Raw genomic sequence first — 57671 nt, 5'->3', positions numbered from 1 at the left:
AACCCGGCTCATCGGCTGAAGGGAAACGGCGCGGTCGGCGCGACGATCGCGCGCGGCGAGGCCCGCGCGGAGGTGCACGTCGCCTCCGGGGACGCGCTCGATGTGCGTCGGTTCACGGCCTCGGACCGCATGTCGGCGCTCTTCGAGGTGCGCATCGTCGCCGTCTCGGACAACCCGGACATCGATTTCGAGGCCGTCATCGGTCGGCCGATGAGCTTCGCCGCGCACCTGGAACAGGTCCGCGCGTGGTCGGGCATCTGCAGCCAGCTCCGGCAGATCGCGGTCGAGGAGCGCCACCTCTCCACCTACGAGCTCACGCTCGTGCCCGCGCTGTGGCTCGCCACGCAGCGGCGCAACCACCGCGTCTTCCAGCACCTGTCGGACGTCGACATCGCGCTGAAGATCCTGGAGGAGTGGGGGATCTCCCCGGCGCTGCGCCTCGCGGGGAGCTACAGGAAGCGCAAGTACCGCGTGCAGTACGGAGAGAGCGACTACACGTTCCTCTGCCGCATGCTCGAGGACGCGGGGGTGAGCTTCTATTTCGAGAGCGGCGGCGAGAGCCGGCTCGTCCTCGACGACGGGCCTCACGGCAACCCCCGTCGTCGCCCGATCGCGTTCCGCGACCACCCGACCGACGCCGACCTGGAGCACGTCACCGAGGTCCGCGTCGGCCGCCGGCTGCGCCCGGGGAAGTACACGGTCCGCGACCACGACACCCGGAGGCCTGCGTCGTACGAGCTCATGGCGAGCGCCTCCGGCCCGGGCGGCGTCGAGGAGCGGCTCGAGCGCTTCCACTACGTGCCCGGGGCGTTCCTGTACGAGAGCGACAAGGGCGAGAGCACGCCGGTCGCCGACGACAAGGGCAAGTACCGCGCGGACGAGTCCGAGGGGGCGGCGCTCGCGCAGCGGCGGCTCGACGCGAAGCGCGCGTCGGCCCGCGAGGTCACGTTCGAGAGCAACACGATCGATCTCGCGCCGGGCACCGTCCTCTCGTTCCTCGACCACCCGAAGGCGGAGCTCGGCCCGGACAGGGCGCTGCTCGTCCTCGAGTCGACGCTCACGGGCGAGGTGCCGGGCGGCTTCCGGCACGCGTGCAGGGGCGTGACTGCCGACGTCCCGTACCGGCCGCCGCTCCGCACGCCCAGGCCGCGCGTCCAGGGGGTCGAGTGCGCCACCGTGGTCGGCGCGCCCGGCGAGGAGATCCACGTCGACGAGTTCGGCCGCGTGCGCGTCCAGTTCCACTGGGATCGCCAGGGCCGCATGAACGACGGGTCGTCGTGCTGGATCCACGTGAGCCAGCCCTGGGGCGGCGCCGGCTTCGGCGGCACCAACCTGCCGCGCGTCGGGCAGGAGGTGATCGTCGACTTCCTCGGCGCCGATCCCGACCGCCCGATCATCACGGGCCGGGTGTACACGAACCTCCAGAAGACGCCGTACAAGCTCCCCGAGAACAAGACGCAGAGCGGCTGGAAGAGCAGCTCGTCGCCCGAGACAGGCGGCTACAACGAGCTCATGTTCGAGGACGCGGCGGGCAAGGAGCTCGTCCGGGTGCAGGCCGAGCGCGACCTGAACAAGACCGTCAAGCACGACGAGGCAGTGACCGTCGGCAACGATCGCGTGAGCGCGATCGGAAACAACGAGGATCAGACCGTCGGCAACGACTTCACGAAGCTGGTGATGAACAACGCGCGCGAGGTGGTCGGGATGAACCGATCGCGCGCGGTGGGCAACAACGAGACGGTGGAGATCGGCAGCGTGCAGGCGACCCGGGTCGGGGACAGGGTCGAGATCGTCTGCGGCAAGTCGAGCATCGTGCTCGAGAAGTCGGGCAAGATCGTGATCTCGGGGACCGACATCACGATCCACTCGAGCGGCCACACGCAGGTGTACGGCGACCCGATCGACCTCAACTAGCCTTCACGAGGTCACGAGGCCTCCGCCGCCTTGCGCATCGCCGCGCGCACCTCCTGGGCCGCCGCGGGATCCTTCACGCTCCTCTCCAGCCACACGCGCCGGAGCCGGAGCAGCGCGCCGTCCGGCAGGCCGAGCTCCGCGAGCGCCTGCGCGTCGTTCCCGCGCTCGGCCGCGATCACGAGCCGCGCGTACTCGCGCGCCGTGATCGTGCCTCGCTCGGCCTCCAGCGCCGCGATGTACGCGGCGTCGTACGACGAGAGCAGCCGCCGCTTGCCGCGCCCGACGTCGGCGCGGATCGCGTCGAGCCAGTGCGCGTGCAGCGCCTCCCACGCCTCCGGCGAGAGCGCCTCCGCCGCGAGGATCTCGTCCAGCGCCAAAGGGCGCCTCGCGAGCCGCGCCGCGATCGCCGCGCAGCGCTCGAGGGGGTACGCACCGACGGGCAGGAGCGGCTCGGACGGCTCCTCGACCGGACGCGGCTCGGGGACAGCCGCGGGATGGGGGTCGCGGGCAGCGGCGTCGGGCGCGAGCGCCGCCGGTCGGACGAGCTCCACGACGCCCATCGGCGCGAGCGGCGCTGGCTGCGCTGGCTGCGCTGGCAGCGCTAGCAGCGCTAGCAGCGCTGGCGGCGCCGCCAGGGCCTGCGGCGCCGGCGGTGTGGGCGGCTCCTCCTCTTCCGGCTCGTGCTCGTGCGGCGCGAGCGATCGAGCGTGCGCGTGTTCCGGCGGGAGCGCGTGAAACGGGAGCGCGGGCCCCGGGAGCACCACCGCGGGCACGAGGGTCTGCGAGGCGTCCTCCTCGACCGGGGACGCCGGCGGGAAGCGCGGGTCGACCGCGTCCGGCGTCGCCGCCGTGGGAGGCTCCGGGGCGAGCTGCGCGGCGGCCTGCAGGAACGGGAGCACCGCGGAAGGCCTCGACGAGAGAGGGGCCATCACCGTGCCCGTGAGGCTCGGCGCGAGCTCCCCCTCGGTGACGAGCACGACGCCGTCGCGCGGCGGGCGATCGAGCATGAGCTGCCCGCGCCAGACGAGCGCCGCGACGCCGTGATCGGCGTCGATGACGAGCGTGTCGCACCGGAGGAGCACGCGCTGCTCGACGCCGTCCGTCATCGCGATCGCGTGCGGCGCCGGCGCGCGCAGGGACGTCGTGAGCCGCGGGAAGCGCGGGTGCAGGTGCTCGAGCACGAGCGGCTCCGTGCCCGTGAGGTCGTTCGTCACCTGATCGAGCGGCGCGACGTTGAAGTACCCGGTGTCGATGCCCTCGGGCAGCGGCTGCTCGGTCCAGCGCGCGTGATCCCAGGCCGCCGCGTGCCGGCGCAGGCGCTGCGCGCGGTCCGGCCACTCCGGCCGGAGCGGGCCGAAGCCGGCGGGCCAGAGGTGGCCGTGCCTCATCGCGGTCGACGAGGCCACCGGCAAGAGGTTCGGCGCGCGCGCTCGCCCCCATCGATCGGGGAGCGCGCCGTTGCCGGTCGGCACGCCGATCGGGTTCGACGTGTGGAGGCCTCCGGCGGCGCGCTCCCAGCGGAGCGGCATGCGCGCGAAGGGCGCGGGCTCGCCGAGCGATCCATCCCGCTCGAAGAACGAGTCGCCGCGGACCAGGACCGCCTTGTCGATGTCGCCCACGGCGAGCCGCGCGATGAGCGATCGGACCGGGATGCCGTCGGGCGCGTGCGCGTGGCCGACGACGATCACCTCACCCCACCGCTTGAACGGCGCGACAGGGCCCCACGGCTCGACGAGCCGCCGCTCGTCCCCCTCGTCCTCCAGCGCCGCCACGGGGACGCTCGTCACCGGCGACTCGAACGGCGCGAGCTCGAACAGCGCGTGGCACGCGATGGTGAGCACCCACGCGTCGGGGGTGGGCCGCCATTCCAGCGAGCTGGCGCGTATCTGGCCTTGGCAGACGACGTGCATTGCCGTGACGGACGTGACCGAGCTGCTCGACGCGGCGCAGACGTGCGCCCGGTCGACGTGCATCTCGGCGACGCGACTCAGGATATCCGAGCCGGGAGGGCCGCGTCCGGGTGAACCTACGCCGTCACGCCGCGGCCACGCGCGGGATGCTCCTCCGCCGCGCTGCATCGCGCGGCGCGGCGCGCGGCGCGCGGGGCCGTCGAGGCGCGTCGCCGTTGAAGGCAGTTGCGCGCTCCGATAGCGTCGTGGTGCGACGATGGAGTGCCAGAACCTCACCCCATTCGACGCCCTGGCCTACAGCGCCCTCGATGCGCACGACGAGGAGCACCATGTCGTCGCGCTGAAGGCGGCTTACCGTCTCGTCCCCGGAGGGGGCGGGGAGGTGACCCACCGCTGCGAGCTCGCCCCGGACGACAGCGCGGGGAGGCTGCTCCTGCGCGACGCGTTCGAGGGGGAGGTGAACGCGTCGAGCGTCCGCGCCGAGAGCGACCTCTCGCCGTTCAAGCCGCGCTGCGACGTGCTCGTGCGCGCGACCGCGTGGGCACCCGGGGAGAAGCCCGCGGAGCGCTGGACGGCCCGGCTGCGCGTGACGGCGCCCGGCGCCGCGCACGCCGGTGGCGGCGCCGGCGCGCGCGACCTGCCGGGGCGCGCGCTCATCGACAAGACCCTCGAGGTGTGCGGGCCGCGGTGGTTCGAGCGCGTGGCGGACGGGTGGCAGCTCACCCGGCCCGAGCCGGCGGCGAGCGTGCCGGTGCGCTGGGAGCACGCCTTCGGCGGACGCAGCCTGGTGAGCGTCGAGCCCGGAACGGCGCCCCACCTCGACGAGGTGTGCTTCACGAACCCGGTCGGCCGCGGGTGGATGGAGGCGCGCTACCTCGACGCGCTGCGCGACGCCGGCGCGCCGGTGCCCGACCGCGTCGCGGCGCCGCAGATCGAGCGACCCGACAGCCGGGTGACACACCTCGCCGTTGCGTCGCACCCGCCCCACGCCGTCGAGGCCCCGCGGATGGCGGAGATCGCCGCGGACTACCCGTTCGCGCCCGCGGGCCTCGGGTGCGTGGGGCGCGCGTGGACGCCGCGGCTCCAGCGCGCGGGCACCTACGACGACGCGTGGGTGGCCGGCCGGCACCCCTTCCTCCCCGACGACTTCTCCTTCGCGTACTGGAACGCGGCGCCCGACGATCAGCAGATCCCGCACCCCGACCTCGGCCTGCGCGTCGAGCTCTGGAACCTCGCGCGCCCCGACGTCGCGCGCGACGGGCGCGTCGCGTTCGAGCTGCCGCCGCACCGGGCGTTCGTGATGGCCTGGATCGCGGGGCTGCCGGTGCCGGTGCCCGCGGCGCTCGACACGCTCTCGGTGGACGCCGAGTCCATGGTCGTGACGTGCGTGTGGCGGGCGCTCGTGGCGCGCGCGTTCGGGGTGCAGCGCATGGAAGCGCGCTTCGAGGTCGACCCGCGCGCTCCGCTCCTGAAGATGGAGGTCGGGCGTGGCTGAGAACGTCCTCTCGCGCAAGCAGGAGCCCTGGATGGCGGTGTCGTGCGCGCCCGACGTGTGCAAGACGCCGATGGGCTCGAGCACGCCGCCCGTGCCGTACAACGTGGTCTCCAGGCTCGCGCCCGCGCTCGACGCGAGCGAGGACGTGCACGCGAACGACGGGCGCGTGCAGAAGCACGCCATGACCGTGATGCCCACGACCGAGGGCGACGAGCCGGGCAGCGCCACGGGGGTCGTCAGCGGCACCGTGGGCCAGCAGAGCTGGTCGCAGACGCACAGCCCGAGCGTCCTGGTCAACTCGCACCCGGTCGTGCGCCACGACGACCTGGCGCAGATGAACGGCGACAAGGCGGCGCAGGACAAGGCGGACAAGCGGGCCCGCTACCTGTGCCGCAAGGAGCAGATCGAGGCGGGCAAGAACAGCGACGACCCGGCGACGCGCGAGGCCGCCGCGCGCTTCGAGCGCAACACCGTGGCCGCGGAGAAGGCCGCGCTCTCGGGCCACGCCTACGACCCCTCGAAGCCGGCGCCGACGGGCTGGCGCGACATCAGCGACGACCCCGAGGCGCTCGCGCGCTACGGGCTCACGCCCGGCGATCTGGACGGGAGCCGCCCCGACGCGACGCGGCTCTACGAGCCCGACCCCGACGTCTTCGGCGGCGATCAGCGGCCCACGGTGGCGTTCCGGGGGACGGAGGGCGGCGCGGACTGGAAGAACAACCTCGCGCAGGGGCTCAACATGGACTCGCCGTACTACCGCGACGCGGTGCGCGTGGGGAACACGCTCGGGAGCAGCGTGGACTACACGGGCCACTCGCTCGGCGGGGGCCTCGCGTCGGCCGCGGCGACGGCGGGCGGATCGCGGGGCTGGACGTTCAACGCGGCGGGCCTCAACCCGGGCACGGTGACGGGCTACGGCGGTACGGAGCGCCCGGCCGACATCGCCGCGTACCGCGTCCAGGACGAGGTGCTCACGGGCTTCCAGGAGCAGGGGTGGAAGGGCACCCTGGCCGCGTGGGCCGCCGGTGGCCTGTGGGGCGCCCTGGCCAAGGTGGGCCTGAGCGCCGTCATGCCGGACGCCGTCGGCACGAAGTACGAGCTGCCGGCGTCGAGCCTCGACCCCTACAACCGACACCTCATGCCCGACGTCATCAACGGCATCGAGAAGCAGAAGCAGGAAGACCAGCGGAAGATCGCCGAGAAGACCGGCAAGAGATGCTGAGCGGAGCCACCATGCGCGCGCCCGACCCCGACCGCTTCTTCCTCGGCCCGCAGCGCGAGCTCGCGCGGGCCATCGCGGCCGCCGACCTCGCGGCCGTCCGCGCGCTCGCGCCGGCGACGGACCTGAACACCCCCGGCGCCGAGGACATGACCCTGCTCGTGTTCGCGATGCACCGGGCGTCGGGGCAAGAGCCTGCGCGCTTGCAGATCGTGACCGAGCTCGTGCGCGCGGGCGCCGACGTGCACCACGTGGTGCCGCTCCTCTCGAGCGCCCTCGATCTGGCGATCCTCTCGAAGAGCCCGGCGTTCCTGCGGGCGATGCTGGACGGCGGCGTGTCGCCCGACGCGCGGGTCGGCCGCGGCCACACGCCGGCGCTCTTCCACGCGGCCGCTGAGGCCACGGTCGAGAACATGCGCCTCCTCCTCGACCGCGGCGCGGACGTGAACGCCCGCGACTCCCTCGGGACGCCCGCGATCACCTACGCGCTGCGCGCGCTGCAGCTCGATCAGGTGGAGGAGCTCCTCGACCGCGGCGCCGATCCCCGCGCCGTCAACCGCCTGGGACAGTCGTTCGCGCGCGTGCTGGAGGAGCTCATGGCGCGGCAGCTCCCGGGCTCGGCCGCGCTCCGGAGGATGGCGGCGATCCGCGACCGGATCGTGCGGGCGGGCCTGCGGTGGCCGCCCGACCCCCCCGAGGTGGAGCGCGAGCGCATGCGGCAGCGCGGCGAGGAGCCGATCGTCCCCGCCGGGCAGGCGCGGTGAGGTGACACCATGGCAGCCGGCAACACCATCGGGCGCATCGTCGGTCGGTCCCCTGCGCGCGCGGTGCCCGCGGAGCAGGCCAACCCCGCCGTGCAGCTCTTCCAGGGCGTCGCGCGGCTCGTGCCGATGTTGCCGCAGCTCGAGGGGCTCGTGCAGCAGCTCGCGGGCGGGGGGCGCGGCGGCGCGGCGGCGGGCGGCGGAGCGCGCGGGGTCGGGGCGGGCGCGCCGGTGCCCGGGGGCGTCGCGTCGGCCGAGGAGCTCGGCGCGCGCCTGACCGAGCTGGGCCGCCTGGTGCGGACGCCGCCCGAGGCGATGGACGGGCCCGCGCGGCCCGATCAGAGCCGGACGCGCCAGATCACCGAGGAGATATTGCGGCAGGCGATGGACGTGTCGGGGCCCCGCGGCCAGGCCGTCCACGCGCTCTCGCTCGGCGCGGCGCGGGAGCGGATCGAGGCGCTCGCGGCGACGGCCCCGTCACCGGCGCAGGCGGCGCAGGCCGTGGGCAACGCGCTGACGATGGCGCAGATGCGCGGCGCCAACGCGCCGGTGCTCGAGATGCTCCGGTCGGTGCTCGCGGGGCTCCAGCAGGCGTTGCGCCTGATCCAGGGCATCACGGGCAGGACGGACGGCGCGCAGATCCGGAAATAGGGTGTCCAGATGAGCGGCCGGGTGTCCAGATGAGCGGCCGGGTGTCCAGATGAGCGGCCGGGTGTCCAGATGAGCGGCCCGGGTGTCCAGATGAGCGGCCCGGGTGTCCAGAGGAGCGGCCCGGGTGTCCAGAGGAGCGGCCCGGGTGTCCAGAGGAGCGGCCCGGGCGCCCGATGAGTCAGATGAAGACGACGGGCTGCTCCCAGATCGCGAGGACGATGCAGCCCTCGGCGCTCGAGACGCTGTGTCGGGTGCCCGGCGTGTTCACCACGAGCGTTCCGGCGCGGTGGTGCCCGCGTTCGTCCGATTGCGAGCCCGCGAGCACGAGGATGTGCTCATGCCCGCGATGGACATGCTGCGGCACGGACGCGCCCGGCGCATAGCGCAGGAGCGCCGCCGAGGAGCCCGCGTCGCCGCTGCCGTAAAGACGGTGGATCTCGACGCCCTCCCGGAAGCGCCGCCACGGGACCGACTCCGGACGAGCGGCGAGCGCCGTCACATTCGCAATGATGAACGGCAACTGCACAGGTATCGAATCCCGCGTCGCTGCTGGATTTGAGGTTGTCATCGCCAACTCCAGTGTTGATCGAACATGCCACGACGTCGGCAGCGGGCTCAATGATTATTCAACGACGCGCGAACAATTCATGGACGGGAAAAGTTCCAGAAATGAAGAGGCGCGTACAGATCCAGGGTGTGAAGAGCACCCTGCGAACTCCTCTGCTCCCCTGGGCCGGCGCGCCGCGCGGAGCGCGCTTGCTCGCCCTCCTCCGTCCGCTGCTCCTCGCGCTCTCGCTGCTGCCGGCCGCCGCCTGCAGCAAGGAGGAGTCCAGCGAACAGCCGCTCACGGTGGGCTTCATCTACGTCGGCGCCCGGGATGACTACGGCTACAACCAGGCGCACGCGGAGGGCGCCGCCGCGGTCGCCAGGCTGGCCGGCGCGAAGACCCGCGAGGAGGAGAACGTCCCCGAGACCGTCGCCGTCCAGAAGACGATCGAGAGCATGATCAACCTCGACGGGGCGTCGGTGATCTTCCCGACGTCATTCGGTTACTTCGATCCGCACATCCTGAAGGTGGCAGAGAAGTTCCCGGACAGGACGTTCCTGCACTGCGGCGGTCTTTACGACGGGTCGAAGCACCCGAGCAACGTCGGCAGCTACTTCGGCTATATCGATGAGGCGGAGTACGTGTCCGGCATCGTCGCCGGGATGACGACGAAGAGCGGCAAGCTCGGGTTCATCGCGGCCAAGCCGATCCCGCAGGTGCTGCGCAACATCAACGCGTTCACGCTGGGGGTCCGGAGCGTGAACCCGGGCGCGACGACCGCCGTGATCTTCACCGGCGACTGGTCGATGCCCGTCAAGGAGGCAGAGGCGGCGAACAGCCTCATCGATCAGGGCGTCGACGTGCTGACGGCCCACGTCGACTCGCCCAGGGTGATCATCGAGCTGGCGGAGCGCCGCGGCGCCTTCAGCACCGGGTACCACACGAACCAGGCGACGCTCGCGCCCAGGGGGTACCTGACCGGGGCCGAGTGGAACTGGTCCAGGGTCTATACGGACTACATCGCGTCGATCCGCGAGGGGAAGCCGTATCCGCACCTCCTGCGCGGCGGCTTCAAGGAGGGGTTCGTCAAGCTCTCGCCGTACGGGCCCGCCGTCTCCGAGGAGGCGAAGAAGAAGGCCGAGGAGGCGAAGGCGAGGCTCACGGAGGGCACGCTCACCATCTTCAAGGGGCCAATCAAGGACAACGAGGGCAAGGTGGTCGTCGCCGAGACCGTCGAGCAGCAGCAGACCGACATCGTGCTCGAGAGCATGAATTATCTCGTGGACGGCGTCGTCGGATCCCTCCAGAAGTAGCGCCGCGCGCAAACGAGCGAGCGTCGAGCCGCCAGGACGCCAGGGACATCAAGAAGACGCGGAGAACCTCTCTTGGCGTCCCTGGCGTCCTGGCGGTTTTCTTCTTCTGTTCTCCCTCTCCGCCGATCAGAGCGCCGCAAGGACGGTGGTGGCCGGCGCGGTCCAGCCGACGATCGCCCCCTGGGCGCGGATCATCTCGAGGGTCGCCGCCTTGAACTCCGGGAAATAGCTCTCGGTGGCGTCCTCGATCAGCAGGCACTCGTAACCGCGGTCGTTCGCCTCGCGCATCGTGGTCTGGACGCAGACCTCGGTGGTCACGCCCGCGATGAGGAGCTGCGAGATGCCGAGCGACGCGAGCCTGGCGTCGAGCCCCGTCCGGTAGAAGGCGCCTTTCCCCGGCTTCGGCACGACGATCTCCCCGGGCGCGGGCGCGAGCTCGGGCACGAAGTCGTTGCCCGGCTCGCCCAGGACGAGGATGCGCCCCATCGGGCCGGCGTCGCCGATGCGCATGCCCGGAGCGCCCCGGTAGCGCTTCGCGGGCGGGCAGTCGGAGAGATCCGGCCGGTGGCCCTCCTTGGTGTGGAGGACCGGCAGGCCGCGCTCGCGGAACGCGTCGAGGAGGCGGCGGACCGTCGGCACGATGCGCTGGAGCCGGCGGACGTCGTTGCCGAGCGCCGCGCCGAAGCCGCCCGGCTCCAGGAAGTCGCGCTGCATGTCGATGACGAGCAGCGCCACCGACTCCGGCCCGGCGAGGCGGAACGGGTACGGCCTCGCCGCGATCTCGGGGGCCCGCGGCGTCACGCGTGCCCCGCCATCGCGCGGCCGATCTCGGCGACGTCGGCCGAGGCGATCGGCGACTCGTGGACGACGCGGCCCTCGCTCATCACGAGGACGCGATCGGCCATGGCGAAGATCTCGTCGAGGTCCGCGCTCACGAGGAGGACGGCCGTCCCGCGGTTGCGCGCCTCCAGGATGCGGGCGCGGATCTCGGCCACGGCCGCGAAATCGAGCCCGAAGCACGGGTTCGCGGCGATGAGGAGCTCGATGCGCTCGTCGCCGCCGGCCCCGAGCTCGCGCGCGAGGACCGCGCGCTGCACGTTCCCGCCGGAGAGCTCGCCGATCTTCGCGTCGACCGAGGGTGTCTTGACGGCGTACTCGGAGACGAGGCGCTCGGCCGACCGCCGCAGCGCAGCGCGGCTCACGCCCCAGCGGAGCCGGGTGAACGGGGGCGCGTCGAAGACGCGGAAGCCGATGTTCTCCGCGACGGTCATCGCCGGTACGCAGGCGTTGCGCAGCGGCTCCTCGGGCAGGCACCGCACGCGGTGCTCGCGGGTCTGCTCGCGGCCGGCGGCGTACGGCGCGTCGTGGACGAGCACCCTGCCGGACCGCGCGGCCCGCTGGCCCGCGAGCACCTCGACGAGCTCCTCCTGCCCGTTGCCCGAGACGCCGGCGATCCCGACGATCTCGCCGCGATGGACCGTGAGCGTCACGCCGTCGAGCGCCGGCCGGCCGCGATCGTCGCGCGCGGCGAGCGCCTCGACGCGCAGGACCGGCGCCCCGGCGGGCGCGTCGCTGCGCGCCGCCGGGACGCGCGCCGGCTGGGGGCCGACCATCATCTCGGCCATGGCCGCCGGCGTGAGGTCCCGGGCCTCGCCGCGGCCCGAGACCCGGCCGCGCCGCAGCACCGTGACCTCGTCGGCGAAGGCCATCACCTCGCGGAACTTGTGCGAGATCATGAGCACGCTGATCCGGCGCTCGTCGGCCATGCGCCGGAGCATCCCGAGCACCTCGTCGGCCTCCGCGGGCGTGAGGACCGAGGTCGGCTCGTCGAGCAGGATGATCCTGCTCCCGAGGTAGAGCTGCTTCAGGATCTCGAGCTTCTGCTTCTCGCCGGCGGCCAGCGAGCGCGCGGGCCGATCCGGGTCGATCTGGAACGGCATGCGCGCCATGAACGCGCGGATCGCGTCGCGCTCCGCGCGCCAGTCGATCACGAGCGGGAGCGACGGGCGCGCGAGGACGAGGTTCTCGGCGACCGTCATGTTCATGACCAGGGTGAAGTGCTGGTAGACCATGCCGATCCCGAGCGACTGCGCCTCGCGCGGGCTCCTGATGGACAGGGCGGCGTCGCCGACCCGCACCTCGCCCGCGTCGGCCGGGTGATAGCCCATGATGCACTTGACCAGCGTGCTCTTGCCGGCGCCGTTCTCGCCGAGGAGCGCGTGGAAGCTCCCGGGCGCGACGCGCAGCGAGACGTCGTCGAGCGCGAGCAGCGGGCCGAACCGCTTCGTGATCCCGGCGGCGGAGAGCGCGGGCGGCGGCGCGGGCGGGCCAGGATCGCCCGCGGCGGCGCGGGCGGGCCTCGCCGCCGGGCTCGAGAGGACGCGCGGGTCCATCACGACGACAGCGCCTCCAGGAGCGCGGCGGAGGTCGAGACCGCGCCGAACACGCCGTTCTGCATCTTGATCATCTTCAGCGCGGCGGCGTGGTTGCCGGGATCCGTGGCCGCGCAGCAGTCGGAGAGCAGGAGGCACTCGTAGCCGCGGTCGTTCGCCTCGCGCATCGTCGTGTGCACGCAGACGTCGGTCGTGATCCCCGTGAGGACGAGGTTCTCGACGCGGCGCTGGCGCAGGATGAGGTCGAGATCGGTCGCGCAGAAGGAGCCCTTGCCGGGCTTGTCGATCACCGGCTCGCCGGGCAGCGGCGCGAGCTCGGGGATGATCTCCCAGCCCGGCTCCCCGCGGACGAGCACCCGCCCGCACGGCCCCGGATCGCCGATGCCGACGCCCGTGCCGCGCCCGCCGTCGGTCCGGCGCGAGCGCCAGCGCTTGTTCGCCGGGAGATCCGAGAGGTCCGGCCGGTGCCCCTCGCGCGTGTGCAGGACGTGGAGGCCGCGGCGGCGCGCCTCCGCGAGCGCGCGCTGGATCGGCGCGACGCAGGCCCGCGTCAGCGAGATGTCGTATCCGAGCAGATCGATGTACCCGCCCTTGCCGCAGAAGTCGGTCTGCATGTCGATGACGATCAGGGCCGTGTTCTCGGGGCGGAGATCGCCGTTGTACGGCCAGGCGTAGGGGTCAGCGGCCACGTAGGTCATGCGTCGAGTCCTCCTGTGATCCAGCGTCTGGCGTCTCTTGCGTCTCGTTGCGTCGTCTGCGTCTCGTTGCGTCCTTCTCGGATGTTGCGCGCTCACCGCGCGAGCGTGAGCTCGGCGGGCTGGTCGGGCAGGGTCCTTGTCGCGGAGCTCGTGGCGACCATGAGCGCCAGCGTGACGAGGTACGGCGCGGCGTTGAAGAGGTGGTATCCCCAGGTGACGCCCACGGACTGGAGCGCCGGGCCGAGCGCGCTCGCGCCGCCGAAGAGGAGCGAGGCCCACAGGCAGCGCACCGGGTCCCAGCGGGCGAAGATGACCAGGGCGACCGCCATGAGGCCCTGTCCGCTCGACAGGCCCTCGTTCCAGCTCCCGGGGTAGAAGAGCGAGAGGAACGAGCCGCCGACGCCGGCGAGGAAGCCGCCGGCCATCGTCGCGCGCAGCCGGACCAGGTTCACGTCGACCCCCATCGCGCGGGCGCTGTCGGCGCTCTCGCCGACCGTGCGCAGCACGAGCCCGAGCCGCGTGCGGCGCAGCATCCAGAGCAGGAGCGGGGCGAGCGCGGCGCCGATGAGGAAGAGCGCGTTCACCTGGAGCGCGGCGCGGACCTGCGGGAGATCGCTGAAGAAGCCGAGCGAGATGGCGGGCAGGCGGGGGGCCGTCGGCCGGATGAGCGGCTTGCCGAGGAAGAAGGCGAGGCCGACGCCGAAGAGCATGAGCGCGATGCCGACGGCGATGTCGTTGACGCGCGGCTTCGCGCAGAGCCACGCGTGCAGCGCGCCGAGCGCCGCGCCGACGGCGCCGGCGGCGAGGACGCCGAGCCAGGCAGAGCCGGTGAGGTACGAGACGCCGTAGCCGCTCATCGCGCCCATGACGAGCGTGCCCTCGAGGCCGAGGTTCACGCGGCCGCTCTTCTCCGTGAGGCACTCGCCGAGGCTCACGAACAGGAACGGCGTGCTGATGCGGACGGCCCCGGCGGCGACCGCGAGGGGGATGCCCCAGAGCCCCAGCGCCCCGGCGTCGCCCATCACGCCACCGCCGATGCGGGCGCCGCCTGCGGGGCCGCGGGCGCGCGGGTGAGCCGGAGGCGGCCGCGGAGCGCCTCGCTCGCGAGGATCGCGAGGAACAGGATGCCCTGGAGCACGCTGACCGTGGCGTCGGGGAGCTGCGCGGCGCGCTGCACCAGGCCGCCGCTCGCGCCGATGCCGCCGAGCAGGAGCGCGACCGGCAGGATCGCGAGCGGGTGGTGGCGCGCGATGAACGCGACGAGGACGCCGGTGTAGCCGTAGCCGCTGACGAGCGACGCGTTGGCGCGGCCGTGGACGGCCGCGACCTCGACCATCCCGGCGAGCCCCGCGCACGCGCCGGCGAGCATGCAGGTGAGCACGACGAGGCGCCTGACCGGCAGGCCGGCGAGGAGCGCCGCGCGGACGTTGCCGCCGCTCATCGCCGCGGCGAAGCCGAAGGTCGTGCGGTGCATGAGCACGTAGCAGAGGGCGCAGGCGAGCACGCCGTAGGCGAGCCCCCAGTGGACCTCGACGCCGGGCAGGCTCCCGAGCGCGTTCATGGCGGCGATCGGCGCCGTCGACGGCTTGTTCAGGCTCGCGGGGTCGCGCAGCGCGCCCTCGACGAGGTGGTTCAGGATCGCGACGCCGACGTAGTTGAGGAGCAGGCTGCTGATCGTCTCGCTGACGCCGCGGTAGACGCGCAGCGCGCCGGCGAGGCCCACCCAGAGCGCGCCGGCGGCGAGCCCCGCGAGGAACATCGCGGCGAGCGCCGCGAGCGGCGGCGCGCGCCACGCCTGCGCGGCGAGCGCCGCCGACGCGGCCGCGAGCCCGCCCATGACGACCGCGCCCTCGCCGCCGATGACGATCAGGCCGAGGCGCGCCGGCAGAGCCGTGCAGAGCGCGGTCAGCATGAGCGGCGCGGCGCGCAGCAGGGTGTTCTGGAACGAGAACCACGTGCCGAAGGCGCCGCGGTACATCTCGTAATAGACACGCAGGGGGTTCGCCCCCTGGGTGGCCACGAAGGCGCCGAACACGAGGAGAGAGGCCGCGAGGGCCCCGACCGGGATGGCGATCGACTCGGCTGTCTCGCGCCCGAGCAGCCCGCGCGGAATGAGCTTCACGGCGCCGAGGATAAGGCCTCCACTATTTCCGGGGTTTTTCGGGGATCTTGCCGGTTGCCGCGCGGGGGCGCGGCGAGCGCCTACCGGGTCGCCGATCGGGCCGGCGATGCTGCGATGTGGTGGCCGCGGCGACCGCGAACGATCCGCACAGAGAGGCCGTCGTTCATCGGGTCTCGGCCTTGCACTCGGCGGGGGCGGTCCGGTGAGCCCCGACCTGGAGGTGTCTCTGGCATGCGGTTCGGCCGATCGATCCTGCTCCTCGTGGGCGCCAGCGCCCTGACAGCGCCTCGCGCGACGGGCGCCGCCGAGCTCACGTGTTCATCGAGCGCGACCCTCGAGGCGCTCGTCGCGTGCGTCCGCGACCAGATGCCTGGCAGGAGCTCGGGGATGTTCGTGGCCCCGAGCTTCACGGAGATGGACGCCTGGCAGAGCGTCGTCAGCGCCATGATGCACGGCGCGTGCGACTTCGTGCTCCCGCCCAGCCTGTGGTCGTTCGCGCGGGTCCGATCCTTCCGCGACGCGGACAACGGCCGCCCGTACTGTCTTCTCATGGAGACAGCCGACTGGAACGGGGACGGCGTCGTCGACCGCGGGTTCGGCGCGTTCATCGTGGACGCGTTCGCGGAGCGGGAGCTCAGCCATCAGGTGTCGCACCCGATCGCGGACGCAGGCACGGAGATCCAGGCCATCACCGTCTTCAAGGAGACCAGGTCCCGCACCTTCCTGCTGGCCGGCGCGCACCGCGACGCGATCGCGGGCGGCCGCTGGTTTCACGACCACTCGATGAGCTCGGACGTCGCCCACAACGCGGCGACCATGTTCCACACCGCCCACGCGGCGATCACGTCGTTTTACGGGTGGAAGCCGTGGTGGGCCGTTCAGTGGCACGGCATGGCAGAGAACACGTGCGAGAGCGTCGATGTGCACCTCTCTCACGGCGTGGACGCCGCCCCCGCGGCGGGCGACAAGATCCTGGAGCTGAGGAGCAACCTGCTCGCCCACCAGCCGACATGGCGGATCGGCGTCCCCGGCAGCCGGGCGTGCGCGCTGAATGCGACGACCAACGTCCAGGGGAGGCTCCTCAACGACGGCGCGCCGACCGGCTGGAACCGCGGCGGCTCGCCGAGCGGCTGGAACCACGGCGGCTCGCCGACAGGCTGGAGCTTCGGGCGCCCGGCCGCGGCCCACGCTCGGCGGTTCGTGCACATCGAGCAGCACCCCGGGGTCCGCGACGCGGACCGGTGGATCGCCGCCGTGCTGGCCACCTGGCCGTGAAGGGCCGCGCTCGGCGAGCAACCTGGCGCGGCGGCGGGCGAAGAGGCCGAATCGACGTTGAAGAGGTTCGCCCCTGGGTCGCCACGAAGGCGCCGAACCACGAGAGAGGCCGTGAGGGCCCCGCCGGGGATGGCCATCGACTCGGCTGCTTCGCGCTCGAGCAGCCCGCGCGCAATGAGCTCCACGCGCGTGCACGGTCGCCCATCGGGGCAGCGATGCTGCGGTGCGGTCGCCGAGGCTACCGCGAATGGACTGCACAGCCCGCTCGCTCGAGCGGCGGTCTCGGCCTTGCACTCGCCGCCGCCGACCCGTGATCGGTGATGTTGCTTGTCGACCGTCGCGCCGACCGTGAAGAACGCGGCGAGGGGGCGCTCACGTGAAAAGCCCGTGAGGGAGGAGCGCTCCGCGCGGCGTCCGGAGCGCCTCGTCACGCGCCTGCATGCGCAGCGCGCGTCTCGCGCGAGCGCCGGTCGGCCTCGCTCATGAACCCCTGTCTGGAGGTGTCTACATCATGCGGCTCAAACCAGCGATGTTGCTCATGCTCGGCGTCGGCGCTCTGATCTCGTCTCGCGCGGCGATGGCAGCCCAGCTCACCTGCTCGGCGAGCGCGACCCTCGAGGATCTGACGGTGTGCATCCGCGACCAGATGCCCCCCCGGGAATCGGGGATGTTCGTCGCCCCGAACTCCACGCAGATGAGCGCCTGGCGGAGCGTCGTTCGCGCGATGATGCGCGGCACGTGCAACACCGCGCTCCCGACGAGCCTGTCGTCGTTCATGCGGATCCGGTTGCTCCGCGACGCCGCCAACGGCCGCCGCTATTGCGTGCTCATGGAGACAGGCGACCAGGACGAGGACGGGTTCGTCGATCGCGGGACTGGCACCTTCATCGTGGACGCAGCCGCCGAGCGGGAGCTCAGCCACACGGCGCCGCACCCGCTCTCGGACATGACCACGGAGACGGAGGCGATCACCATCTTCAAGGAGACGAGATCCCGCTCCCTCGTGCTGGCCGGGACTCACCGCGACGCCAGCCTCGCCGTCAGCAACTGCCAGAGCTCGACGATGCTCTCGGACGTCGCCCACAACGTGGCGAACATGTTTCACGCGACCCACCTGGAGCTCGCGGCCCATTACGGACCGCGTCCGTGGTGGGTGATCTCGTGGCACGGCATGGCGGAGGACACCTGTCGGGCCGTGGATGTCCTCCTGTCCCACGGGATGGATGTCCCCCCCGTGGAAGGGGACAGGGCGCTGGAGCTCAGGAACAACTTGCTCGCCTATCACCCTGGATGGCGGGTCGGGCTCCCGGGCGGCGGCATGTGCTCGCTGAACGGGACGACCAACGTTCAAGGCAGGTACCTCAACGGTGTGCCGGCGAGCAGCGTCTGCGGCAGGCCCGCGGCGAGGTACAGCGGGCGCTTCGTCCACATCGAGCAGGATCCCGAGTTCCGGGATCCGGACAGCTGGATCGCCGCGGTGATGGACACCTGGCCCTGACGCTCGGCCCCGACGCCATCGTCGGCCCGGAGCGTGGGCCGCGCTCCGGGCTGCCTCTGCGCGCTGGGCGGACACCGCGTCCCGGGGCTCCCCGAGCGTGTCTCGCCTGCCACAGGGGGGCGCGCCGCCCGCGGCGGATAGGCCTCTTGCGGCCACGGCATTCCCGTTGCTCAGTCGCGGCGACATGCCCGCCGCCCCGCGCCTCCGGTTCGCGCCCGCCGCCCTCGCCGCCATCGCCTTCAGCCTCGCGTGCGTGCAGGGCGCGCGCGCTCCCAACGTCCCGCCCCGCGGCACGCTCGCCCCGGGCGCGCTCGACCCGGGCGGCAAGGCCGCGGAGGGGCCGTTCGCGGTGGTGTTCGGCGCGCCCCGCGGGCAGACCACGAGCCCCGCCGAGATCAGCCTCGTGTTCAACCGGCCGATGCGGCCGCTCGACCTCGCCGCCAGCGAGGCCGCCGCCCCCGCGATCCTGAAGCCGCCCGCGCCGGGGCAGTGGCGCTGGGTCGGCACGAGCGGGCTCACGTTCGCCCCTCAGGGACACCTGCCGCGCGGCACCGCGTTCACCGTCGAGGTCCCGGCGGGCACCAGGGCGCTCGACGGCAGCGCGCTCGCCGAGCCGTACGTGCTCACCTTCCGCACCGAGCTGCCGAAGGTCGCGCGCGTCGAGCCGTGGTCGGGCAAGGACGACCTCAAGCCGGAAGCGCGGTTCGAGCTCCGGTTCAACCAGCCCGTCGACACCGCCGAGGTCGCGCGGAGCGTGTCGCTCACGGCCGGCGGCCGCGCGGCCAAGGTGGCGTTCGACGTCCGGCGCCCCGACCCGAAGAACGAGCTGCTCGCCGAGATCGTCCCGCGCGCCCCGCTGCCGCGCGACAGCGAGATCGAGATGGTCGTGGCCCGGAGCCTCCGCGGCCGCGAGGGGCCGCTGCCCGCCGGCGAGGAGCAGCGGTTCTCGTACCGCACCTACGGGCCGCTGCGGCTCATGAGCCCGCAGTGCGATCGCGACACGCCGCAGCAGCGCTGCGCGGCCGAAGGCGGGTTCACGCTCCTCTTCTCGAACCCGGTGCGGTTCGCGGACGCGAAGCGGGCGATCTCGGTGGAGCCCGCCGTGAAGCCGAGGTGGCCGTCGTGGATCCAGGACGACGAGTTCACGAGCCACATCCCCGTCGGCGGCGCCTTCGCGCCGGGGCGCAGCTACGAGGTGCGCGTCGCCGCCGGGCTGCGCGACCAGCACGGGCAGGCGCTCGCGGGCGCTGTCTCCCAGCAGATCGCGTTCGGCGACCGCTGGCCCGAGGCGCAGATCGGGCTCACCGGGAGCGTGTTCGAGCCGGCGCAGCGGCGCGAGATCCCGGTCGTGTCCGTGAACGTGCGCGAGCTCTCGCTCGCGGTCGGCGCGATGACCGAGGAGGCGGTGCTCGCGCTGGAGGCCGACCCGAATAGCCCGGGGCGGAGCCCGAAGATGAGCGAGATCGCGGCGCTGCCCTCCGGCAAGCAGTCCGCCCTGCGCCCGGCCGCCGCGACGAACGCGCCGGCGACGCACCTCGTGCGCGCCGCCGAGGTGCTGGGCGGCGAGGGCAAGCGCGGGCCGCTGGCGATCGGGATCAGCTACACGGCGCGGCCCGGGACGCGGCACGCGCGCACCTCCTCCCAGGCGGTGATCGCGCAGGTGACCGACCTCGGGATCAGCGCGAAGGTGTCGCCGCACGGCTCGATCGTGTGGGTGACGCGGCTGTCGACGGGCGCGCCGGTCGCGGGCGCGAGCGTGTGGATCAGGACCCCGGGCGCGCCCGCGCCCGCGCCGGTGGTCACCGACGCCGAGGGGTTCGCGACCGTCCCCGAGGCGGTGTACCGGCCAGAGACGGCGTCCCGGCCGGAGCGCGGCGTGATCTTCGCGCGCGCGGGCGAGGACTGGACGTACCGCCGCGTGGCCGACGCGCTGAGCGGGTGGCGCTTCGGCGCGCCGTCGGACTTCGGCGAGGCGCGCCCGTTCGGGATGGTGTTCTCCGATCGCGGCATCTACCGGCCGGGCGACACCGTGCGCGTGAAGGGGATCTTCCGCGAGGAGGCGGCGCGCGGGACGAGGACGCCGGCCGGCAAGAGCGTCGCGTTCAAGGTCGAGGGGCCCGACGGCGAGGCGCTCGTCTCGCTGACGCCGGCGCTCGGCCCGTTCGGCACGTTCTCGGCCGACGTGAAGATCCCGGAGACGGCGCGCCTCGGCACGTACAGCCTCGCCGCCACCGTCCAGGGGGGCGAGGCGGGGTGGCCGGACGTGACGGGCAGCGTCGAGGTCGCCGAGTACCGGCCCGCCGAGTTCAAGGTCAGCGTCGAGAGCGACCGGCCGAGCTACGTGCGCGGCGACAAGGCGCGCTGGGTCGCGCGCGGCGACTACCTGTTCGGGGCGCCGATGACGAACGCGGAGGCCAGGCTCTCGGTGACGCGCGGCCGGGCCGCGTTCTCGCCGCCGGGGATCGAGGGCTTCACGGTGCGCGAGGACGAGCTCACGGACGCGTTGCCGGACCGGTCGCCGCGCGAGTACGAGGTGCAGAGCGGGCGCGACCGGCTCGACGCGGCAGGGCAGGCGGCGATCGGCGCGACGCTCGCGATGCCCGGGCAGCGCGGGACCGAGCTCGTGACGTGCGAGGCCGAGATCACCGACGTCTCGCGGCAGGCGATCGCGGGCAGCTCGACGGCGCTCGTGCACCCGGCGGAGTTCTACGTCGCGCTCAAGGAGCCCGAGCGCTTCGCGAAGGCGGGCGACGTGCTCCGGCCGGAGATCCTCGCCGTCGATCCGAAGGGGGCGCGCGTCGCGCAGGTCGCCGTGCGGGTGGAGCTCATCCAGCGGACGTGGACGCTCGCGCGCGAGGAGAGCGGCAGCGCGTACCGCAGCGTGAGCACGCCGGTCGACAAGGTCGTCGCGCGCTGCGGCGTGACGACCGCGACGGCGCCGCGGAGCTGCGAGCTCACGGTCCCCTCCGGGGGGTATTACCTCCTGCACGCGACGGCCAAGGACCGCCGGGGCAACCCCGTCGGCGCCGCGACCGGCGTCTACGCGCTCGGCGAGGGCGGCGGCGGCTTCGGCGACAGCGACCAGCTCCAGGTCGAGCTCGTGCCCGACCGCGACAGCTACGAGGTGGGGCAGACCGCGCGCGTGATCGTGAAGTCGCCGTTCGCCTCGGCCGACGCGCTGGTCACGGTCGAGCGCGCCGGGATCGCCTCGCGGCGGAGGGTGAAGCTGTCGGGAGCGATGCCGGTGATCGACGTGCCGATCACGGACGACCTCCGACCGAACGCGTTCGTCTCCGTGCTGCTCCTGCGCGGCCGCACGAGGCCGCCGCCCGCGCCGGGCAAGGGCGGGGCGGCGGGGCCCGACGTCGGCGCGCCGGCGTTCCGCCTCGGGTATGCGCCGCTCCGCGTGAACCCCGAGGCGCAGCGGCTCGCGGTGAGCGTCCGCCCGGACAAGGCGGACGCGCGGCCCGGCGACCCGATCCGCGTGGACGTCGACGTCCGCGACCGCGGCGGCCGGCCCGCCCGCGCCGAGGTCACGCTCTACGCGGTGGACGAGGGCGTGCTGTCGCTGACCGGCTACGAGACGCCGGATCCGATCCCCGTGTTCGGCGCGCCGCGCAGCCTGAAGGTGGCGACGATCGAGACGCGCGAGGCGCTCGCCCGCGTGCGCAACCCGTTCGCGGATCTCGGCGCCGACAAGGGGCGCGCGGGCGGCGGCGGCGCCGCGGGCGGCACGGGCGTGCGCCGCGACTTCCGCCAGAGCGCGTACTACCACCCCGCGCTGGTCACCGACGCGTCCGGCAAGGTGAACGCGAGCTTCAAGCTGCCCGACTCGCTCACGACGTACCGGGTCATGGCGGTCGTCGTCGCGGAGGACGATCGGTTCGGCTACGGCGAGTCGCGCGTGACAGCGAGCCAGAAGCTCATGGCCCGGCCGGCGCTGCCGCGCTTCCTGCGCGCCGGCGACGCGATCGACGCGGGCGTGGTCGTGACGTCGAAGGGGCTCGCGAAGTCGACGGTCGAGGTGGAGGTCGCCGCGTCGGGGCTCACGCTCTCGGGGAGCGCGAAGCGCGCCGTCGAGCTCGCGCCGGGCGCGTCGACGGAGGTCCGCTTCGCGATGTCGGCCCCGCGGGCCGGCCCGGCGACGCTGCGCTTCCGGGCGGCCGGCGGCGGCGCCGAGGACGTCGTCGAGGTGACCCGCGAGATCAAGGCGCCCATGTCGCCCGAGGCCGTCGCGCTCTACGGCGACACGACCACCGCGAGCGCGGAGCGGCTCGGCGATCTGTCGGCGATCCGCGACGACACCGGCGGGCTCACGGTGAGCCTCGCGCCGACGGCGCTCGTGGGCCTCGGCGGCGGGGTGGAGCAGCTCCTCGAGTACCCGTACGGGTGCACCGAGCAGCTCACGAGCCGCATGGTGCCGCTCCTGTCGCTGCGCGACCTCGCGAAGGCCTACGGGATCGCGCTGCCGCAGAACCTCGCGGCCGTGATCGGCAAGACGGTCCGCGAGATCCTGTCGCACCAGCGCGGCGACGGCGGCTTCGGCTTCTTCGCCGAGTCGGACAGCCCGGATCTCTGGACGACCACGTACGCGCTGTGGGGCCTCACCGAGGCGAAGCGCTACGGGGTCGCGGTGCCGGCGGACGCGGTGGAGCGCGCGGTCTCGTTCGTGCGATCGAGGCTCAACGAGGCCGGCGACGATCCGATGCTGCGGGCGACCTCGCCGTTCATCCTCGACGTCCTCGCGGCGAGCGGCGCGCCCGACCCGGGGCGCGCGAGCCGGCTCTTCGAGGAGCGCGAGAAGCTGCCGCTCTTCTCGAAGGCGCTCCTCGCGCACGCGATGGTGATCGGCAAGAGCGACAGGGCGGCCGTGGACGAGCTCGTGCGCGAGATGGAGGGGTCGCTGCGCCTCGACGGACCCATCGCGCGGGCCGTCCACAACCACGGCGACGCGTACGCGGTCCTCATGGACTCCGAGGCCCGCACCTCGGCGCTCGTGCTGCGCGCGCTGCTCGCCGCGCGGCCTTCGCACCCGCTCGCGCCGCGGCTCGCGGCGGGCCTGCTCGCGGATCGGCGCGGGGGGACGTGGCGCAGCACGCAGGAGACGGCGTGGGCGCTGCTCGCGCTCGACAAGTACCGGAAAGCACAGGAGAAAACGGCGCCCGACTTCGACGCGCGGGTGTTCCTCGGGGAGGTCGAGCTGTTCTCGGCGCCGTTCCACGGCCCGACGACCGAGCAGGTCAAGACGTCGATCCCCGCGGCGCGGCTCGCGAGCGCCGGCGGCGCGCCGCTCGCGTTCGCCGTCGACGGGCGCGGCCGGCTGTTCTACGAGGCGCGGCTCCGGTACGCGCGCAAGCAGCTCCCGGCGACGCCGCTCGACCGCGGGTTCTATATCGAGAAGTCGCTCCGCGCGATCGCGCCCGAGGACCTCGCGGCCGTGGTCGGCGGCGCGGCGCCCGCCGGCGCTGCGCCGGGCGCGGCGCCCTCGTCGCTGGCCTTCGCCGGCGGCGACCTCGTGCTCGGCGAAATCGTCGTGGTGACGCCCTCGCCGCGCGACTTCGTTGTGATCGACGACCCGCTGCCGGCCGGCCTCGAGGCGGTCGACGCGCGGCTCGCGACGTCCGCGCGCTCGCTCGACGTCGACGCGGCGGAGGCCGCGGCGCACGACGCCGACGCCGACGTCGACCATGACGATCTGCGCGCGACCGGCCGCCTGTACGACCCGAGCCGCTTCGTGCGCGAGATCCGCGACGACAGGGTGCTGTTCTTCGTCGATCACATGGCCGCCGGGATGTACCGGTACCGGTACCTCGCGCGCGCCACGACGCTCGGCTCGTTCGTGGTGCCGCCCGCGCGCGCCGAGGAGATGTACAGCCCCGAGGTCTTCGGCCGGACGGGCGCCATCTCGGTCAAGGTCTCGACCCGGGGGACGGACGCGGCGGCGCGTCCGCGCTGATCCGTGGGCGCGCCCTCTCCGCCGTGGACCGGCCGGCTCGCGCGGTGGCTCGCGCGCCTCCGCCCGCGCTCGCCCCTGCGCCTGCGCCTGCGCCGCGCCGCGCAGATCGCGCTCGCGGTCGCGGCCCTGCCGTGGCTCCTGCTCGCCGTCGTCGCGGCGCTGACGCCGCTCCCGCCGGAGCTCCGGGCGGCCGAGGATCGCGCCGTGTCCACGGTGCTGCTCGATCGCCACGGCACCGTGCTGCGCGAGCTCCGCGCCGGCGACGGCGCGCGCGCGCGCTGGCTGCCGCTCGCCGAGGCCGGCGATCGCATCCAGCGCGCGCTCCTCGCCGCGGAGGACCGGCGGTTCGCGCGCCACCCCGGCGTCGATCCGATCGCGATCGCGCGCGCGATCGGCCAGCTCGCGGCGGAGCGGCGCGTCGTCTCGGGCGCGTCCACGATCACGCAGCAGCTCGCCCGCGCGCTCGTGCCGCGCCCCCGCACGGCGCGCGGCAAGCTCGGCGAGATGGCGCTCGCGCTGCGCATCGAGGCGTCGCTCTCGAAGCGCGAGATCCTCGAGCAGTACCTGAACCGCGTCGCGTTCGGCCCGGGCCTGCGCGGCGTCGAGGCGGCGAGCCGCTTCTACTTCGACAAGCCCACCGCCGACCTCTCGCTCGCCGAGGCCGCCGCGCTCGCCAGCATGCCGCGCGGCCCCGCGCTGTACGACCCGCGCCGCGGCACGGGGCCGCTCGAGCGCCGCAGGAACCGCGTCCTCGATCGCATGCTCGCGGCCGGCCTCGCCGGCGAGGCCGAGGTGGCCCGCGCCCGCGCGGAGCCCATCGCGCTCGCCCCGAAGGGGGGCGGCCTCGGCGCGCCGCACCTCGTCCGCGCGGTGCTCGGCGGCGCGCTCGGCGACGGCGCCGGCGCGGCGCCGCTGCGCGGCCGGGCGAGCGCGATCACCCTGACGATCGACCGAGGCCTCCAGCGCGAGATCGAGGTCCTCGCGCAGCAGACCGTCCGCGGCCTCTCGGACCGCGACGTCGGCGCCGCGGCGGTGGTCGTCCTCGAGAACGCGACCGGCGAGATCCTCGCGTACGTCGGCTCGCACGACATCGACGACGTCGCCGGGCTCGGCCACAACGACGGCGTCCTCGCGCTGCGCCAGCCGGGCTCGGCCCTGAAGCCGTTCGTTTACGAGCTCGCCATGGAGCAGCTCGGCTTCACCGCCGCGACCGTCCTGCCCGACGTCGAGCTCTCGTTCCCGACCGCGGACGGCAGCTACGTCCCGCGGAACTACGACGGGCGCTTCCACGGCCCGGTCCGCCTGCGGGACGCGCTCGCCAGCTCGTACAACGTCCCGGCGGTCTGGACGGCGGCCGCGCTCGGCCCCGATCGCGTGCTCGCGCGGCTCCGGGAGCTCGGCCTGGGCTCGCTCGACGGCGCGCCGTCGCGCTACGGCGTCGCGATCGCGCTCGGCGACGGCGAGGTCCGCCTCCTCGATCTCGCGAACGCCTACGCCACCCTCGCGCGCGGCGGGATCTACCTGCCGGTGCGCGCGGTCGCGGAAGCGCCGCCCGCGCCTCCCGAGCGCGACACGCCCGTCGCTGTGGCGCCGTCGTCGAGCGCGCCTCCCGGGCGCGGCGCGCGCGTCCTCGACGCCGCGCGCGCCCGGGTGATCACCGACATCCTCGCCGACGACAAGGCGCGGCTCGCGTCGTTCGGCGAGGGCAGCGCGCTCGCCCTGCCGTTCCCGGTGGCCGCGAAGACGGGCACGTCCAAGGGGTTCCGCGACAACCTCGCGGTCGGCTTCACGCCCGACGTCACGGTCGCCGTCTGGGTCGGCAACTTCGACGGCTCGCCCATGGGCGGCATCAGCGGCATCACCGGCGCGGGCCCGCTGTTCCGCGACGCCATGCTCGCCGCCGCGCGCGTCCGGCCGCCGCGCCCCTTCGACGCGCCCGATCCCGACCTGCTCGCCGAGGTCGAGGTCTGCAGCCTGTCCGGCATGACGCCGACCGCCGCGTGCCCGCACCGCCGCCGGGAGCTCCTCCCGCGCGGCGACGCCGCGGCGCTCTCGCCGTGCGACATGCACGAGATCGTGCGCGTCGATCGCCGCAACGGCCTGCGCGCCGGGGCCTGCCCCGCCGCGGCGGTCGAGGAGCGCGTCTTCGAGCGCCACGACGCCGAGCTCACCGCGTGGGCGCGCGCCGCCGGCCGGCCCGTCGCCCCCGACGAGGTCTCGCCCCTCTGCGGCGCGCTCCCCGGGCGCGACGGCGCGGCGCAGGCCGGCGCGCGCGTCCGCGTCGCGTACCCGCCCGACGGCGCCCGGTTCGTCCTCGACCCCTCGGTCAACTCGCTGCAGGCCATCCGCCTCCGCGCCGACGTCCCCGCGGGCGTGCGCCGCGCGCGCTTCGTGCTCGACGGCCGCCCGATCGAGGTCGGCCCGCCGTTCGCGCTCGACTGGCCGCTGGTCGCCGGCGCGCACCGGCTCCGCGTCGAGGCGGACGGCGCCTCGGCCGGCGAGGAGATCGCGTTCTCGGTGGAGTGAGCGGCGGGGGAGGGCTTCGTGTGTCGGCGGGGAGGGGAGCGCCCCGTCCCCGCCTTCACGCTGCGGCGGGAGCGACCGTCGTCACCCGAAGATCGGCAGGTCCTCTTCCTCGGAGAGCGAGAACCGCTGCACGAGCGGATCGTCCGCGATCCCCGCGAGCTTGCGCAGCGCCTTGTGGATGTGCCCCGGCTTGATCCGGACGCCTCCCTCCTTCGGCTGGAGCGTGACCGGATCGACCTCGAGCGGGTTGTGCCGCTCGTCCGTCGCGCCGATCACCCGGTTCCCCTGAATGCCCGCGCCGGCCAGCATCATGCTGGTGATGTTCCAGTGATCCTTGCCGTTGCCCTCGTTGTACCCCGGGGTCCGGCCGAAATCCGAGCCCACGACGACGACGATCCGGTCGGCGAGGCCCAGCTCCTCCGCGGCGCTCAGGAGGAAGTCGACGCCGTCGCAGATGTTGCCGAGCCGCGGGATGTGGTTGTCGTCGTGGTTGCCGTGCGTGTCGAACCCGCCCACCGTCAGGTTGGCGCTGACGCAGATGCCGGCCTGGTAGGCCGCGAGCGCGACCTGCGCCTGCCGTCGCAGCGAGGCCTGCTCGAACTCCGCGGGCAGGAACTGGATGAGCTGCTTGAGCTCGTTCTGCCCGACGCGCGAGGTGAAGAGCGTGCTCATCGCCTCTTTCACGTGGGGCAGCCGCTGCTGATCGAGCCGCGCCGCGTGCCGCGCCTGCCGGGCCTCCAGGATGCGCGTCATCGTGGCGTCGGTGTGGTAGCCCTCGCGCTTCTCGGCCGACGGATCGATGACGTTCGGGTACGCGAGCCGCTGGAGCAGCCCGGTGTCGGGCACGCGCGTGACGGCCACGACGTTCGCGGTCGTGTCGTAGCCGCCGTTGCTGATGAACCCCATCGGCAGCGCGCCGCCGTGCACGCCGGCCACGAGCGCCGCGAAGCCGGGCTTGCCCTCGCGGAGCGTCCCGCTCCACGTGTTGCGGATGCCCGCGTCGTGGCTGTTCGTCTCGGTGTCGATGCCGTTGATGATCAGCAGCTTGCTGTAATGCTTCTTGAAGAACTCGGCGTTGCCGCCGACCGGCGCATACCGGAGGTCGCCGGCGGTCCCGATCTCTCCATTGAGGTAGCTGCGGTTCATCGCCTCCCGCGTCCCCTGCTCCTCGGCGCTCATCGCGCCCTTCGGATCGCAGAGGCTCGTCGGGTCCCACCCGCCGCTCGCGTGGATATGGACCCAGAGGGGGCCCGAGTAGGGGCCAGCCGCCGCGGCGTCCCTCGACAGCGAGCCCGCTGCGACGACGCCGAGGCCCGCCATCGATGCCAGTTTGAGGAAATCTCGACGTTCCATGGCTGCTCCTACTGGTAAAGAAACCTGAAGTCCGACAGGAGATAGGTCATGACGCTCATCCACGCGCGGACCGTGTAGTTGTCGTCCCGCGTGAGCTTCTCCTCCTCGGGCAGCCCCTCGCGGGTCCAGTAGTCGTTGTGCACCTGGCAGGCGCCCGGCAGCGACCTCGAGAGCCGGCCCTCCTCGCCCTCGGCCTTCGCCATGCCGGCCTTGCCCTCCTCCCACGTCTCCAGGAAGACCTTGTACGTCCGCTCGATCTCGGGGTCGCCGAGCTCGAGCGACTCGCCCAGCACCCGCTTGTGCAGGTGCTGGATGTTCTTCTTGATCGCCTCGACCGCCGGCAGCACGTCGAAGTCGTTCGTGTCCCGCGGCTCGAACGTCGTCTCGACGTGGGGGAAGAGCAGCCGCTCCTCCGGCGGGAGGAACAGATCGCGCGGCACCGAGATGCACGCCATCTCGTTCGCCATCCGGTCGGCGACGTTGGCCATGATCCCGTTCGGCTCCGTGATCCGCTGGATCACCTCCTCCGAGTCGATGCCGCCGTAGAGCAGGCGGTAGGCGTCGCGCCGGAGCAGGAAGTCGAAGCGGCTCCCGTCGTCCTCGAACGCCCTCGGGCGCCACGGGTACCCCGTCACCGCCCAGATCTTCCGGTGGAGCTGCTCGGGCCCGAGGAACCGCGTGCCGCCGAGCTGCGTCAGCGCCTCGCCCCGGGACGACGGCTGCGCGACGTTGCGCGCCCTGAAATAGGGGCTCTTGACGACGGCCTTGACGACCGTCTTCAGGTTGTAGTCGCTGTCGGCGAAGTCGCGCGCCATCGCGTTGAACGCGTGGTACTGGGCGAGGTACGACCTGAACTTCGCGCTGAACTCCGGATCGTCGTTCGTCGGCGCGACGAGCGGCTTTTGCCCGGTGAGGCCGGTGTACATCGTGTAGACCGCCGAGAGCGCGAAGCGGGGGTCGTCGGCGACGCGCTTGGCCACCCACGAGAGCGCGCTCGGGAACTCGCTGTACGGCACCGACTCGGCGCCGAAGCCCGGCGGCCGCATGTCCTGGTACCAGGCGTCGTCCGCCCTGTACCGGCCCGTCGAGTCGAAGCTGTGGAATCCGCCGGACAGCGGGTCGAGCGCGGCGTGGCAGACGGTGCACGCCGCGTTGTTCATCGTCGGGTTGAAGTCGGTGATCTTCGTCTGATCGAGCGGCTGTTCGGCCGTCTTCAGGATGTCGGTGCCGAGGAAGTACTGATAGACCATCCTCGCGCGGTGCCGGTTCCTGTTGGTGCTCGTCGTCGGGTGTCTCGAGAGGAAGACGGGGGAGGTGAGCACGCCCGCGAGCGGGACCGGATCGCGCTTCACCGGGACGAACTCCTCCGGATCCGCGTCGTTCTGGAACTCGGCCGTCACGCCGTACGCCTTGGCCGAGAACGGGTTCACGACCGTGTAGTCGGCGGTGAGGACCTCCTTGAACGACCTGTCGTTCCGCACGATGTACGCGATGAGCTCGAGCGGCTCCCGGCCGATGGCGCGGTTCGTCCAGCTCTTCAGCTTGTTGATGGCGTCCTCCAGGTCCCGCGCGCCGTATTTCTCGACGAGCGCCGGGTCCTGCGGGAGGCTCGCGTACCACTTCGGATCGTACGCGTCGCCCTTGATCAGATCGACCGCCGCCTCGCCGTTCAGGTAGCGATCGGTGAGGAAGAGATCGTTGTAGATCTCCATCAGCCGCACGTAGAACGCGTCCTCCGTGAGGAGCTGGTCGACGATCGGGTCGAGCGCGTCCATGCCGCTCTGGGCCACGGCCTGCTCCTCGGCCTCGGTGGGCAGGCGCCCGGCGAGCTCCAGGCTCGCCATGCGGAGCGTCTCCCCCGGCCCGCTCATCACCACGTCGGCGAAGGACGCGTTGACGTCCGTCTCGCAGGACGACGGGCTCTTCGTGCGGTCCACCATCTCGCGGAGCGCCTCGTACTCGGGGCCGTCGACGTCGATGACGTGGCCGCCGGCGTGATCGATGGTCTTCGTCGGCTTGAGGAGCACGTACGACTCGCCGCTGAGCTCGAGCCCCGCGAGCGACTTGAACGTCGCGAGGTTCTTGTCGAGGAAGCCCGCCTCGCTGCTGCCGGCGAGGATCAGCTTGGAGTCCGCCGCCTGCCCCTGCGGGTTATGGCAGCCGATGCATTTCGCCGAGAGGATGGGGACCCACACCTTCTCGGCGAAGAACTGCTCGTCGGAGATGCACGGGCCGTCGGCCTCGCTGCTGCAACCGGTGGACACGGCGGCGAGCACGCTCGCCCCCGCGGAGAGCCCCAGGATTCCCAGGGCCGTCACGGCGCGCTTCCGGAGTAACCATCCTGTTCTCGGCATAAGCATCCTCGTCGGGAGCGCCTGCGCGCGCCCCCGCGTTGAGGGGACCGGGAGAGCGGAGCCCCGAACCGCGTTGATCGAAACACACACCGACAGACCCGTTGTGGGCTGTCGTTCAACGACGCCCGACGGAGCGAACGCGACAGTCGCCCGATCCGTCTTCTGCGTAGCCACGTAGTCTAACCTCACTAGGGCCTCTCCCGCTACGCGCTCAGTACATTCATTGATCTGAATTTCTCGGCGACATCTCTCGTGGCTTTGAAGTTTTTCGACGAGAGACCGCGTCTCATCGGGAAGCCGCGTACCCGGTGCGTCCAGGTGCGCGCGTGACGCCTCCGATCATGGAGAGGCGGGAGCGTACGGAGATGTGGTCAAGACCGGGGAAATCGAATAACCGTTGGATATGAGCTCGACGAGGGATGCGACCCGCGCTCGCGCGGTCCAGTGGTTCGTTCGCGGAGGGACGCTGCGGGCGGCGGGCCGGGATCCGGTCAAGATCGGCATCGCGCCGGTCGTGGTGGGGCGCGATCCGAGCTGCGGTGTGGTCGTCGACGATCCGGAGGTCAGCTCGACGCATTGCGAGCTGCGCGCCGAGGGGCCCGGCGTGCTCGTCCGCGATCTCGGCAGCAAGAATGGCACGTTCGTCTCGACGGTGCGCATCCGCGAGGCGATCTTGACGACCGCCTGCGCCATCCAGGTCGGCGGGTCGGTGCTCAGCTTCGAGCCGCTCGAGAAGGAGCGCGTCGACGTCGGCTTCGACGAGAGCTTCGGCCCGCTGATCGGGGCCTCGCCGCGGATGCGCCACCTCTTCCGCCTGCTGCGCGAGGTGGCGCCGACGGAGCTCTCGCTGCTCATCACGGGCGAGACCGGCACGGGCAAGGAGCTCACGGCGCAGGCGATCCACGACAGCTCGAGCCGGCGCGGCGGGCCGTTCGTCGTCGTCGACTGCGCGTCGCTGCCCGGCGCGCTCGCCGAGAGCTTCCTGTTCGGGCACGAGCGGGGCGCGTTCCCGGGGGCGAACGAGCGGAAGAACGGCGCCTTCCACGAGGCGAGCCGCGGGACGGTCTTCCTCGACGAGATCGGCGAGCTGCCGCCCGAGCTCCAGCCGAAGCTGCTCAGGGTGCTCTCGGAGCACAAGCTGAAGCGGGTCGGCTCGCGGATCTACGAGCCGGTCGACGTGCGGATCATCGCGGCGACGCGCCGCGATCTCGGCCGCAGCATGAACACCGGCCGCTTCAGGAGCGATCTCTTCTTCCGGATCGCCCAGATGCGCATCGAGCTGCCGCCGCTGCGCGAGCGGCGCGAGGACATACCGCTGCTCGTCGCGAGCGTGTGCGAGCGCATGGGTTGCCCGGAGCGCGCGGTGGAGATGGTCAATCTCATCACCGCGACGCTCGGCCAGCACGATTTCCCGGGCAACATCCGCGAGCTCATCAACGTCACCAGCGTGGCCACGAGCCTGCCGCCCGGCGCCGAGGCGATCGCGGCGATCCTCCCGCTGGAGGGCGGCGGCGACGTCGTCGCGCCGACCTCGGCCTTCGGCGAGGCGAAGCGGAGCGCCGTCGCGGCGTTCGAGCAGCGTTACTTCAGCGAGCTGATCCGCGCGACGGGCGGCAACATCAGCGAGATGGCGCGCCGCGCGGGCATGGAGCGCCACCACGTGCGGATGTTCCTGCGGAAGCACGGGCTGACCGCCAAGCAGTGAGGCGGCGCACCGGCCTGGCGCATCGCCCTCGTGAAACGAAGGAGAGAGAGAATTTGAACCACAGAGGCACAGAGGGCACAGAGGGGGAGAGAGAGAAAGAAATTTTAATCCTTCATTCTCTCTCTTCCTCTGTGCCCTCTGTGCCTCTGTGGTTAAATCCCTCTGTTCTTTTACAGGCCCGCTGACCTTCTACGCGCCGCCCGCTCCGCCAGCGCCACCCGCGCCGCTGCCGCTGCCGCCCGCGCCGCCGGTGCCGCCGGCGCCGCCCGCGCCGCCCGCGCCGCCGCTGCCGGCAGGGTCGCCGCCGGTGCCGCCGGCGCCGCCCTCGCCGCCGCTCGTCGTCGTGGTGGTCGTGGCCGGGTTGCCGCCGCAGCGCTCGACGTTGCGGCAATCAGCGCAGGAACAGCCCTCGAAGTACTCCGCGCACGAGCCGTTGTCGGTGCAGTGATCCGTGCACCGCGGGGTGTCGGTGCAATCGGCGCAGGTGCAATCCTCGTTGAGGCCGCACGCCATGTTGTCGTTGCAGCCGCGCCTCGGGCTGCACTCGGCGACGCTGCCGGCGCAGTCCTGGCAGGTGCAATCCTCGCCGTCGGGGGCGTCGGGCCGCAAGTCGCAGGCGCCGTCGTCCTTGCAATGGCCGAGGCAGCTCGCCGAGTCGGAGCAATCGGGGCAGCCGCAGCTCTCGGGGACCTGCGCGAGGATCGTGCACCGCCCGTCGGGGGTGCCGCCGAAGCAGCCGAATCCGAGCGCGCCGCCGGACCCGGCGACCGTCGCCGCCGTGGTCGTCGTGGTCGCGTCGGGGGTCGGTTCGCTCGAGCAGCCGCCGCTCGCGACGAGACCGAAGGTGACAGAGGAGACGAGGAGGGCAAGAAAGACACGCATGCCCCGAAGCATCCCTCTCCGGAGCGCGTCACGTCAACACCGCGCGTCACCGCGGAGCGCTCAGCGGAATGCCACGCTCCGGTCCGCGGTGCGCGCGCGGACCACGGCGCGCTCGCGCACGAGGAACTCGCGCACGGCGGCGTCGAGGCGCGGATGCGCGAGGTGGTGCGCGCTGTGGGTGACGCTGGGAGCGAAGCCGCGCACGAGCTTGTGCGACCCGCCCGCGCCCGGCTCGAAGCGGCGCAGTCCGCGGGCGATGCAGTCCTCGACCGGGTGGTAGTAGCAGACGTTGAAGTGCAGGAACGGGCGCTCCTCCGAGGCGCCCCAGTAACGGCCGTAGAGCGCCCCCGGCCCCGCGAGGTTGAGCGCGCCCGCGATGGGCCGCTTGCCCTCCCGCGCGAGGACGATCTCGACGCCTCCCCGCGACCCGGCGCGCTCCCCGTCGCTGCGGAGCCGGGCCGCGATCTCCTCGAAGAAGGCGCGGTTCAGGTACTGCCGGCCCCAGGCGAACTTCTCCACCGTGGAGACGTAGAAGCCGAACATCACGTCCACGATCTCCGGCGTGATGTCCGCGCCGCGGAGCGTGTCGATCGAGATCCCCTGCCTCGACGCCTCGCGCATCTCGCGCCGGATCTGGTGCCGCCGCTTCGCGTTGAAGCGCGCGAGGAAGTCGTCGAACGTGCCGTACCCCTCGTTCTCGAACTGGAACTGGATGCCGCAGCGGTGCGCCATCTCCGCCCCGGCGAGGGCGGCGGCCTCTTCCGCGGTCGGGAACAGGACGTGAGCGCCCGAGATGCGGCCGCGCGCGACCAGCGTGCGGAGCGTCTCGGCCAGCACCGGCATGAGCGCCGCCCGGTCCTCCGGCCGCCGCACCAGGAGGCGCGGCGTCGTGGCGGGCGTGAACGGCACCGCCACGACGAGCTTCGGGTAGTACGGCGCGCCGAGCTGGTGCGACGCCGAGGCCCAGCCGTGGTCGAAGACGAACTCGCCCTCGCTGTTGTCCTTGAGGTACGCGGGCGCGGCGGCGAGCAGGACGCCCTCGGCCCGGAACGTGATGTGGTGGGGCAGCCAGCCCGCCGCCTCGCCCACGCACCCCGTCCGCTCGAGCGCGTCGAACCACGCCCACGAGAGGAACGGCGCCTCGCTCGCGCCGTCGAGCGCGTTCCACTCGCCCTCCGGGATCTCGCGGATGGTGCCGTGGACCTGCGCTTCAAGCTCCATGGTCGATCATAGCAGCGCGCGCCGCGCCGCCCGGTCGGCCGGAGAGCTCCTGGATCGACCGCGCGCCCGAGCGCGCCACGAGCTCCGACAGGCCGCGCGCGATCGCGGCGGGGAGGAGCGGCCCCCCGTAGATGAAGCCCGTGTAGAGCTGCACGAGGTCGGCGCCCGCCTGGATCTGGTCCATGGCGTGCTCCGCCGACTCGACGCCCCCGGCGCCGATCACCGTGACGCCGCCCCCGAGGCGCGCGCGGATGCGCCGCACCATCGCGAGCGAGCGCTGCCGGAGGGGCGGCCCGCTGAGCCCGCCGGCGCCCATCGCCTCGACGGCGGCCGGGCTCGTCGCGAGCCCGTCGCGCCGCACCGTGGTGTTCGTCGCGATGACGCCGGCGAGGCCGACCTCCTCGACGACGGCGAGCAGCGCCTCGAGCTCCTCGTCGCCGAGGTCCGGGGCGACCTTGATGAGCAGCGGCAGCGGCCTCCCGCCGGCGCGGTTCTCCCGCGCGATCGCCGAGAGGAGCGCCCGCGCGATCGCCGGGCCCTGCATCGCCCGGAGGTCCTTGGTGTTCGGGGACGACACGTTGATCACGACGAAGTCGGCCGCGCGCCGGACCTCGCGGAAGCTCGCGAGGTAGTCCTCGATCGCGGGCTCGATCGGATCGAGCGGCGCGACCCGCGACTTGCCGATCGAGATGCCCACGGGCACGCCCACGGCCGCCGCGCCGCCGCGGCCCTGGAGCCGCTCGGTGACGCGCGCGGCGCCCTGGTTCGGGAACCCGAGCCGGTTGATGAGCGCCCGGTCGGCCGGCAGCCGGAAGAGGTTCGGCGGCGGGTTCTCGGCCTGGGCCTGCGCCGTGACCGTCCCGAGCTCGACGAAGCCGAAGCCGAGGGCGGCGAGCGCGCGGGCGCGGCGGGCGTCCTTGTCGAAGCCGCCCGCCACGCCGAGCGGGGAGGGGAAGTCGAGCCCCATCGTGCGCACCGCGATGCGCCCGTCGCGGGGCGCGAGGCGGGCGCGCACGAGGGCGCGGAGCGGCGCCGCGTGCTCGATCGGGCCGAGCGCGAGCATGCCGAGCTCGTGCGCCAGGCGGGGTGGAAGCGCGAAGAGGAGCGGTCGGACGAGGCGGTACATCGGGGCGCGTCTCCCTTGCGGCGCGCGGCGCGGAGGAGGCCCGGCGCGCGGCGTCGCGGTGGGCGATACCATGGCGTACCGGCCGCGTGTGCCGCCATCTCGGCGAGGGGAGCGAGGGGGCGCGAGGGCGCGCGCACCGCGAGGCGCGCGCCCGCTCTGCTAGACTCGGCGCCCCCATGACGCCCCCCGAGATTTCCGATCGCGCAGGCGATTCCAGGCCATCGACCGACCTTGGCGAGCGCTTCGCGCGGAGCGCGGACGAGATGTCGACGCTGCGCGAGCGCGGCGTCGCGGCCGCCCGCGACCTCTGCGCCTTCATCGATCGCGCGCCGACGCCGTTCCACGCCGTCCGCGAGGTCGCCTCGCGGCTCGCGGCCGCCGGCTTCTCGGAGCTCGGCGAGCGCGACGCGTGGACGCTCGCGCCGGGCGATCGCCGCTACGTCATCCGGGGCGGCTCGACGATCGTCGCGTTCGTCGCCGGGGCCGAGCACCCGGCGCGGGGCGGCTTCCGCGTCCTCGGCGCCCACACCGACTCGCCGAACCTCCGGGTGAAGCCGAACGCCGAGCTCTCGCGGAGCGGCTACCAGCAGCTCGGCGTCGAGGTCTACGGCGGCGTGCTGTACTCGACCTGGCTCGATCGCGACCTCAGCGTGGCCGGCCGGGTGCACATCCGCAGGGAGGGCCGGGTCGAGCGCCACCTCGTCGACCTGGGCCGCCCGGTCGCGCGCGTGCCGAACCTCGCGATCCACCTGAACCGCGGGGTCAACTCCGAGGGGCTCGTGCTCAACGCGCAGAAGCACCTCGTCCCGGTGATCGGCCTCGGCAAGGAGACGGACCTCCAGGCGCTGCTCGCGTGCGCGGTCGACGCCCCGCGCGACGCCGTCCTCGGCTTCGATCTCTGCCTGTACGACACGCTCAAGGCGTCGCTGGGCGGGCTCTCTGACGAGTTCATTTTTGCATCCAGGCTGGACAACCTCGCGAGCTGCCACGCCGCGACCGCGGCGCTGATCGGCGCGGGCGATCCCGGCGCGGCGACGCGGGTCATCGCGCTCTACGACCACGAGGAGTGCGGCAGCCGGAGCGCCGTGGGGGCGGCGGGCAGCGTGCTCCGCGACGTGCTCGCGCGGATCGTCGACACGTACCCGGCGCGCGAGCCCCAGGCGTTCGCGCGGGCGATGGCGGGCTCGCTGCTCATCTCGGCGGACATGGCCCACGCGGTGCACCCGAACTACGCCGATCAGCACGAGCCGCGTCACGCGCCGCAGATCAACCGCGGGCTCGTGATCAAGTCGAACGTGAACCAGTCCTACGCCACCGACGGCGCGACGTCGGCCGCGCTCGAGGCGCTGTGTCACGACGTCGGCTTCTGCCCGCAGCGCTTCGTCGTGCGCAGCGATCTCCCGTGCGGCAGCACCATCGGCCCGATCACCGCGGCCGCGCTCGGGATCGCGACGGTCGACGTCGGCGCGCCGATGCTGAGCATGCACTCCTGCCGCGAGATGGCCGGCACGCTCGACGTGCACCTTACCATCGAGACCTACCGCCGCGCGCTCGCCTGAGTGTGGCGGTCACCCGCGGCGGATACGAGCCCATCTCGACGTTTTCGGTGCTCGGCGTACAGGAGTACGCCTGCGCGCCGAAAACGCCGATCTGGGCCCGTCTCCTGTGCGGGTGACCGCCGCGATCGTCAGCGATTTCGGGGGAGGAGGGAGGAGCCGAACGGCCGCGATCGTCAGCGATTTTGCGAGAGGAGGGCGAAGCCGATCAGCTTGTAGAGGATCCTCGCGCCGACGTTGCCGTCCCAGTCGTCTTTGTCGTCTCGCGGCGCGACCTCGTTCAGGTCGAAGCCGACGATGCGGCGGCCGCTCTTCTGGATGCGGCCGATGAGCGCGACGGCCTGCTGGAACGTGAGGCCGCCGGGCACGGGCGTCCCGGTGCTCGGGCACAGCGTCGGATCGAGGCCGTCGATATCGAAGGTCACGTAGACGTCGTCGGGGAGATCCTCGACGATCGAGTCGGCGATCAGGTGGAACGGCTCCCCCTCGAAGAGGCGATCGGCGATCGCCGCGTCGACGTGGGCGACGATGCGCCCGTTCGACGCGCGGATGAACCTGAGCTCGTCCTCGCTCATGTCGCGCAGCCCGACCTGCACGATGCGCGAGATCTGCGGGTAGCGGGTCGCGACGTTGTGCATGATCGAAGCGTGGGAGTCGGTGAATCCCTCGTAGGCGTCGCGCAGATCGGCGTGGGCGTCGACGTGGAGGATGCCCATTCCGGGGTAACGCTCGGCGTGCGCGGCGATCGTGCCGTAGGGGGCGGAGTGGTCGCCGCCGACGACCCCGACGAGCTTGCCCCGCTCCATCCATTTCGCGGCGATCTCGCGCACGCGCTCGTTCAGCCGGCGCGACAGCTCGTTCACGGCCGCGAGGCGCGCCTCGAGGTCCCGATCGCCCGCGACCTCCCCGAGCGCCGCGATCACCGGCTCGGCCGCCGCGCACGCCTCGGCGTTCCAGCGGACGATGTCGGGGTCGACGTCGAGCATCGCGATGCCCTGCTCGTACGGCCTGCCCGTGTGCAGGTCGAAGAGGTCGACCTGGCGGCTCGCCCGCAGGATCGCCGCCGGCCCCTTGGCCGCGCCGCGCCGGTAGGACACCGTCGGCTCCCAGGGCACCGGGATGAGGACCACCCGAGCGTCCTCGGGGGTGTGCGGCAGACCGTAAACCCCGTGGCCAGCCGCAGGACCGTTCGGATCGAAGCCGAGAGGCGATGAGCTCACGCGGCCACGTTGGCGGTTCGCGACCAGGTCGTCAAGCGCGAGCCGCGCCCGCCGAAGGCGCGGCCGCGGCGCGCTGGAGAGCGGTGGAGAGCGGCGGAGCGCGGCGGTGCGCCCCGCCGCGCCCCCCGCAGAGCACCCGCGCTGCGGCGACCGCTCTCCACCGCGCCGCGACGGCGGGAGGTGCGTAGAGGCGATCGCACCGAGTGCGCGCGACATCATTGTGAAACACCGGCGTGAGACGCGCCCGTGTGCAGCGCCCGTCGGAATGCAACTTGGAGCTTCCCGCAGTGGAGAAATGCGGTACGAAGGGCGTCGAGATGATGACGGGCCTCCGCGCCCGTCCGGATCGGCCAGAGCGCCCGCGCGCCGCCGGCCGGCCCGGCGCGCGGCCCTCTCACCCTTGAAGAACAGCCATGCTCCGGTACCGCGCCGATATCAAGACGCTCCTCTTCGTGGCGACTTACTTCGCCCTCGTGGCGGTGCAGTGGGCCTTTGCGCCGCGGGCGCTCTGGCTCGCGATTCCGCTCCTCGTCATGACCTGCGCGTTCTCGTTCCTCGGCGCGGTCGCCACCCACAACGCGATCCATTGCCCCGTGTTCCGGAAGCGATGGATGAACCGCGCCTTCCAGGTCGCGCTGACGCTCACCTATGGTCACCCGGTCAGCGCCTACGTGCCGGGCCATAACCTCAGCCACCACAAGTACACGCAGTCGCGCCGCGACGTGATGCGCACGACGAAGGTGCGCTACCGCTGGAACCTGCTGAACGGGCTCCTCTTCATGAGCCGCGTGGTGCGGGACATCCTGCCCGCCGACCTGCGCTACTTCAAGGCGATGTACCGGCGGAACCCGCCCTGGTTCCGGCAGATGCTCCTCGAGTCGGCGGTGTTCCTCGGCGCGATGGGGGCCCTGTTCGCGCTCGACTGGAAGAAGTTCATCGTCTACGTGCTGATCCCGCACCAGTACGCCGCGTGGGGGATCGTGACCATGAACTACCTCCAGCACGACGGCTGCGACGAGCACAGCGAGTACAACCACTCGCGCAACTTCGTCGGCCGGCTGGTCAACTGGTGGACGTACAACAACGGCTTCCACTCCATCCACCACATGGAGCCCGGCCTGCACTGGAGCCTCTTGCCCGCGGCGCACGCGAGGCGCGTGGCGCCCTTCATCCACCCGAACCTGGACCAGCCCTCGCTCCTCGCCTACCTGTTCCGCAGCTTCGTCTGGCCCGGGAAGCGCCTGCGCTACGACGGCGCCCCGGTCGTGCTGCCGCGGGAGGAGCCTGACGAGGAGTGGATCCCCGGTCCGAAGGAGACGCCGAGCGACGTCTCGCTGGGCGCGATCGCGCCCAGCTGACGCGCCGCCGCTCCGGGCGCACGTGCGGGCGGCCAGGCACGCGCGGCGCTCGGCCGGCGCGCGATCCCCGGACCACCCCTGCAAAGGCACCTTGCGGCCACGACCGGGAGCCCCGGGTCGTGGGCAGCGCAAGCATGCAGAAGGCTGGCCCGGCGCCTCGGCACCGGGCCTCTCGCCTTTCCCCGGGTCAGCGCGGCGGGTTCTCCCGCGGCTGATCCCCCCGCGACTCGCCGCCCCGGCGGCCGATCTCCGCCATGTGCTGGCGATCGCCGCTCACGGCCTCGCCGCCCTTGCGGCCGATCTCCGCCATGTGGGCCCGGTCCTGGCTGACGCGCTCGCCGCCCCGCCTGCCGATCTCGGCCATGTGCTTGCGGTTCTGGCTGACGACCTCACCGCCCTTCTTGCCGGCGGCGCGGGCCTCGTCACGCGTGAACTCATGGGCCGTGCCCTTCTCGTGGGCTGCCTTCCCACCCTTGCTGGCGATCTTGCGCTGACGCTCCTCGTCCATGGCGGCGAAGCCACGCTGCTGCCGCTCGTTGGCTGCCTTCTGCGTCGCTGACGACGGCGGGGGCTCGCTCGGCGAGGCCCCGCTCTCCTCCTGGTCCTCCTCACTCCTGGAAATCATCCCACGATCATCCATGCTCGCCATCATCCTCTCCTTACGGTTGGCTCGCTCGATTCAGGTCTCCGACCGGGGCCTGCGAGTCCGGAGAGACGGCGACGGCCGCCCCCCCGGGCCGGTCAGGGACGGCGACGCCTCCCCCGACCGTATCGGTCAGGGATTCAGCGTTCGCCATCCCCTCCCGGCGCTGGTCGGGGCCGGCGTTCACCGACCCCTTCCAAGCTGCGGAAAGGCCGACAGGCCCTTTCCGCGGGGGCCTGTTGTGCCGGGCGGAACAACGTCAAGCGGGCTGAAGGTTGGGACGCGACGAATTAGGGGGAGGCTCGCCAGGGAGGTTTGGTGGAAACCGAGGCGAGCCTGGAATACCGAGAATGTCGTGCTCCCAGCGAGTCAAGCCCTCTTGGCGAAGTCCCGCATGAACGCGGTGAGGCGTTCCACCGACTCGACGGATACTGCGTTGTAGATCGAGACCCGGATACCTCCGGTCGACCTGTGTCCGGCGAGCCCCACCATACCCTCCTTCGCAGCCTCCGCGACGAAACGTTTTTCCTGCTCCTCGCTGGCAAGCCGGAACACCACGTTCATGTACGAGCGGCTCTCCTTCTCGACCGGAGCCCGGAAAACCTCCGGATTTGCGTCCAGGGTCTCGTACAGCAGCTCACCCTTCTTGCGATTGCGCCGTTCGACCTCCTCGAGCCCACCGATCTCGAGCGTATACGCGAGCACGTTGCGCATGAGGTAGATTGCGAATGTCGGAGGTGTGTTGTAGAGCGAGTTGTTGGCGGCGTAAGTGGCATAACGGAAAATGACAGGAATGTCTTTTCGTCCGCTGTCAACGATGTCCTTGCGGGCGATCACGACCGTGATGCCGCTCGGCCCGATGTTCTTCTGGGCGCCCGCGTAAACCAGGGCAAACCTGGAGATGTCCATCTTGCGCCACAGGATGTCCGAGGACATGTCGGCGACGAGCGGCACGTCGCCGGTGTCCGGGAGCCAGTGCCACTGACTCCCGAACAGGGTGTTGTTCGTCGTCATGTGGACGTAGGCGGCGTTCGGGTCGAGCGAGAGCTCGTTCTGGTGCGGGATGCGGGTGTAGCGCTTGTCGACCGCGGTGCTCCCGGCGACGCGGACGGTCCCGACGCGCTTCGCCTCCTCGAGGGCCTTCTCGGACCAGCCGCCGGTCAGGATGTAGTCGGCGCTCTTGCCCTGCGGCAGGAGGTTCATCGGCACGAGCGCGAACTGCATGGCCGCGCCGCCCTGCATGAACAGCACGTGGTAGTCGTCCGGCACGCCGAGGAGCTGCCGGAGGAGCGAGATCGCCTCGTTGTGCACCGCCTCGAACGCCTTGCCGCGGTGGCTGTGCTCCATGATGGACATGCCCGTCCCCTCGAAGTCGAGGAGCTCGCGCTGCGCGCGCTCGAGGGCGGGAAGGGGGAGCCCGGCAGGGCCGGCGTTGAAGTTGTGGACGCGCGCCATGGTGCTTCTCCTGAGGTTCAAGTCGGCGGCTACGATGGTGAGCCGCCGCGGCCGTATACCACGACGGGCGCCGGCTCCGCCCGGGCGAGCCGAGCAGGGGCCGCGCCGCGGCGCCGGGCTCATCACCTCGGGCCTGCGGGGGGCTGCGACCTGGGCTAGATTCATCGCTCCGGAGGGCGAGCGATGCTGGTGACCCGCGAAGAGATGGCGTTCGATTTCCAGGGCGCCAGGCTCGATCCCGTCAAGGACAAGGACGTCATCGTCTGGGCCGTCCAGCAGTTCCTCTACGGCGAGATCACCGGCGTCCAGATCGGCCACTGGCTCTACAACGCGCCCGATCTGGAGTCCGCGCGCTTCCTCGCGCGCCAGGCGGTCGAGGAGTTCCAGCACGTCGGCAACTTCCTCCGCATCCTCCAGATCCTGGGCGCGCCGCCGGAGAAGGCGACGTGGAGCGTGCGCTTCCTCGCGACCGGGCTGATGGGCGGGGACTGGTCCGAGCACGTCGCGCTCGAGATGGCCCTCGGCGAGGGCCTCGTGCTCCAGGCGTTCTACGCGATGATCGACACCGTGGATGAGCCGGAGATCGTCGCGATCCTGAAGCGCGGGGTGCGGCAGGAGGAGCGCCACGTCGACTTCGGCGAGCAGCAGACGAGGAAGGCGATCGCGGGCAGGCCCGCGCTCCGGCGGCGGCTGCTCGGGCTCGCGCTGGTGTCGCTCTGGGGCGTGTCGCGGCTCGAGGCGTTCATGAAGAAGCGCCTGCCGATGGACCACCCGGCGCTGAAGCGCCTGCCCGATCTCGTCCGCCACTCGGTGCGGATCGCGGAGCTCCGTCTCATGCGGATCGGCCTGACCGAGGTGCCGATCTCGTCGCTGTCCGCCGGCCGCAAGCTCGCGCTCGTCGCGGAGGCGTACGCGGGCAAGCTCGCGCTCGGCCTCCTGTCGTGGGTGCTCGCGGTGCTGCTCTTCCCGCTCCGGCTCGTCGGCCTCGCCGGGCCGAAGCGGCTCACGGACACGTACCTGAGCGATCCGCTGGTCGTGCGCGGCGGACGGCTCGGCGCTGGCACGGAGAACGGCGCGGAGGACGACCCGGGCGACGCCGGCGAGCAGGCGGGTCCCGGCGGCACGCCGGCGGGGCACGGGGCGGCGGCGCGTGCCTGAAGGCGAGGGGGAGCGCGCGGCCGGCGCCGGTGCGCCCGACGCGGCGGGCTCCTCAGGCGCGGCGCCGGGCTTCCTGCCCGCGGCGAGGGAGCTGCCGCTCTTCGCCGAGTTGCCCGAGCTCGCGGGGCAGGTCCCGTGGCGTCCGCTCGCGCACGCGCCGACGCCGGTCGTGCCGTGCTCGGCGATCGAGGGCTACCTCGGCCGCGGCGGCGTCTGGGTCAAGCGCGACGATCTGATCTCGCCGCTGTACGGCGGCAACAAGGTGCGGCGCTTCGAGTTCCTGCTCGCGGACGCGGAGCGGCGCGGGGCGCGGACGCTCGTCACGGTCGGCGGGCTCGCGTCGACGCAGGTCATGGCCACGGCGCTCTTCGGCCGGGCGCTCGGGTTCGGCGTCACGGCGGTCCTGTTCGATCAGCCGATCACCCGCTTCGGCCAGCGGGCGCTCCTCACGAGCGCGGCGAGCGGCGCGGAGCTCATCCACGGCGGCGGGTACGCGACCACCGCGGTCCGGGCGATCCGGGCGCTGCGCCGCGCCGAGCGGCCCTACTTCATCCTGCCCGGCGCGTCGGCCGCGCTCCCGTGCCTCGGCTACGTCGACGCGATGCTCGAGCTCGCCGAGCAGGTCCGGCGGGGCGAGGCGCCGCGGCCCGATCGCATCGTCGTCCCCTCGGGGACGGGCGGGACGCTGGCGGGGCTCGCGCTCGGCGCGGCGATGCTCGGCTGGCCGACAACGGTCGTCGGCGTGCGCATCACCGAGCGCATCGCGTCGAACCGCGCCGTCGTCCGGTACGAGATCGGGAGCATGAAGCGCCTGCTCGCCCGGCGCGCGCCGCGCTTCACCCGGCGGCGGCTCCCGGCCGCCCGCTTCGCGATCGAGCACCGCGCGATCGGCCCCGGCTACGGCGCCCCGACCCCCGCGTCGATCGCCGCGATCCCCGAGGTGGAGCGGCTGATCGGCGTGCCGGGGGAGGTCACGTACAGCGGCAAGGCGCTCGCGGCGCTGCGCGAGATCGGCCGGGAGCACCCGGGCGAGACGATCCTCCTCTGGCAGACGCTCTCGAGCGCGCGCCCGCCGCTCGCGCCCGGCGCCGCGGCGCTCCCGCCTGCGTTCGCGCGGTTCTTCGAGGGGGACGTGGCGTTCTGAACGGCGCGCCGCCCAGCCCCGCGGCGAGCGACACAGCGCCGGATCACTTCACGCGCAGGCTGTTCACGAGCTTGTCGAAGTCGGCGCGCGCCGCGGTCACCGTCTTCTCGGGGCCGGTCAGCTTGAAGAACCAGAGCTCGCCGGAGGGCGTCTCGGCGATCGCGCCGAGCAGCGCGTAGTTCGGCTTCGGCGTCGCGGCGCCCATGCCGGGCATCCCGGAGGCGAACGTCCCCTTCACCTCGACGACCGTGACCTTGATGTCGTTGACCTTGAGCTCGCGCTTGGGGGCGTCGCCGCTCTTGTCGGAGAACTGGCCGACCCAGCGCGTGATGTTCGCGTCCACGCTGCCGCCCGCCTGGCTCACGCTGAGCTCGGCGTCCTCGGTGTCGCCCGCGGCGCGCTTGATCTTGTACGTGGCCTTGCGCATCGCGTTCGGGTTCGGCGCGGTCTCGAAGCTCGCGGGCGCGTCCCAGGCGAGCTCCGCGCCGGCCGCCTGCTGGCCGGCGCCGGCGGCCGGCGCCGCCGGGGTGGGCGCCGGCTGGGCGGGCGCGGCGGGCTGGCTGGTGGACGGCGGCTCGGGCGCTGTCGTGGCCGTCGGCTCGGGGGTCTTCGAGCACGCCGCGGTGAGCGCGGCGACGAGCGGCAGTGCCATGGCGGAGCGGAGCTTGATCATCGTCATCGTGACAGGCCTCGGCGAGGGTTCGCGGCGACTGTAGTCCCCACGCCCCGAGCCTCAAGCCGGATCGGACCTGCGCGGGCGCTTACCGCGCTCCGGACGGAGGCGAGGTGGTCGTGCAGCCGCGCGCGCCGCCGTGTTACCACCAAAATTCATGGAACCCACCTTCCGGCGCGCCTTCAACGCCGCCTTCGGGCCGTCGACGTACGCGGAGTACATGAGCCGCCTCGAGCGGCGGCTCGGGTGCTCGATCCCGTTCCGCGTCGCCGAGACGCCGCTGTTCCTGCCGGCCGCGCTGCGCGACGACCTCGAGCGCTCCGCGACCGAGATCGTGCGGCAGATCTCGAGCCCCGCGCTCATCGCGCAGATGAAGCGCGCGATCCCCCCGCACCTCGACGTCCCCGGGATGGACGCGCTCCCCAACTGCGCGCAGGTCGACTTCGCCATCGTGCGCGGCCCGGACGGCGGGCTCCAGGGCAAGGTGGTCGAGCTGCAGGCGTTCCCGTCGCTCTACGCGCTCATGCTCGTGCAGACGGAGATCATGGCCGAGGTGCTGGCCGGCATGCCGGGGCTCGACCGGCGCTGGACGTGCTGCTTCGGCGGGCGGAGCCGCGAGGATCTCGTCGCGCACCTGCGCCGCGCCATCCTCGCGGGCGAGCCGGAGGAGTCGGTGGTCCTGCTCGATCTCCATCCGGAGCAGCAGAAGACCTACCCGGATTTCATGGCGAACAAGCTCCTCGTCGGCGTCGACGCGGTCTGCCCGACGTCGCTCGTGCGGGAGAAGGACCGGCTGTTCCGCCGCGTGGGCGGGCGGCTCGTGCAGGTCCGCCGGCTGTACAACCGCGTCGTGTTCGACGAGCTCGAGGTGAAGCGGGTCGAGCTCCCGTTCCGGTACGACGAGCCGCTCGACGTCACGTGGTGCTCGCACCCGAACTGGTACTGGACGTGGTCGAAGTACACGCTGCCCCACATCGATCACCCCGCGGTCCCGCGGGCGCGGACGCTGGACGCGATCGAGCGCGTGCCCGCGGATCTCGAGCGTTACGTGCTCAAGCCGCTGTTCTCCTTCGCGGGCTCCGGGGTGAAGGTCGACGTCACGCCCGAGCACATCGCCGCGATCCCGGAGGGCGAGCGATCGCGGTGGCTGCTCCAGGAGAAGATCGCGTACGAGCCCGCGCTGGTGATGCCCGACGGAAACGGGGTGAAGGCCGAGGTCCGGATGATGTTCCTGCGCGCCCCGGACGAGCCCGAGCTCTCGCTCGTGCTCAACCTGGCCCGGCTCTCGCGCGGGAGGATGCTCGGGGTCGATCAGAACCGGGATCTGACGTGGGTGGGCGGCACGGTGGGGATCTGGCCGGCCGATTGACCGGAGGGCGCGCGGTCAGGCGCGGAGCGCGAGCTGCCACGCGCCGAGGACGATCCCCGTCGCGACAGCGCCCATCGCGACCTGGACGAGCGGGCGGCTCCGCGCGGGGTGCTTGCGCAGCGACAGGCCGGCGACGAGGCCGATCGCGGCGCCGCTGAGCAGGCCGAAGGCGTGCGCGCCGAGGTCGGCGCGCGGGCTCGCGCCGAGGGCGCCGAGGAGGGAGAGGCCGCCCACGAGCGGCGCGACGAGCTGGAGGAGGTGGCGCTTCTCGCCGCTGTCCTTGTCGTGCGCGCGGTCGAGCATGAGCTGCGTGGCGGCGAGCAGGCCGATGGCGCCGAACACCGCGGTGGAGGCGCCGATCGAGGCGTGGTGGTGGCCCAGGCTCTGGTGCCAGAGCGCGTTCGCGAAGTTGCCGATCGCGCCCGAGGCGACCATGGCGAGCGCCGTGCCGCCCGGCCCGAGGCGGCGCTGCACGGCGGACGCGAACACCGTCCCGGAGATCACGTTGCCGATCACGTGGGCCGAGTCGGCGTGCAGCGTGAGGGCGGTGATGGCGCGCCACGGCTCGGGACCCACGACGAGATCGGCGACCGAGGCGCCGCGCTGGAACAGCCGCCCGCCGCCGCTCGCGGGGCCGGTGACGAGGAAGAAGAAGAGGGCGAGCGCGGCGAACGCGACCCCCGCGACGATGGACGGCGGGTGGCGGGGGCGCTCGCGCGGCCGGCGCGGGGGCCAGTCGCGGTTCTCCGCCTCGTACCGATCGATCGAGGTCGCGGCGAAGTCGTAGTCCTGGTCGCGCACGAGGAGCACCCAGCCTGCCGGGGTGTACCGCACGGCGTGCCAAAGCTCGCTCGACTGCAGCACGAGGGCCCATTCGCGGACCTTGCGCTCCGGCATCACGGGCCCGATGGCCGTGATCCCGGGCTCGTGACCTTCTCCCTCTCCGCCAGGGGCATCGCTGTTCTGGACCATCGCCGCCCTCTCGCCGCGCGCCGGCGGCAGGATCGCGATCGGGACGAACCGCTCGCCTTCAGCACATCGAGCACCGATACAGTCATGTTCGCCCACGGCGGCTCCCTCCACGGCTCGTTGACCCCAGGTTGGCGAAACCTGCGGATGAGCCTGGAGGCTGTCAACGCCGCCTCTCCGGGGTCCCGGCCCTCTCTTCCCGGCGTACCCGCCGCGGCCGGGCCCTTGTGCGCGCGGCGCAGCGGTGGCAGTGCGTGGTTGTGTCGACGGCCATCACGCAGGGCATCCGGGTCACCGTCTCGACGGTGTACGTCCCCACGCAGTCCTCCCCGACGGAGCATCGCTACGTCTTCGCCTACACCGTGCGTATCGCGAACGAGGGCACCGAGCCCGCGCAGCTCAGGACGCGGCACTGGATCATCACGCACGGCAGCGGGAAGGTGGAGGAGGTCCGCGGCCCCGGCGTTGTCGGCCAGCAGCCTTCGCTGAAGCCTGGTGAGCACTTCGAGTACACGAGCGGCTGTGTGCTCGAGACCCCGCGCGGCTCGATGCGCGGCACCTACCAGATGCACCGCCCCGACGGCCGCTCCTTCGACGCCGAGATCGCCCCTTTCACCCTGGCGATGCCGCACTCGCTGAACTGACGGCCGCACCCGAACCGCCTAGCGACCGCCCCTTCCGCCTGGAGAGAGCCAGCGTGGAGGGGGTGCCCGTGCGCGCGGGCGGCGGGGTAGGGCCCCACGAACCCGAGCGCCGGCCCGCATCGCAGCGTCGTCCTCCCGGACCGACTCACCCGCGCTTACGGCAATAGCCCTCTACAAGGCGCGAGTTCGTGGGAGGGGCCCCCGCCGCCCGCGCGCACGGGCACCCCCTCCACGCTGGCTCCGTTGCCCCCGGCTCAAGGCGCGAGTTCGTGGGAGGGGCCCCCGCCGCCCGCGCGCACGGGCACCCCCTCCACGCTGGCTCCGTTGCTCCCGGATCAGCCGGCAGCCGCCGGCTCCACCGCCGCCCCGTTCGCCTTCTGCGTCCCCGCGTCTCCCCCGCTCGCCGCCGAGCCCGAGGACGAGAACTTGAAGGTGAAGTCGTCTCCTTCGAAGTCGATGGCGACGTTGCCCCCGTTCTCGAGGGCCCCGAACAGCAGCTCATCCCCGAGCCGTCGCTTGATGTCGTTCTCGATGACGCGCCCCAGCGGCCGCGCCCCGTTGGCCGGATCGTACCCGCGCGTCGCGAGCTCCGCCCGCGCCCGGTCCGTCACCTCGACGGTCACCGACCGGTCCGCGAGCATCGCCGCGAGCTCGCCGATGAACTTGTCGACGATGCTCCCCATCACCGACGGATCGAGCGGCCGGAACATGATGCGCGCGTCCAGCCGGTTCCTGAACTCCGGGCTGAACGTGTTCTTGTAGGCCCTGTCGTCGTCGCCCGCCGTGCCCCGCTCGCCGAAGCCGACCCGCGCCTGCGCGAGCTCCCGCGCGCCCACGTTGCTCGTCATGATCAGCACCATGTGGCGGAAGTCGCTCTTCTTGCCGTTGTTGTCGGTCAGCGTGCCGTGGTCCATCACCTGGAGCAGCACCTGGAACACGTCCGGGTGCGCCTTCTCGATCTCGTCGAGCAGGAGCACCGCGTGCGGCGTCTTCGCCGCCGCCTCCGTGAGCAGGCCGCCGCGATCGAACCCGACGTAGCCGGGCGGCGCGCCGATGAGCCGGGAGACGGTGTGCCGCTCCTGGTACTCGCTCATGTCGAACCGCAGGAAGCCGATGCCGAGCGCCTTCGCGAGCTGCTTGGCGAGCTCGGTCTTGCCGACGCCGGTCGGCCCCGAGAACAGGAACGATCCGATCGGCTTCTCCGCCGCGCGCAGCCCGGCGCGCGACAGCTTGATCGCGGACGCGAGCTGCTTCACCGCCTCGTCCTGGCCGAAGATCACCGAGCGCAGCGACTGCTCGAGATCCTTGAGCTGCGTCTTGTCGGAGGTCGACACCTGGCGCGGCGGGATCTGCGCCATCTTGGCGATGACGAGCTCGATGTCCGCGGTGTCGACCTTGTACCCGTCCCCGTGGCGGAGGCGCGCCGCCGCGCCCGCCTCGTCGAGCAGGTCGATCGCCTTGTCGGGCAGCCGCCGATCCTGGAGGTAGCGCGCGGACAGCTTGGCCGCGGCCTCGAGCGCCTCGGCCGTGTACGTGATCTTGTGGAACTCCTCGTAGCGCTTCTGCAGCCCCTTCAGGATCTGCGTCGTCTCGTCGACCGAGGGCTCCGTCACCTCGATGCGCTGGAAGCGCCGCGCGAGCGCGCTGTCGCGCTCGAGGTGCCCGCGGTACTCCTGGAACGTGGTCGCGCCGATGCAGCGCAGGCGGCCGGAGGCGAGCGCGGGCTTGAGCAGGTTCGAGGCGTCCATCGTCCCGCCGCTCGCGGCGCCGGCGCCGATGATCGTGTGGATCTCGTCGATGAAGAGCACCGAGCCCGGCTGCTTCTCGAGCGCGCGCAGCACGGCCTTGAGCCGGTTCTCGAAATCGCCGCGGTACTTCGTGCCGGCGAGGAGGGCGCCCATGTCGAGCGCGTAGACGGTCGCGTCCTTGAGCGGCGCGGGCACGTCCTTCTTCTCGATCCGCTGCGCGAGCCCCTCGACGATCGCCGTCTTGCCCACGCCGGCGTCGCCGATGAGCAGGGGGTTGTTCTTGCGCCGCCGCGCGAGCACCTGGATCGTGCGGGCGACCTCGTTCTCGCGGCCGACGAGCGGATCGATGCGGCCCTCGGCGGCCTCCTTGTTGAGGTTCATCGTGAACGCGGCGAGCGGATCCTTGATCGGCTGCGAGCCGCCGGGCTCGCCGCCCTCGTCCGCCGACGACTCCTCGCGGAGGCTGTCGTCCTGGCCCGTCTTCGAGATGCCGTGCGAGATGTAGTTCACGACGTCGAAGCGGCTGACCCCCTGCTCGCCGAGGATCGTCACGGCCGGGCAGTCGCGCTCGGCGAACATCGCGATGAGCACGTTCGCCCCCTTGAGCTCCTTCTTGCCCGACGACTGCACGTGCATCGCGGCGCGGCCGACCACGCGCTGGAACCCGAGCGAGAGCGTCGGGCTCGTGTCCGAGTCCTCGGGCAGGGCCTCGATCTCCTCGTCGAGGAAGCGCTCGAGCTTCTTCTTGAGCAGCGGGGTGTCGCCCCCCGCGTGCCGGAGCACCTCGGCCGTCTCCTCGTCGAAGAGCAGCGCGTAGAGCAGGTGCTCGATGGTCACGAACTCGTGCCGGCGGCGCGAGGCCTCCCGGGTGGCGAGCGAAAAGGCGATCTCAACTTCGGGGCTGATGCGCATGGTCATTCCGGCTCGGCGGTCAACCGAAGGGGCATCCCGTGCTCCTTGGCGAAGTCCTGGACTTGGGCGACCTTGGTCTCCGCGACATCCTTGGTGTACACGCCCGCGACCCCGTGGCCGCGGTGGTGCACGCTCAGCATGATGTGCGTGGCCTCCGTCTCGGTGCGGTGGAAGAACTTCATGAGGACGAGCACGACGAACTCCATCGTCGTGTAGTCGTCGTTGTGGAACACGACCTTGTAACGGCGGGCCTTCTCGACCTTCCGTTCCCGCTCCGTTGCGAGGTCGCCCTGCCTGTCTTCTCTTTCCTCAGGATCGTTCGGCATAAATCCGTCGGGAAGGATAGCAAGAGCCCCGCCCCGGCGAGCGGCCGACGAAGGTGGCTCCCACCCCGGAAGCATGCTCCGCCGGGACGTGTTCTGCACGCGCGTGGGGCGGGATTTTCCGTCCGTTTTTGACGGTCGACGAAGGGGAGCACGGCCGGCGACCGGACGCGCCCAGCAGGAAATGCGGTCGAGCTCGCCAGGCGAGGCGCGCCGCCCCCGGCGGGCAGCGCGCCGGGGGACGGCCTGGTTGCGCGGCCACGCGTCACGCGGACGCGGGCCGCGCGGTCACACGAGCGACACGGCCGCGCCGAGGTCGACGTCGACGGGCGTGAGGCCCCAGATGTCGCGCGCGTACTCGCGCACCGTGCGGTCGGAGGAGAACTCGCCCACGCGGGCGATGTTGAGCGCCGACTTGCGCAGCCAGCTCTTCCGGTCGACGTAGGCCGCCTCGACCTCGCGCTGGCAGGCCGCGTAGGCCTTGAAGTCCGCGAGCATCATGTACTCGTCCCGGCCGAGCAGCCGGTCGAGCAGGGGCTGGAAGAGCTCGCGGTACTCCGGGGAGAAGAAGCCCGACGAGATGAGATCGACCACCTCGCGGAGCTCCGGATCGGCCGCGACGGCCTCGCGCCCCTCGAAGTGCTGGTTGCGGCGCGCGATCACCTCGTCGGCGGTCAGGCCGAACAGGAAGAAGTTCTCCGGGCCCACCGCGTCGCGGATCTCGATGTTGGCGCCGTCGAGCGTGCCGACAGTGAGCGCGCCGTTCAGCGCGAGCTTCATGTTGCCGGTGCCGGACGCCTCCATGCCCGCGGTCGAGATCTGCTCGGAGACGTCGGCGGCCGGGATGATGCGCTCGGCCAGCGAGACGCGGTAGTTCGGCATGAACACGACGCGCAGCCCGGTGTGGCGCCGGTCGCCGTTCACGACGTAGGCGACGGCGTGGATGAACTTGATGATGAGCTTCGCCTGCCGGTAGCCGGGGGCCGCCTTGGCGCCGAAGATGAAGGTCCGCGGCGTGACGTGCTCGCCGCGCTTCTGGCGCAGGTAGAGCGCGACGATGTGGAGCGCGGCGAGGAGCTGGCGCTTGTACTCGTGGAGGCGCTTGATCTGGACGTCGAAGATCGAGGAGGGGTCGACCTGGATGTCGAGCTCCCGCGCGATGATCTTCGCGAGCGCCGTCTTGTTCTCGCGCTTCACGCGGGCGACCCGCTCGATGAACTCCGGATCGTCGATGTGGCGCTCGAGCTCGCGCAGCCGCTCGAACTCCGTCACCCAGCGCGGGCCGACCTTCTCGGTGACGAGGGCGGCGAGCGCGGGGTTGCAGGCGAGCAGCCACCGCCGGAACGTGACGCCGTTCGTCTTGTTGTTGAACCGCTCGGGCCAGAGGTCGTAGAAGTCGCGGAGCAGGTCGCGCTTGACGAGCTCGGAGTGGAGCTTGGCCACGCCGTTCACGGAGTGCGAGCCGACGACCGCGAGGTGGGCCATGCGCACGTGGCGCTCGTGCCCTTCCTCGATGAGGGACATGCGCGCCACGCGGTCGTGGTCTTGCGGGTGGGCGTCCATGACCTCGCGCAGGAAGCGCCGGTTGATCTCGTAGATGATCTCGAGGTGCCGCGGCAGGAGCCGCTCGAAGAGCGCGACGGGCCAGCGCTCGAGCGCCTCGGGCAGCAGCGTGTGGTTCGTGTACCCGAAGGCCGCGACGGTCTGCTTCCACGCGTCCTCCCAGCTCAGGAGGTGGTCGTCGATGAGGACGCGCATCAGCTCGGCGATGGCGATGGCGGGGTGCGTGTCGTTGAGCTGGATCGCGTTCTTCTCGGCGAAGCGCGAGAAGTCCGGGTGGACGCGGTTGTAGCGGTTCACGATGTCGGCGATGGAGCAGGCGACGAAGAAGTACTCCTGCCGGAGGCGCAGCTCCTTGCCCTTGTCGAAGTTGTCGTTCGGGTAGAGGACCTTCGAGATGACCTCCGACTGGTTCTTCTCGTGGACGGCGTGCACGTAGTCGCCGGCGTTGAAGAGCTCGAAGTCGAACTCCTCGCCCGCGCGGGCGGACCAGAGGCGGAGCGTGTTCACGGTGTTCGACTGGTAGCCCGCGATCGGCGTGTCGAACGGGACGCCGACGACCTGCTCGGAGGGGCGCCAGATGACGCGGAAGCCGCCGCGCTTGTCGGGGACGCGCTCGGTGTAGCCGCCGAACGAGACCGGGACGGCGTGCTCGGGGCGCTCGACCTCCCACGGGTTGCCGAAGCGGAGCCACTCGTCGGCGCGCTCGACCTGGTAGCCGTCGCGGATGACCTGCTCGAAGATGCCGAACTCGTACCGGATGCCGTAGCCGTAGGTGGGCAGGCCGATGGTGGCCATGGAGTCGAGGAAGCAGGCGGCGAGCCGCCCGAGGCCTCCGTTGCCGAGCCCGGCGTCGGGCTCCTGCTCGACGAGGTCGTCGAGGTCGAGGCCGAGCTCGGCGAGCACGGTCTTGTAGCTGTCGTAGATGTCGAGCGCCTGCAGGTTGGCGACGAGCGCCCGGCCGAGGAGGAACTCCGCCGACAGGTAGTAGGCGCGCTTGACGTCTTTTTCGTAGTAGGTGTGCTGGGTCTTGGTCCACCGGTCGACGAGGCGGTCGCGCACCGAGAGGGCGAGGGCGACGTACCTGTCGAACGGCGTGGCGGTCAGCGACTCCCGGGCGCGCGAGTAGTGGAGGTGGTCCGCGAAGGCGCGCCGGAGCGCGACCGGGTGCATGCCGGTGCGGGCGTCGGGCGCCGGGTTGCCGCGGAAGAAGGCGGCGGGGGCTTCGCGCTGGGCGGACGTGTCTCGCTGGGCGGGGGTTTCTCGCTGACGGGTAGGATCGACGTCGATCGGGTTGGCCATGGCGGCGCACTCTAGTCGGATCTGGCCGACGCTGGTGGGCTGCGCGACGTGTCGGCGAGGTTTCCGCGACGTCGCGGTGCTCCGCCGATGCCGGCGGCGCGCGGAGGACGGGCGCGGTGCGGCGGCGTGGAGCCGCCGGCGGCGTGGTGGCGCGGCGTGCAGGCGCCGGCGGCGCGGCGGCGGTGGGGCGGCGGCGGTGGGGCGGCGTGGCGCAACCGCACCCCGCCACGGATGTCAAGGCTGTCGAGCTGAGGGCGGGAAAGGGACCCGCCGGGGCGCTGTCGGCGCGTGGCGTTGAGGTGGGGGGCGCGGCGCGGCGCGCATCAGGGGTCGGCGGTGAGCTCCGGCCCGGCAGTGAGCGCGGGCCCGGGGCTGCCCGGCTTCGCCGTTCCGGGCGCCGCGGCCGAGGAGGTGCGGGCGCCGATCGGCGGCACGTGGGTGTCGAGCTGGCGTAACCCGAACACGGCGACGCCGGCTTCCCGCAGGTGATCGTGACGCTGGTGGATGACGGTCCAGAACTGGTCGCGGACGACGGCTTCGGACGAGCGCTCGGAGGACCTCTGCTGGGCGCCGCGGGGCCTGAGCTGGACGAGGAGCCAATTGGCGTGCTCGGCCATGACCGTGAGGTAGTCTGGCGAGAACGGGTGTTTGCCGTCGAGGTTCTCCGCGAGCTCGTGGAACACTCCGGCGATATCCACGCCGTCGCGTGCGCTGTCCACGGGCCCCGAGCCGCGGCGGATCGCGGCGACGCGCTGCCTGGGCACGAGCTTGAGCTCGGCGAAGATCTCGAGTTGTCGCAGCGTGAGATCGCGCATCGGACGGTATTTATCCAGGCGCGCCTCGATCTCGCGCTCGCTGGCTGCCGTCACGATGCGCCCCGCGGCCGCGACGAGCCCGAGCGCGAGGCTCGGGAGCTCGAGCGCGTCGTCGATCGGGCAGAGCGGCAGCTTCTCGCGGACGAGGCCGATGTGCGGGAGGATCGCCTTGACCCCGCGATCGACGTTGGCGCGGACGATATCCACCGAGAGCCGGCAGATCTCGGCGCGGTCGGGCGGAACGGCCGCCTGCACCAGCGGCAGGAAATGGCGGTAGGCGTCGTTCGCGTCCGAGGTGGTGAAGATCTGGCGCGCGGACACAGACGGCTTGGTGTTCTTCGATTGGGATCTGGTCTTGGTCGTGGCCATTGTCGTAACCTATGCTCGGTACCGCCTTGTGTCATCGGGAATCCGGCGTCGACAGGAGGAAGGCAATGTTTCGACGGCGTCCGGGGAGGGTAGGTGAGCGGAGAAAGCGATGAAGCGAGGGGCGATCTCGGGGGGAGGGTGGGGTCTCGACGGGAGAGGGGAGGGCGTCGCGGAGGAAGACCGGCCCCTCTGCCTAGAGACTGGAGGTGGTCTCGAAGGAAGGGTGGGGCCTCGTCGAAAGACAAGAAATCGTCGCCGAGGGAGACTGGAGCCTCCACATCGAGACCGGAGGTGGTCTCGAAGGAAGGGTCGGGTCTCGCCGGGAGACTGGGATCGATCTCCCCGGAGAGTCGATAGCGAAAGGCGTATTGACTCGCCGCAATGACCATGGTCTTTGACGCGCTCCCCGGCGAGCCGCTCTTCCCGGCAGCGGACTGTGTCTTGTACGGCGGGACTGCTTCGGGGAGGCCCCGCTCCATGGGTGTGCGATATGAAGAACGAACCTCGGCGCGAGGCCGTCCGGAAGGCCTCGCAGCGTCTTCGGTGGTTCTCGAGGCATGCATTGACGCCGGCGTCCTCGTGGGCGTCGTCTCTACGCTGGTTCCTGGCCGTTCTGGTGCTGGTTCTCGTCGCCTGCGGCACGCACGAGCGGCCGGCGGCAAGGCGACTCGGCGTGACCGCCTCCGCGTCGACGAGCGAACCGCCTGTCCTGCTCGATCCGCTGGGCATACCCCAGTCCCCGATCGTCCGCGGTGACAGCGTCGGCTGCCTGCCGGGCGGGGGTCAGGTCACCGCGGACGGCGCCTTCGCCTACACGCTGCCGCTCGACGTTCCGCCGGGGCTCGGGTTGACGCCGAGCCTCGCGCTGCACTACTCGAGCCGCGGGGGCAATGGTCCGGTGGGGCGCGGGTGGAGCGTCGCCGGGAGCTCGTCGGTGATCACGCGCTGCGACGCGACGATCGCCACGGAGGGGTGGGCTGACGGTCCCGATTATGACGAATCGGACAGCTACTGCCTCGACGGCAAGAAGCTTGTCCAGGTGAAGGGATTCGAGGGGCGCAGCGAGTACCGCACCGAGGACGACGAAATGTCGATGATCCTCGCGATCGACGGGGCGAACGGGGGCGGTCCAGGTGCCTTCGAGGTGCGCACCAAGGACGGACGGATCCGCATTTACGAGGAGACGTACGCCACGCGCGTCGTGGCCAGCCGCGACGCCGAGCAGCCCGCCGGCGTCGTGACGCCGCTCTGGCTGCTCTCGCGCGAGCGGGACCGCTCGGGGAACGAGATCGAGTACCTCTACGAGAAGCACGGGGCCCCCGTCCCGCCCTACTCGCACGAGTTCCTGATCGATACGATCGCGTACGGGCCGGGCTCATCCCCCCGCCGGAAGATCGTGTTCGAGTATGAGGACCGCCCCGACCCGGGCATCTCGTACAACGCCGGGGTCCGATGGCGGTCGACGAGGCGGCTCAAGAAGATCGCGATGTGGGCCCCCAATCCGGGATCGACGCAGAAGGTCTGGGAGTACACGCTCGACTACGAGAGGGGAATCCTCGGCCGGAGCCTGCTCTCCGCGGTGCAGAAGTGCGGGTATCATGGGACTTGCCTCTGGCCCAAGCGTTTGCACTGGGTGCACGAAAATCCTTTGCAGTTCGCCGACGGTCCGGTGCTCCACGCGTCCCGTGCAGTCACCTCGCTTCGTGTCTTCGACGTGAACGGAGACGGCAGGGACGATTTCCTCCGAGCCCTCGACGTGCCGAGGCCGCCGATCCCGGTCGAGTCGGACCCGCTGCCTCCGGGGCCGGTCCGCATCCCGCCGGAGCCGCCGGATGAGCTGTTCCTGAGCCTCTCCGAGCCCGGCAGCGACGTCTCGTTCCGGACCTTGCGCGTCAATCCCGAGGGCTCTCCGCTGGAGCACACCAACCTGAAGCACAGCCGTCCAGTGGACGCCGATGGGGACGGCACGGTCGAGCTGCTCGCCTACGACACCAAGACGTGTAGCTATCGGCTGGTCGGGTGGAGCGACGAGGACGAGGCGTTCGTCGCCACGGGTGAGAGGATCTCGAGGGGCCTCAGCTTCTCCTGCTCGCGCGAGTTCTCCGGGGAAGCGCCCGGGCTCGAGCTGGTCGACCTGAACGGCGATGCGTTGCTCGACGTCCTCGTCCAGGTCGAGCAACGCATCCACAGATCGTTCTGGAACATCCAGATGAACGAGGGCGGCACCTTCGGCGAGCGCATCGAGACCGAGGTGAACGCCGGGTTCGGCCGGTGTTCGGCGGCGTTCGGCGGCGACCTCGACGGGGATGGTCGCGGCGAGCTGGTGGTGGCCGTGGACCTCGATTGCAGCCTGGCGGTGGCGATCGGGCTGGACGACGCCGGAGAGGTGACGGTTGCGCGCGCGTTTCCGCTCGAGCGAGGTGGCTCGCTGGCGAAGCTCGCCGACATCAACGGCGACGGGCTGAGCGACGCGCTCTGGGTCCGCGGCGGCTCGGTGGAGCTCAGGGTGAACACGGGCAACGGGTTCGGCCCTGCCGTGACGCTCTCGGATCCGGCGCTCGCGGAGGTGCTGGAGATGGTCACGGGCGAATCGGGGACGAAGGTGATTGAGCCGTTCGATCTGAACCGTGACGGGCGCGATGATCTCCTCGTGTCGATCTCCGACTGGTTCAACGCCTGGGCGCCCGAGCCGCACTACGCGGACAGGATCATCGCCCTGCTCTCGGTCGGCGACGGCACGTTCCTGCGCGAGGAGATCGGCTGGGAAGAGCCGGAGACGGGCACGCACTACGCGCCGATCCCCGCGGGGGACGCGATGTGGCACGGCGACTTCAACGGCGACGGCCGCGCCGACGTGCTCACGCTGGACGGAGGCTCGCTCGTGGTCACGCTCGCGACCGGAGCTGACGCGGAGCTCCTGAGCGGGGTGTCGGACGGAGATGCGTCGCGATCGCGCCGCGTGGAGGTCCGGTATGGCCGGACGGATCCGGCCTCGTCGCCCCAGGCCTCGTGCACGTATCCGCAACGGTGCGTGCGCCGTGGGGTGCCGGTGGTGGCGTGGGTGGGCGGGCTCGAGAGGCCCGGCGGGACGCAGTACCGGTTCGAGGATCTGCGGACCGACCTGCTCGGGCGCGGCTCGCTCGGGTTCGGGCGGATGATGGAGTGGAGCAGCGCGTGGCCCGTGGAGCGGGTCACCACCTTCGACAACGCGACGAGGGTGGAGACGACCTATCCCTTCGCGGGTCGGCCTCGAACGATCCAGGAGGTCAGGCCGATCCTGAACCATGGCCCGCTGGGCGCGCGCGACTGCCGCGCGATAATCGACGGATCGTGCACGCTCGAGGAGGGCCCCGCGAGGGCAAAAGCGCGTGTGGTCCATCAGGAGATCGACTACCGGATCGTGAAGCTGCACGGGGGCCGCACCTCGTTCGTCTCCACGCGCTGGATGGAGCGGCGTGAGTACGAGGATCCGGAGGTCGAGATCGACTGGGTCGAGGCGGCGCGCGAGCACTGCTCGGGCGTGGACGATCCCGG

39 protein-coding genes (2 of these 39 only partly in view) are annotated in these 57671 nt (G+C 72.1%); 18 read left to right on the top strand and 21 right to left on the bottom strand.

Annotation, left to right across the window (positions count from 1 at the left end):
• Positions 1-1914 carry the 3' portion of a type VI secretion system Vgr family protein gene (locus WME76_RS19640; protein WP_437961611.1) on the top strand. 12 nt of this gene lie to the left of the window's left edge, so only the last 1914 of its 1926 coding nucleotides appear in the window; its start codon lies off the left edge, out of view; its stop codon occupies positions 1912-1914.
• Positions 1915-1925: 11 nt separating this feature from the next.
• Here the strand turns inward: WME76_RS19640 and WME76_RS19635 are convergent, their stop codons facing one another.
• A complete protein-coding gene (locus tag WME76_RS19635) occupies positions 1926-3887 on the bottom strand; it encodes a DUF2169 family type VI secretion system accessory protein (protein WP_437961610.1) in 1962 nt (653 codons plus the stop codon).
• A 193-nt stretch (positions 3888-4080) separates the two neighbouring features.
• Here WME76_RS19635 and WME76_RS19630 point away from each other — a divergent pair, with 193 nt between their 5' ends.
• The 4 genes from WME76_RS19630 to WME76_RS19615 are packed head-to-tail and all read left to right on the top strand — an operon-like array spanning position 4081 to position 7950.
• Positions 4081-5319: a DUF2169 family type VI secretion system accessory protein gene (locus tag WME76_RS19630; protein ID WP_437961609.1), complete on the top strand. Its 1239-nt coding sequence runs from the start codon at positions 4081-4083 to the stop codon at positions 5317-5319.
• Positions 5312-6541 carry a DUF4150 domain-containing protein gene (locus WME76_RS19625; RefSeq protein WP_437961608.1) on the top strand — a complete coding sequence of 410 codons (1230 nt, stop codon included), beginning with the start codon at positions 5312-5314 and terminating at the stop codon, positions 6539-6541. Before WME76_RS19630 ends, WME76_RS19625 begins: the two co-directional genes overlap by 8 nt.
• Positions 6535-7302, top strand: a complete 768-nt coding sequence (locus WME76_RS19620; protein ID WP_437961607.1) for an ankyrin repeat domain-containing protein — start codon at positions 6535-6537, stop codon at positions 7300-7302. Before WME76_RS19625 ends, WME76_RS19620 begins: the two co-directional genes overlap by 7 nt.
• 9 nt (positions 7303-7311) lie before the next feature.
• A complete protein-coding gene (locus WME76_RS19615; RefSeq protein WP_437961606.1) occupies positions 7312-7950 on the top strand; it encodes a hypothetical protein in 639 nt (212 codons plus the stop codon).
• A 178-nt stretch (positions 7951-8128) separates the two neighbouring features.
• Here WME76_RS19615 and WME76_RS19610 read toward each other — a convergent pair whose 3' ends face one another.
• Positions 8129-8470 (bottom strand): cupin domain-containing protein, encoded by a 342-nt coding sequence (locus WME76_RS19610; protein ID WP_437962132.1) that lies wholly within the window; start codon positions 8468-8470, stop codon positions 8129-8131.
• Positions 8471-8619: 149 nt separating this feature from the next.
• On the opposite strand from WME76_RS19610, the gene WME76_RS19605 reads away from it, so the two are divergent.
• Positions 8620-9810 carry a BMP family ABC transporter substrate-binding protein gene (locus WME76_RS19605; protein WP_437961605.1) on the top strand — a complete coding sequence of 397 codons (1191 nt, stop codon included), beginning with the start codon at positions 8620-8622 and terminating at the stop codon, positions 9808-9810.
• A gap of 126 nt (positions 9811-9936) precedes the next feature.
• On the opposite strand, the gene WME76_RS19600 is transcribed toward WME76_RS19605, so the two are convergent.
• The 5 genes from WME76_RS19600 to WME76_RS19580 form a co-directional block, all read right to left on the bottom strand.
• The gene (locus tag WME76_RS19600) at positions 9937-10611 is read right to left on the bottom strand and encodes a cysteine hydrolase family protein (RefSeq protein ID WP_433937672.1); all 675 of its coding nucleotides are present in this window, start codon (positions 10609-10611) and stop codon (positions 9937-9939) included.
• Entirely contained in the window at positions 10608-12203 is a 1596-nt protein-coding gene (locus tag WME76_RS19595) for an ABC transporter ATP-binding protein (protein ID WP_437962131.1), read from the bottom strand. Before WME76_RS19595 ends, WME76_RS19600 begins: the two co-directional genes overlap by 4 nt.
• Positions 12203-12901: a biuret amidohydrolase gene (gene biuH, locus WME76_RS19590; RefSeq protein WP_437292236.1), complete on the bottom strand. Its 699-nt coding sequence runs from the start codon at positions 12899-12901 to the stop codon at positions 12203-12205. The genes WME76_RS19595 and biuH overlap by 1 nt, the downstream gene beginning before the upstream one ends.
• A gap of 92 nt (positions 12902-12993) precedes the next feature.
• A complete protein-coding gene (locus WME76_RS19585) occupies positions 12994-13923 on the bottom strand; it encodes an ABC transporter permease (protein ID WP_437961604.1) in 930 nt (309 codons plus the stop codon).
• The gene (locus WME76_RS19580) at positions 13923-15023 is read right to left on the bottom strand and encodes an ABC transporter permease (RefSeq protein ID WP_437961603.1); all 1101 of its coding nucleotides are present in this window, start codon (positions 15021-15023) and stop codon (positions 13923-13925) included. The genes WME76_RS19585 and WME76_RS19580 overlap by 1 nt, the downstream gene beginning before the upstream one ends.
• A 231-nt stretch (positions 15024-15254) precedes the next feature.
• Here WME76_RS19580 and WME76_RS19575 point away from each other — a divergent pair, with 231 nt between their 5' ends.
• The 4 genes from WME76_RS19575 (at position 15255) to pbpC (ending at position 26278) form a co-directional block, all read left to right on the top strand.
• Entirely contained in the window at positions 15255-16298 is a 1044-nt protein-coding gene (locus tag WME76_RS19575) for a hypothetical protein (RefSeq protein ID WP_437961602.1), read from the top strand.
• Between the two features lie 511 nt (positions 16299-16809).
• On the top strand, positions 16810-17796 hold the full coding sequence (locus tag WME76_RS19570) for a hypothetical protein (RefSeq protein ID WP_437961601.1): 987 nt from the start codon (positions 16810-16812) through the stop codon (positions 17794-17796).
• A 184-nt stretch (positions 17797-17980) separates the two neighbouring features.
• Positions 17981-23752, top strand: a complete 5772-nt coding sequence (locus tag WME76_RS19565) for an Ig-like domain-containing protein (RefSeq protein WP_437961600.1) — start codon at positions 17981-17983, stop codon at positions 23750-23752.
• 3 nt (positions 23753-23755) lie between these two features.
• Complete coding sequence (pbpC, locus tag WME76_RS19560; protein ID WP_437961599.1) at positions 23756-26278, top strand: penicillin-binding protein 1C; 2523 nt, start codon at positions 23756-23758, stop codon at positions 26276-26278.
• Between the two features lie 81 nt (positions 26279-26359).
• On the opposite strand, the gene WME76_RS19555 is transcribed toward pbpC, so the two are convergent.
• Positions 26360-27631, bottom strand: coding sequence for a DUF1501 domain-containing protein (locus tag WME76_RS19555; RefSeq protein WP_437961598.1), 1272 nt, complete (start codon positions 27629-27631; stop codon positions 26360-26362).
• Between the two features lie 8 nt (positions 27632-27639).
• Entirely contained in the window at positions 27640-29949 is a 2310-nt protein-coding gene (locus WME76_RS19550) for a DUF1588 domain-containing protein (protein ID WP_437961597.1), read from the bottom strand.
• Between the two features lie 439 nt (positions 29950-30388).
• Here WME76_RS19550 and WME76_RS19545 point away from each other — a divergent pair, with 439 nt between their 5' ends.
• On the top strand, positions 30389-31690 hold the full coding sequence (locus WME76_RS19545; RefSeq protein ID WP_437961596.1) for a sigma 54-interacting transcriptional regulator: 1302 nt from the start codon (positions 30389-30391) through the stop codon (positions 31688-31690).
• 189 nt (positions 31691-31879) lie between these two features.
• Here WME76_RS19545 and WME76_RS19540 read toward each other — a convergent pair whose 3' ends face one another.
• The 3 genes from WME76_RS19540 to WME76_RS19530 are packed head-to-tail and all read right to left on the bottom strand — an operon-like array spanning position 31880 to position 34919.
• Complete coding sequence (locus WME76_RS19540; RefSeq protein ID WP_437961595.1) at positions 31880-32572, bottom strand: hypothetical protein; 693 nt, start codon at positions 32570-32572, stop codon at positions 31880-31882.
• Between the two features lie 60 nt (positions 32573-32632).
• Positions 32633-33793 (bottom strand): GNAT family N-acetyltransferase, encoded by a 1161-nt coding sequence (locus tag WME76_RS19535; RefSeq protein ID WP_437961594.1) that lies wholly within the window; start codon positions 33791-33793, stop codon positions 32633-32635.
• Positions 33783-34919, bottom strand: coding sequence for a quinone-dependent dihydroorotate dehydrogenase (locus WME76_RS19530; protein WP_437961593.1), 1137 nt, complete (start codon positions 34917-34919; stop codon positions 33783-33785). The genes WME76_RS19535 and WME76_RS19530 overlap by 11 nt, the downstream gene beginning before the upstream one ends.
• Before the next feature lie 263 nt (positions 34920-35182).
• Here WME76_RS19530 and WME76_RS19525 point away from each other — a divergent pair, with 263 nt between their 5' ends.
• Positions 35183-36478, top strand: coding sequence for a M18 family aminopeptidase (locus tag WME76_RS19525; RefSeq protein ID WP_437962130.1), 1296 nt, complete (start codon positions 35183-35185; stop codon positions 36476-36478).
• A gap of 173 nt (positions 36479-36651) precedes the next feature.
• On the opposite strand, the gene WME76_RS19520 is transcribed toward WME76_RS19525, so the two are convergent.
• The gene (locus WME76_RS19520; RefSeq protein ID WP_437961592.1) at positions 36652-37695 is read right to left on the bottom strand and encodes an agmatinase family protein; all 1044 of its coding nucleotides are present in this window, start codon (positions 37693-37695) and stop codon (positions 36652-36654) included.
• A gap of 413 nt (positions 37696-38108) precedes the next feature.
• On the opposite strand from WME76_RS19520, the gene WME76_RS19515 reads away from it, so the two are divergent.
• Positions 38109-39053, top strand: a complete 945-nt coding sequence (locus tag WME76_RS19515) for a fatty acid desaturase family protein (protein ID WP_437961591.1) — start codon at positions 38109-38111, stop codon at positions 39051-39053.
• Positions 39054-39240: 187 nt separating this feature from the next.
• Here WME76_RS19515 and WME76_RS19510 read toward each other — a convergent pair whose 3' ends face one another.
• Together WME76_RS19510 and serC are read right to left on the bottom strand one after the other, a co-directional pair.
• On the bottom strand, positions 39241-39678 hold the full coding sequence (locus WME76_RS19510; protein ID WP_437961590.1) for a KGG domain-containing protein: 438 nt from the start codon (positions 39676-39678) through the stop codon (positions 39241-39243).
• A gap of 387 nt (positions 39679-40065) precedes the next feature.
• Positions 40066-41151 (bottom strand): 3-phosphoserine/phosphohydroxythreonine transaminase, encoded by a 1086-nt coding sequence (gene serC / locus WME76_RS19505; protein WP_437962129.1) that lies wholly within the window; start codon positions 41149-41151, stop codon positions 40066-40068.
• A gap of 183 nt (positions 41152-41334) precedes the next feature.
• On the opposite strand from serC, the gene WME76_RS19500 reads away from it, so the two are divergent.
• Both WME76_RS19500 and WME76_RS19495 read left to right on the top strand, forming a co-directional pair.
• Complete coding sequence (locus WME76_RS19500) at positions 41335-42309, top strand: ferritin-like domain-containing protein (protein WP_437961589.1); 975 nt, start codon at positions 41335-41337, stop codon at positions 42307-42309.
• A complete protein-coding gene (locus WME76_RS19495; protein WP_437961588.1) occupies positions 42302-43453 on the top strand; it encodes a 1-aminocyclopropane-1-carboxylate deaminase/D-cysteine desulfhydrase in 1152 nt (383 codons plus the stop codon). Before WME76_RS19500 ends, WME76_RS19495 begins: the two co-directional genes overlap by 8 nt.
• A 43-nt stretch (positions 43454-43496) precedes the next feature.
• Here WME76_RS19495 and WME76_RS19490 read toward each other — a convergent pair whose 3' ends face one another.
• Positions 43497-44132 carry a hypothetical protein gene (locus tag WME76_RS19490; RefSeq protein ID WP_437961587.1) on the bottom strand — a complete coding sequence of 212 codons (636 nt, stop codon included), beginning with the start codon at positions 44130-44132 and terminating at the stop codon, positions 43497-43499.
• A 151-nt stretch (positions 44133-44283) separates the two neighbouring features.
• On the opposite strand from WME76_RS19490, the gene WME76_RS19485 reads away from it, so the two are divergent.
• A complete protein-coding gene (locus WME76_RS19485; RefSeq protein ID WP_437961586.1) occupies positions 44284-45495 on the top strand; it encodes a hypothetical protein in 1212 nt (403 codons plus the stop codon).
• 15 nt (positions 45496-45510) lie between these two features.
• On the opposite strand, the gene WME76_RS19480 is transcribed toward WME76_RS19485, so the two are convergent.
• The gene (locus WME76_RS19480; protein WP_433937649.1) at positions 45511-46563 is read right to left on the bottom strand and encodes a rhomboid family intramembrane serine protease; all 1053 of its coding nucleotides are present in this window, start codon (positions 46561-46563) and stop codon (positions 45511-45513) included.
• 161 nt (positions 46564-46724) lie between these two features.
• Between WME76_RS19480 and apaG the strand changes: the two genes are divergently transcribed.
• Entirely contained in the window at positions 46725-47108 is a 384-nt protein-coding gene (gene apaG / locus WME76_RS19475; protein ID WP_061614966.1) for a Co2+/Mg2+ efflux protein ApaG, read from the top strand.
• A gap of 335 nt (positions 47109-47443) precedes the next feature.
• Here apaG and clpA read toward each other — a convergent pair whose 3' ends face one another.
• The 4 genes from clpA to WME76_RS19455 form a co-directional block, all read right to left on the bottom strand.
• A complete protein-coding gene (gene clpA / locus WME76_RS19470; protein ID WP_437961585.1) occupies positions 47444-49774 on the bottom strand; it encodes an ATP-dependent Clp protease ATP-binding subunit ClpA in 2331 nt (776 codons plus the stop codon).
• Positions 49771-50094, bottom strand: coding sequence for an ATP-dependent Clp protease adapter ClpS (clpS, locus tag WME76_RS19465; protein WP_020737250.1), 324 nt, complete (start codon positions 50092-50094; stop codon positions 49771-49773). Before clpS ends, clpA begins: the two co-directional genes overlap by 4 nt.
• Positions 50095-50379: 285 nt before the next feature.
• Complete coding sequence (locus tag WME76_RS19460; RefSeq protein ID WP_061619968.1) at positions 50380-52953, bottom strand: glycogen/starch/alpha-glucan phosphorylase; 2574 nt, start codon at positions 52951-52953, stop codon at positions 50380-50382.
• A gap of 323 nt (positions 52954-53276) precedes the next feature.
• Positions 53277-54137 carry a hypothetical protein gene (locus WME76_RS19455; protein ID WP_437961584.1) on the bottom strand — a complete coding sequence of 287 codons (861 nt, stop codon included), beginning with the start codon at positions 54135-54137 and terminating at the stop codon, positions 53277-53279.
• A 490-nt stretch (positions 54138-54627) separates the two neighbouring features.
• Here WME76_RS19455 and WME76_RS19450 point away from each other — a divergent pair, with 490 nt between their 5' ends.
• On the top strand, positions 54628-57671 hold the beginning of the coding sequence (locus tag WME76_RS19450) for an FG-GAP-like repeat-containing protein (protein ID WP_437961583.1). It continues 3520 nt past the right edge of the window; the window shows 3044 of its 6564 coding nt (coding positions 1-3044); it begins with the start codon at positions 54628-54630; the stop codon falls past the right edge of the window.

It is taken from the genome of Sorangium sp. So ce119, from assembly GCF_051524405.1.
Classification (GTDB): Bacteria; Myxococcota_A; Polyangia; order Polyangiales; family Polyangiaceae; genus Sorangium; species Sorangium cellulosum_G.
Note: the sequence above shows the minus strand (reverse complement) of the source record. Positions and strands in the feature narration are given on the sequence as shown.

Excerpts from the sequence above, each read along its gene's own strand:
- WME76_RS19485 (WP_437961586.1), top strand. The coding sequence starts at position 44,284 with ATGGAACCCACCTTCCGGCGCGCCTTCAACGCCGCCTTCGGGCCGTCG.
- WME76_RS19530 (WP_437961593.1), bottom strand. The coding sequence starts at position 34,919 with ATGTACCGCCTCGTCCGACCGCTCCTCTTCGCGCTTCCACCCCGCCTG.
- WME76_RS19565 (WP_437961600.1), top strand. The coding sequence starts at position 17,981 with ATGCCCGCCGCCCCGCGCCTCCGGTTCGCGCCCGCCGCCCTCGCCGCC.
- biuH (WP_437292236.1), bottom strand. The coding sequence starts at position 12,901 with ATGACCTACGTGGCCGCTGACCCCTACGCCTGGCCGTACAACGGCGAT.
- WME76_RS19570 (WP_437961601.1), top strand. The coding sequence starts at position 16,810 with ATGCGGCTCAAACCAGCGATGTTGCTCATGCTCGGCGTCGGCGCTCTG.
- WME76_RS19490 (WP_437961587.1), bottom strand. The coding sequence starts at position 44,132 with ATGACGATGATCAAGCTCCGCTCCGCCATGGCACTGCCGCTCGTCGCC.
- WME76_RS19620 (WP_437961607.1), top strand. The coding sequence starts at position 6,535 with ATGCTGAGCGGAGCCACCATGCGCGCGCCCGACCCCGACCGCTTCTTC.
- clpS (WP_020737250.1), bottom strand. The coding sequence starts at position 50,094 with ATGCCGAACGATCCTGAGGAAAGAGAAGACAGGCAGGGCGACCTCGCA.
- WME76_RS19500 (WP_437961589.1), top strand. The coding sequence starts at position 41,335 with ATGCTGGTGACCCGCGAAGAGATGGCGTTCGATTTCCAGGGCGCCAGG.
- WME76_RS19510 (WP_437961590.1), bottom strand. The coding sequence starts at position 39,678 with ATGATTTCCAGGAGTGAGGAGGACCAGGAGGAGAGCGGGGCCTCGCCG.
- clpA (WP_437961585.1), bottom strand. The coding sequence starts at position 49,774 with ATGACCATGCGCATCAGCCCCGAAGTTGAGATCGCCTTTTCGCTCGCC.
- WME76_RS19585 (WP_437961604.1), bottom strand. The coding sequence starts at position 13,923 with ATGGGCGACGCCGGGGCGCTGGGGCTCTGGGGCATCCCCCTCGCGGTC.
- WME76_RS19630 (WP_437961609.1), top strand. The coding sequence starts at position 4,081 with ATGGAGTGCCAGAACCTCACCCCATTCGACGCCCTGGCCTACAGCGCC.
- WME76_RS19605 (WP_437961605.1), top strand. The coding sequence starts at position 8,620 with ATGAAGAGGCGCGTACAGATCCAGGGTGTGAAGAGCACCCTGCGAACT.
- WME76_RS19460 (WP_061619968.1), bottom strand. The coding sequence starts at position 52,953 with ATGGCCAACCCGATCGACGTCGATCCTACCCGTCAGCGAGAAACCCCC.
- WME76_RS19545 (WP_437961596.1), top strand. The coding sequence starts at position 30,389 with ATGAGCTCGACGAGGGATGCGACCCGCGCTCGCGCGGTCCAGTGGTTC.
- WME76_RS19455 (WP_437961584.1), bottom strand. The coding sequence starts at position 54,137 with ATGGCCACGACCAAGACCAGATCCCAATCGAAGAACACCAAGCCGTCT.
- WME76_RS19535 (WP_437961594.1), bottom strand. The coding sequence starts at position 33,793 with ATGGAGCTTGAAGCGCAGGTCCACGGCACCATCCGCGAGATCCCGGAG.
- WME76_RS19575 (WP_437961602.1), top strand. The coding sequence starts at position 15,255 with ATGCGGTTCGGCCGATCGATCCTGCTCCTCGTGGGCGCCAGCGCCCTG.
- WME76_RS19635 (WP_437961610.1), bottom strand. The coding sequence starts at position 3,887 with ATGCACGTCGACCGGGCGCACGTCTGCGCCGCGTCGAGCAGCTCGGTC.
- WME76_RS19525 (WP_437962130.1), top strand. The coding sequence starts at position 35,183 with ATGTCGACGCTGCGCGAGCGCGGCGTCGCGGCCGCCCGCGACCTCTGC.
- WME76_RS19515 (WP_437961591.1), top strand. The coding sequence starts at position 38,109 with ATGCTCCGGTACCGCGCCGATATCAAGACGCTCCTCTTCGTGGCGACT.
- WME76_RS19615 (WP_437961606.1), top strand. The coding sequence starts at position 7,312 with ATGGCAGCCGGCAACACCATCGGGCGCATCGTCGGTCGGTCCCCTGCG.
- WME76_RS19555 (WP_437961598.1), bottom strand. The coding sequence starts at position 27,631 with ATGGAACGTCGAGATTTCCTCAAACTGGCATCGATGGCGGGCCTCGGC.
- serC (WP_437962129.1), bottom strand. The coding sequence starts at position 41,151 with ATGGCGCGCGTCCACAACTTCAACGCCGGCCCTGCCGGGCTCCCCCTT.
- WME76_RS19540 (WP_437961595.1), bottom strand. The coding sequence starts at position 32,572 with ATGCGTGTCTTTCTTGCCCTCCTCGTCTCCTCTGTCACCTTCGGTCTC.
- WME76_RS19595 (WP_437962131.1), bottom strand. The coding sequence starts at position 12,203 with ATGGACCCGCGCGTCCTCTCGAGCCCGGCGGCGAGGCCCGCCCGCGCC.